The organism is Niveispirillum sp. (genome assembly GCF_017996735.1).
Taxonomy (GTDB): Bacteria; Pseudomonadota; Alphaproteobacteria; order Azospirillales; family Azospirillaceae; genus Niveispirillum.
On the sequence record NZ_JAGOGJ010000003.1, the window covers coordinates 57041 to 112473 of the forward strand.

Annotated in this window: 57 protein-coding genes, 1 tRNA gene and 1 pseudogene (2 of these 59 running past the window's edge); 26 read left to right on the forward strand and 33 right to left on the reverse strand. The window is 64.5% G+C overall.

The features are described from left to right. On the reverse strand, nt 1-800 hold the 5' portion of the coding sequence (locus tag KBA48_RS01985) for a helix-turn-helix transcriptional regulator (protein WP_292903226.1). 19 nt of this gene lie to the left of the window's left edge; only the first 800 of its 819 coding nucleotides appear in the window; its start codon is at nt 798-800; its stop codon lies off the left edge, out of view. An 81-nt stretch (nt 801-881) separates the two neighbouring features. On the opposite strand from KBA48_RS01985, the gene KBA48_RS01990 reads away from it, so the two are divergent. Both KBA48_RS01990 and KBA48_RS01995 read left to right on the forward strand, forming a co-directional pair. After that, complete coding sequence (locus KBA48_RS01990; RefSeq protein WP_292903228.1) at nt 882-1661, forward strand: class I SAM-dependent methyltransferase; 780 nt, start codon at nt 882-884, stop codon at nt 1659-1661. Nucleotides 1662-1710: 49 nt separating this feature from the next. Continuing rightward, nucleotides 1711-2004, forward strand: coding sequence for a hypothetical protein (locus tag KBA48_RS01995; protein WP_292903230.1), 294 nt, complete (start codon nt 1711-1713; stop codon nt 2002-2004). 308 nt (nt 2005-2312) lie between these two features. Here the strand turns inward: KBA48_RS01995 and KBA48_RS02000 are convergent, their stop codons facing one another. Both KBA48_RS02000 and KBA48_RS02005 read right to left on the reverse strand, forming a co-directional pair. Next, nucleotides 2313-3341 carry a lipid A deacylase LpxR family protein gene (locus KBA48_RS02000; RefSeq protein ID WP_292903232.1) on the reverse strand — a complete coding sequence of 343 codons (1029 nt, stop codon included), beginning with the start codon at nt 3339-3341 and terminating at the stop codon, nt 2313-2315. A 57-nt stretch (nt 3342-3398) separates the two neighbouring features. Next, entirely contained in the window at nt 3399-4298 is a 900-nt protein-coding gene (locus KBA48_RS02005; protein ID WP_292903432.1) for an alpha/beta fold hydrolase, read from the reverse strand. Nucleotides 4299-4477: 179 nt separating this feature from the next. Here KBA48_RS02005 and ggt point away from each other — a divergent pair, with 179 nt between their 5' ends. After that, the gene (gene ggt / locus KBA48_RS02010; RefSeq protein WP_292903234.1) at nt 4478-6259 is read left to right on the forward strand and encodes a gamma-glutamyltransferase; all 1782 of its coding nucleotides are present in this window, start codon (nt 4478-4480) and stop codon (nt 6257-6259) included. A 55-nt stretch (nt 6260-6314) separates the two neighbouring features. Here ggt and ilvD read toward each other — a convergent pair whose 3' ends face one another. Together ilvD and KBA48_RS02020 are read right to left on the reverse strand one after the other, a co-directional pair. Continuing rightward, nucleotides 6315-8174, reverse strand: a complete 1860-nt coding sequence (gene ilvD, locus KBA48_RS02015; RefSeq protein WP_292903235.1) for a dihydroxy-acid dehydratase — start codon at nt 8172-8174, stop codon at nt 6315-6317. A gap of 129 nt (nt 8175-8303) precedes the next feature. After that, on the reverse strand, nt 8304-9527 hold the full coding sequence (locus tag KBA48_RS02020; RefSeq protein ID WP_292903236.1) for a sugar MFS transporter: 1224 nt from the start codon (nt 9525-9527) through the stop codon (nt 8304-8306). A 214-nt stretch (nt 9528-9741) separates the two neighbouring features. On the opposite strand from KBA48_RS02020, the gene xth reads away from it, so the two are divergent. After that, nucleotides 9742-10536: an exodeoxyribonuclease III gene (gene xth, locus KBA48_RS02025; RefSeq protein WP_292903237.1), complete on the forward strand. Its 795-nt coding sequence runs from the start codon at nt 9742-9744 to the stop codon at nt 10534-10536. A 10-nt stretch (nt 10537-10546) separates the two neighbouring features. On the opposite strand, the gene KBA48_RS02030 is transcribed toward xth, so the two are convergent. Then, nucleotides 10547-12271 carry an ATP-binding protein gene (locus KBA48_RS02030; RefSeq protein WP_292903239.1) on the reverse strand — a complete coding sequence of 575 codons (1725 nt, stop codon included), beginning with the start codon at nt 12269-12271 and terminating at the stop codon, nt 10547-10549. A gap of 33 nt (nt 12272-12304) precedes the next feature. Then, nucleotides 12305-13081 (reverse strand): alpha/beta hydrolase, encoded by a 777-nt coding sequence (locus KBA48_RS02035; protein WP_292903241.1) that lies wholly within the window; start codon nt 13079-13081, stop codon nt 12305-12307. A gap of 17 nt (nt 13082-13098) precedes the next feature. On the opposite strand from KBA48_RS02035, the gene KBA48_RS02040 reads away from it, so the two are divergent. Then, entirely contained in the window at nt 13099-14313 is a 1215-nt protein-coding gene (locus tag KBA48_RS02040; RefSeq protein ID WP_292903243.1) for a glycosyltransferase family 4 protein, read from the forward strand. 10 nt (nt 14314-14323) lie between these two features. Here the strand turns inward: KBA48_RS02040 and KBA48_RS02045 are convergent, their stop codons facing one another. Both KBA48_RS02045 and KBA48_RS02050 read right to left on the reverse strand, forming a co-directional pair. Continuing rightward, complete coding sequence (locus KBA48_RS02045; RefSeq protein WP_292903245.1) at nt 14324-14581, reverse strand: toxin-antitoxin system HicB family antitoxin; 258 nt, start codon at nt 14579-14581, stop codon at nt 14324-14326. Further along, a complete protein-coding gene (locus KBA48_RS02050; protein ID WP_292903247.1) occupies nt 14578-15000 on the reverse strand; it encodes a putative toxin-antitoxin system toxin component, PIN family in 423 nt (140 codons plus the stop codon). Before KBA48_RS02050 ends, KBA48_RS02045 begins: the two co-directional genes overlap by 4 nt. 249 nt (nt 15001-15249) lie before the next feature. Here KBA48_RS02050 and KBA48_RS02055 point away from each other — a divergent pair, with 249 nt between their 5' ends. The 5 genes from KBA48_RS02055 (at nt 15250) to KBA48_RS02075 (ending at nt 20917) form a co-directional block, all read left to right on the forward strand. Continuing rightward, a complete protein-coding gene (locus KBA48_RS02055) occupies nt 15250-15759 on the forward strand; it encodes a DUF3576 domain-containing protein (RefSeq protein WP_292903249.1) in 510 nt (169 codons plus the stop codon). Between the two features lie 166 nt (nt 15760-15925). Next, nucleotides 15926-18511: a leucine--tRNA ligase gene (gene leuS / locus KBA48_RS02060; RefSeq protein ID WP_292903251.1), complete on the forward strand. Its 2586-nt coding sequence runs from the start codon at nt 15926-15928 to the stop codon at nt 18509-18511. Between the two features lie 110 nt (nt 18512-18621). After that, the gene (lptE, locus tag KBA48_RS02065; protein WP_292903253.1) at nt 18622-19143 is read left to right on the forward strand and encodes an LPS assembly lipoprotein LptE; all 522 of its coding nucleotides are present in this window, start codon (nt 18622-18624) and stop codon (nt 19141-19143) included. Between the two features lie 13 nt (nt 19144-19156). Then, nucleotides 19157-20188 carry a DNA polymerase III subunit delta gene (holA, locus tag KBA48_RS02070; protein WP_292903255.1) on the forward strand — a complete coding sequence of 344 codons (1032 nt, stop codon included), beginning with the start codon at nt 19157-19159 and terminating at the stop codon, nt 20186-20188. Nucleotides 20189-20215: 27 nt separating this feature from the next. Next, a complete protein-coding gene (locus KBA48_RS02075) occupies nt 20216-20917 on the forward strand; it encodes a DJ-1/PfpI family protein (RefSeq protein WP_292903256.1) in 702 nt (233 codons plus the stop codon). Here KBA48_RS02075 and KBA48_RS02080 read toward each other — a convergent pair. The 12 genes and pseudogenes from KBA48_RS02080 to KBA48_RS02130 all read right to left on the reverse strand — a co-directional run bounded on the left by KBA48_RS02080 (nt 20905) and on the right by KBA48_RS02130 (nt 28790). Next, the gene (locus tag KBA48_RS02080) at nt 20905-21486 is read right to left on the reverse strand and encodes a hypothetical protein (protein ID WP_292903257.1); all 582 of its coding nucleotides are present in this window, start codon (nt 21484-21486) and stop codon (nt 20905-20907) included. The two genes, KBA48_RS02075 and KBA48_RS02080, sit on opposite strands and share 13 nt — an antisense overlap. 94 nt (nt 21487-21580) lie before the next feature. After that, nucleotides 21581-21964, reverse strand: a complete 384-nt coding sequence (locus KBA48_RS02085; protein WP_292903259.1) for an ACT domain-containing protein — start codon at nt 21962-21964, stop codon at nt 21581-21583. Then, nucleotides 21964-22386, reverse strand: a complete 423-nt coding sequence (locus KBA48_RS02090; RefSeq protein WP_292903261.1) for a hypothetical protein — start codon at nt 22384-22386, stop codon at nt 21964-21966. The genes KBA48_RS02085 and KBA48_RS02090 overlap by 1 nt, the downstream gene beginning before the upstream one ends. A 71-nt stretch (nt 22387-22457) precedes the next feature. Continuing rightward, nucleotides 22458-23354, reverse strand: coding sequence for a ParB/RepB/Spo0J family partition protein (locus tag KBA48_RS02095; protein ID WP_292903263.1), 897 nt, complete (start codon nt 23352-23354; stop codon nt 22458-22460). Further along, the gene (locus KBA48_RS02100; RefSeq protein ID WP_292903265.1) at nt 23347-23745 is read right to left on the reverse strand and encodes a ParA family protein; all 399 of its coding nucleotides are present in this window, start codon (nt 23743-23745) and stop codon (nt 23347-23349) included. Before KBA48_RS02100 ends, KBA48_RS02095 begins: the two co-directional genes overlap by 8 nt. Beyond that, nucleotides 23743-23856, reverse strand: a tRNA-Ser gene (locus KBA48_RS02105). The genes KBA48_RS02100 and KBA48_RS02105 overlap by 3 nt, the downstream gene beginning before the upstream one ends. A gap of 135 nt (nt 23857-23991) precedes the next feature. Continuing rightward, nucleotides 23992-24165: pseudogene (locus KBA48_RS32990) on the reverse strand (ParA family protein); the annotation flags it as partial. 41 nt (nt 24166-24206) lie between these two features. Continuing rightward, complete coding sequence (rsmG, locus tag KBA48_RS02110; RefSeq protein ID WP_292903433.1) at nt 24207-24812, reverse strand: 16S rRNA (guanine(527)-N(7))-methyltransferase RsmG; 606 nt, start codon at nt 24810-24812, stop codon at nt 24207-24209. A 55-nt stretch (nt 24813-24867) separates the two neighbouring features. Further along, nucleotides 24868-26736 carry a tRNA uridine-5-carboxymethylaminomethyl(34) synthesis enzyme MnmG gene (gene mnmG / locus KBA48_RS02115; RefSeq protein ID WP_292903266.1) on the reverse strand — a complete coding sequence of 623 codons (1869 nt, stop codon included), beginning with the start codon at nt 26734-26736 and terminating at the stop codon, nt 24868-24870. A 62-nt stretch (nt 26737-26798) separates the two neighbouring features. After that, nucleotides 26799-28118, reverse strand: coding sequence for a tRNA uridine-5-carboxymethylaminomethyl(34) synthesis GTPase MnmE (gene mnmE, locus KBA48_RS02120; protein ID WP_292903268.1), 1320 nt, complete (start codon nt 28116-28118; stop codon nt 26799-26801). A 22-nt stretch (nt 28119-28140) separates the two neighbouring features. Further along, complete coding sequence (locus KBA48_RS02125; protein WP_292903270.1) at nt 28141-28530, reverse strand: (2Fe-2S) ferredoxin domain-containing protein; 390 nt, start codon at nt 28528-28530, stop codon at nt 28141-28143. Further along, on the reverse strand, nt 28527-28790 hold the full coding sequence (locus KBA48_RS02130) for a DUF6489 family protein (protein WP_292903271.1): 264 nt from the start codon (nt 28788-28790) through the stop codon (nt 28527-28529). The genes KBA48_RS02125 and KBA48_RS02130 overlap by 4 nt, the downstream gene beginning before the upstream one ends. Before the next feature lie 136 nt (nt 28791-28926). Between KBA48_RS02130 and KBA48_RS02135 the strand changes: the two genes are divergently transcribed. From KBA48_RS02135 to KBA48_RS02145, 3 genes are read left to right on the forward strand one after another with little or no spacing between them, the layout of a single operon-like run. Next, nucleotides 28927-30981, forward strand: coding sequence for a thioredoxin domain-containing protein (locus KBA48_RS02135; protein ID WP_292903272.1), 2055 nt, complete (start codon nt 28927-28929; stop codon nt 30979-30981). A gap of 43 nt (nt 30982-31024) precedes the next feature. Next, nucleotides 31025-31717 carry a dienelactone hydrolase family protein gene (locus tag KBA48_RS02140; RefSeq protein ID WP_292903274.1) on the forward strand — a complete coding sequence of 231 codons (693 nt, stop codon included), beginning with the start codon at nt 31025-31027 and terminating at the stop codon, nt 31715-31717. A gap of 57 nt (nt 31718-31774) precedes the next feature. Continuing rightward, nucleotides 31775-32749 (forward strand): quinone oxidoreductase, encoded by a 975-nt coding sequence (locus tag KBA48_RS02145; RefSeq protein WP_292903276.1) that lies wholly within the window; start codon nt 31775-31777, stop codon nt 32747-32749. 17 nt (nt 32750-32766) lie between these two features. On the opposite strand, the gene KBA48_RS02150 is transcribed toward KBA48_RS02145, so the two are convergent. From KBA48_RS02150 to KBA48_RS02160, 3 genes are all read right to left on the reverse strand, one after another. After that, the gene (locus KBA48_RS02150) at nt 32767-34605 is read right to left on the reverse strand and encodes a DUF885 family protein (protein WP_367273802.1); all 1839 of its coding nucleotides are present in this window, start codon (nt 34603-34605) and stop codon (nt 32767-32769) included. Nucleotides 34606-34709: 104 nt separating this feature from the next. Beyond that, a complete protein-coding gene (gene gshB / locus KBA48_RS02155) occupies nt 34710-35660 on the reverse strand; it encodes a glutathione synthase (RefSeq protein ID WP_292903278.1) in 951 nt (316 codons plus the stop codon). 92 nt (nt 35661-35752) lie between these two features. Then, nucleotides 35753-36592: a SirB1 family protein gene (locus KBA48_RS02160; protein ID WP_292903279.1), complete on the reverse strand. Its 840-nt coding sequence runs from the start codon at nt 36590-36592 to the stop codon at nt 35753-35755. Between the two features lie 212 nt (nt 36593-36804). On the opposite strand from KBA48_RS02160, the gene KBA48_RS02165 reads away from it, so the two are divergent. Next, nucleotides 36805-37467: a TetR/AcrR family transcriptional regulator gene (locus KBA48_RS02165; protein WP_292903280.1), complete on the forward strand. Its 663-nt coding sequence runs from the start codon at nt 36805-36807 to the stop codon at nt 37465-37467. 4 nt (nt 37468-37471) lie between these two features. Here KBA48_RS02165 and KBA48_RS02170 read toward each other — a convergent pair whose 3' ends face one another. After that, nucleotides 37472-37789, reverse strand: coding sequence for a multidrug efflux SMR transporter (locus KBA48_RS02170; protein ID WP_292903281.1), 318 nt, complete (start codon nt 37787-37789; stop codon nt 37472-37474). Between the two features lie 362 nt (nt 37790-38151). Here KBA48_RS02170 and ihfB point away from each other — a divergent pair, with 362 nt between their 5' ends. Next, nucleotides 38152-38436 (forward strand): integration host factor subunit beta, encoded by a 285-nt coding sequence (gene ihfB / locus KBA48_RS02175; protein WP_054168028.1) that lies wholly within the window; start codon nt 38152-38154, stop codon nt 38434-38436. Nucleotides 38437-38517: 81 nt separating this feature from the next. Here ihfB and KBA48_RS02180 read toward each other — a convergent pair whose 3' ends face one another. The 5 genes from KBA48_RS02180 to hemE all read right to left on the reverse strand — a co-directional run bounded on the left by KBA48_RS02180 (nt 38518) and on the right by hemE (nt 43331). Continuing rightward, on the reverse strand, nt 38518-39105 hold the full coding sequence (locus tag KBA48_RS02180) for a malonic semialdehyde reductase (protein ID WP_292903286.1): 588 nt from the start codon (nt 39103-39105) through the stop codon (nt 38518-38520). Nucleotides 39106-39185: 80 nt separating this feature from the next. After that, nucleotides 39186-40220 (reverse strand): glucosaminidase domain-containing protein, encoded by a 1035-nt coding sequence (locus KBA48_RS02185; protein ID WP_292903287.1) that lies wholly within the window; start codon nt 40218-40220, stop codon nt 39186-39188. A 375-nt stretch (nt 40221-40595) separates the two neighbouring features. Then, complete coding sequence (locus tag KBA48_RS02190; protein ID WP_292903289.1) at nt 40596-41150, reverse strand: NifU family protein; 555 nt, start codon at nt 41148-41150, stop codon at nt 40596-40598. A gap of 66 nt (nt 41151-41216) precedes the next feature. After that, on the reverse strand, nt 41217-42242 hold the full coding sequence (locus tag KBA48_RS02195) for a hypothetical protein (protein ID WP_292903290.1): 1026 nt from the start codon (nt 42240-42242) through the stop codon (nt 41217-41219). A gap of 30 nt (nt 42243-42272) precedes the next feature. Then, complete coding sequence (hemE, locus tag KBA48_RS02200; RefSeq protein WP_292903434.1) at nt 42273-43331, reverse strand: uroporphyrinogen decarboxylase; 1059 nt, start codon at nt 43329-43331, stop codon at nt 42273-42275. 441 nt (nt 43332-43772) lie between these two features. Between hemE and KBA48_RS02205 the strand changes: the two genes are divergently transcribed. The 7 genes from KBA48_RS02205 (at nt 43773) to KBA48_RS02235 (ending at nt 50600) form a co-directional block, all read left to right on the forward strand. After that, the gene (locus tag KBA48_RS02205) at nt 43773-44687 is read left to right on the forward strand and encodes a pyruvate, water dikinase regulatory protein (protein ID WP_292903291.1); all 915 of its coding nucleotides are present in this window, start codon (nt 43773-43775) and stop codon (nt 44685-44687) included. After that, nucleotides 44687-45301 carry a nucleoside triphosphate pyrophosphatase gene (locus KBA48_RS02210; RefSeq protein WP_292903292.1) on the forward strand — a complete coding sequence of 205 codons (615 nt, stop codon included), beginning with the start codon at nt 44687-44689 and terminating at the stop codon, nt 45299-45301. Before KBA48_RS02205 ends, KBA48_RS02210 begins: the two co-directional genes overlap by 1 nt. A gap of 16 nt (nt 45302-45317) precedes the next feature. Beyond that, nucleotides 45318-46163 (forward strand): shikimate dehydrogenase, encoded by an 846-nt coding sequence (locus tag KBA48_RS02215; protein ID WP_292903293.1) that lies wholly within the window; start codon nt 45318-45320, stop codon nt 46161-46163. Beyond that, on the forward strand, nt 46160-46783 hold the full coding sequence (gene coaE, locus KBA48_RS02220; protein ID WP_292903294.1) for a dephospho-CoA kinase: 624 nt from the start codon (nt 46160-46162) through the stop codon (nt 46781-46783). The genes KBA48_RS02215 and coaE overlap by 4 nt, the downstream gene beginning before the upstream one ends. A gap of 6 nt (nt 46784-46789) precedes the next feature. Next, complete coding sequence (gene dnaQ / locus KBA48_RS02225) at nt 46790-47476, forward strand: DNA polymerase III subunit epsilon (protein WP_292903295.1); 687 nt, start codon at nt 46790-46792, stop codon at nt 47474-47476. Between the two features lie 82 nt (nt 47477-47558). After that, nucleotides 47559-49421: a DUF885 family protein gene (locus tag KBA48_RS02230; RefSeq protein WP_292903296.1), complete on the forward strand. Its 1863-nt coding sequence runs from the start codon at nt 47559-47561 to the stop codon at nt 49419-49421. A gap of 243 nt (nt 49422-49664) precedes the next feature. Further along, entirely contained in the window at nt 49665-50600 is a 936-nt protein-coding gene (locus KBA48_RS02235) for a 5'-methylthioadenosine/S-adenosylhomocysteine nucleosidase (RefSeq protein ID WP_292903297.1), read from the forward strand. Here the strand turns inward: KBA48_RS02235 and KBA48_RS02240 are convergent. Beyond that, complete coding sequence (locus tag KBA48_RS02240) at nt 50578-50889, reverse strand: 4a-hydroxytetrahydrobiopterin dehydratase (protein ID WP_292903298.1); 312 nt, start codon at nt 50887-50889, stop codon at nt 50578-50580. The genes KBA48_RS02235 and KBA48_RS02240 overlap by 23 nt on opposite strands. A 104-nt stretch (nt 50890-50993) precedes the next feature. Between KBA48_RS02240 and KBA48_RS02245 the strand changes: the two genes are divergently transcribed. Then, nucleotides 50994-51401: a metallopeptidase family protein gene (locus KBA48_RS02245; RefSeq protein ID WP_292903299.1), complete on the forward strand. Its 408-nt coding sequence runs from the start codon at nt 50994-50996 to the stop codon at nt 51399-51401. 235 nt (nt 51402-51636) lie between these two features. Then, a complete protein-coding gene (locus KBA48_RS02250) occupies nt 51637-52002 on the forward strand; it encodes a ribbon-helix-helix domain-containing protein (RefSeq protein ID WP_292903300.1) in 366 nt (121 codons plus the stop codon). A gap of 39 nt (nt 52003-52041) precedes the next feature. On the opposite strand, the gene KBA48_RS02255 is transcribed toward KBA48_RS02250, so the two are convergent. Then, on the reverse strand, nt 52042-52542 hold the full coding sequence (locus KBA48_RS02255) for a PaaI family thioesterase (protein ID WP_292903301.1): 501 nt from the start codon (nt 52540-52542) through the stop codon (nt 52042-52044). A 163-nt stretch (nt 52543-52705) separates the two neighbouring features. Here KBA48_RS02255 and KBA48_RS02260 point away from each other — a divergent pair, with 163 nt between their 5' ends. Both KBA48_RS02260 and KBA48_RS02265 read left to right on the forward strand, forming a co-directional pair. Beyond that, on the forward strand, nt 52706-54190 hold the full coding sequence (locus KBA48_RS02260; RefSeq protein ID WP_292903302.1) for a pentapeptide repeat-containing protein: 1485 nt from the start codon (nt 52706-52708) through the stop codon (nt 54188-54190). Between the two features lie 10 nt (nt 54191-54200). Continuing rightward, the gene (locus tag KBA48_RS02265; protein WP_292903303.1) at nt 54201-54941 is read left to right on the forward strand and encodes a DUF599 domain-containing protein; all 741 of its coding nucleotides are present in this window, start codon (nt 54201-54203) and stop codon (nt 54939-54941) included. A gap of 105 nt (nt 54942-55046) precedes the next feature. Here the strand turns inward: KBA48_RS02265 and KBA48_RS02270 are convergent, their stop codons facing one another. Next, nucleotides 55047-55433, reverse strand: the final stretch of a protein-coding gene (locus KBA48_RS02270; RefSeq protein WP_292903305.1) for an Hsp70 family protein. Its footprint extends 864 nt past the window's final position; the window shows 387 of its 1251 coding nt (coding positions 865-1251); the start codon falls outside the window, past its right edge — the gene reads right to left on this strand; its stop codon occupies nt 55047-55049.

Below are 55433 nucleotides of genomic sequence, written 5' to 3' on the forward strand. Positions count from 1 at the left end.
AGCAGCATGACCAGCCGCAGGTCGGGTCTGGTTTCCACCGACAGGGTCATCTGGCGAAAGCGCAGCAGGCCCCGCACCGGATGCTGAAACAGCCGTTCGCCGCCTTCGCGGCCCCTGATGTCGGCCCCGGCCCAGCGGCTGGCGAAATCGCGGCTGCCGGCGCGCAGATCAGCGATCAGGGCGGCAAGGCCAGGATCCTGCAGGTGCCGGCCATGATCGGCACGGAATTCGGCCAATACCCTGGCCACCCGTGCCGGCCAGTCCACCAGCAGGCGGCGCGCCCCATCATCCAGGAACAGGTAGCGCAGCAGATTGTGCGGGCCCGGCCGGTCCAGCCAGCCGGCGAAAAGTTCCTCCGCCGGCCCGTTCCAGGCCAGCAGGTCCTGACGATGGTCCAGCGCATAGGCCGGCACCGTCAGGGCGGCCACGGCAGCCCGCAGCCGGCCCTGCTGGGCAGCGGGATCATCGGCCGTATCGGGCTGTCGCGGGTCGCGGCGGCCCGACAGTTGGAACAGATAGGATCGCTCGGCCGCATTCAGGCGCAGGGTGCGGGCCAGCCGGTCCAGCGCCTGGGGCGAGGCCTGGATATCGCGCCCCTGTTCCAGCCAGGTCAGCCAGGTGGCGCTGATGCCCGCCAGCATCGCCACCTCCTCCCGCCGCAAACCGGCAGTGCGGCGGCGGCCAGTGACCGACAGGCCCAGCGCCGCCGGGTCCAGCCGCCCGCGCCGGTCGCGCAGGAAGGCGCCCAACAGGCGACGCTGGTCATTCACGGTATCGGCGGGCGGCATGGTGGTGTTCATACCAGGATAATTGCTTATCTTGTACCCGTTTGGACAGAGGCATAAACCGGATGCACCCCCATCCCCGACCCGGACCAAACCATGACCCAGCCCCGTGACAGCCAGCACGACCTCGTCGTGCAGCAATTCGGCCCCCGCGCCGCCGCCTATGCCAGCAGCCCCACCCACGCGGCCGGCCCCGATCTGGCCGCGTTCCAGGCGATATTGCGCGCGGCACCCGTGGGGTCCCTGCTGGACCTGGGCTGCGGCGGCGGGCATGCCAGCTTCCATGCCGCCCCCCATGCGGGGGAAGTGGTGGCCTATGATCTGTCGGCCGACATGCTGGGCACTGTGGCGACGGGCGCCGCCGCGCGGGGCCTGACCAATATCCGCACACAGCAGGGCAGGGCCGAGCAGGTACCCTTCACCGATGACCATTTCGACATGGTGGCCAGCCGCTACAGCGCCCATCACTGGCGTCAGGTGCCGGTGGCCCTGGCGGAGGCGGCGCGTGTGCTGCGGCCGGGCGGGCGGTTGGTGATGATGGATGTCTTGGCCCCGGCCGACCCGCTGCTGGACAGCTTCCTGCAAACGGTGGAGATGGTGCGCGACCCCAGCCATGTCCGCGACTATTCCCTGTCGGAATGGCGGGACATGCTGTCGGCGGCGGGTATGACGCCGCAGGGGCCGGCGGAAACCTACCGCCTGCGCCTTGAGTTCCAGCCCTGGGTAGACCGGATCGGCAGCCCCGAAAGCCACCGCCCGGCCCTGCGGTCCCTGCTGGCCGGTGCGGCGGCGGAGGTGAAGCAGCATTTCGCGGTGGAGGCGGATGGCAGCTTCACCATCGATACGATGCTGATGGTTGCCGTGAAGGAAAGCTGAGGGGAATCGGCGCTTGACTTAGGCGCCGGATCGGCGGCGAGATAATCCTATGATCATTCCGTCGCAACCGCCGCCGCTGCCCACCGCGCAGCCGCCTTCGACCACGCCGCAGAACAATGCGGCGCTGGCGACGGCTGCCGTTGCCGCACAGAAAATCGCCCGCCCCACCCAGACCCAGACCAAACGCGCCCCGTCGGCCGTGGCCCAGGGAGAGGCTTCACGCGAAGGCACCGACAGCGCCTTTGTCGGCCGCGCCTATGACAGCGAAGCCGCCGCCGTGGAAGCGCGCACCAACCGCGCGCCGCCGCGCGGCCGCGGTGATCGCCTGGATGTCAGTGTTTGAGCTTCAGGGACGTTTCAAAAATTCTCGCGTCGATGGACTCGGGTGCGGGTTTTACTTATATTGCGAAGGAAGGTGGGACGGAGGTTGCTGCTCCGACCCACCCTCTCCTAGGCCCTTACCCCAGCATGATGGTGACGTGCAGGACACGCCGCCGCCAGATGGGGATACGGAGCACCAGGAGACACGACAGTTTATGCATGTCGTACCTCTATAGACGGCGGGCAGGGGAATTCCGGTCCGCCGTTTTCATATTCGCTGTAAATACGATTACAAGTATATGAGATTTCCCCTTAACGGGGAGATCGGCATCAGAACTGCCAGGTCACGGCCACCGCGCCATATTCGTCGCCTTCCTTCTGCCCGCTGAACTCGCGGGTCCGGAAGACATGGGTGTAGGTGATGCGGGCGTCATAGATGTTCAGCGCCACACCGGCCTGGACATCCGCGACCCAGACCTTGCGGTCCACGGACCGGCTGTCGCGGAAGCTGTTGCCATCCAGGAAGATGTTGCGGGCCACGGCCCGGCCGGAGAAGCCCAGGAACCCATAGAAGCCGACGGGATGGCGGGCGTCGCGTTCGAAGAAGCCGCTGCCCGGCAGGCTGGGCTGGATGCGGGCCGGCCCGAAATCGGCCGGCAACTGCCACCCCGCCCGCAGCATGAAGCCCGCATCGGCGTAGGTAGAGATATTGCCGACGGCCCCCCCCACATGCGGCATGATATCCACGCCGAAGCCGGTGCTTTCCAGCAGGTCATAACGCCAGGAGCGTTGATAGGTGATGACCAGACCCGGCTCGTTATGCAGTTGCGTGTCCCAGCCCATGGGCTTTGGCGCGTCGGTCAGGCGATGCACGAACTTCTGCGCCGGTTCAGCCAGCGACGCCGGGCCGACCATGCCCAGCGTCAATTGCACCTGATCCATCCGCCGGTTGGTTTCGTTGATCAGGCCGGCCGACCCATGCAGCCAGCCGGCATAGGGCCGTTCCGTCAGGGGCGGGTTGCGGGTTTCGATATCGCTGGGCGTGTACATGTTCTGGCCCAGCGCGAACACGGCCCGCACATGGCCATCCTGGGCGAAGAAGGGCACCCAGCGTGCCCAGCGGCGGGTCCAGTCCGGCACCTCGTCCCGCGCCGTGGTCCACACCGCCTGCACCCCGTTCGTGTAGTGGCGATCCAGGTTGTAGAACAGGTCGTTTTCCAGGATCAGGGTCAGGGTGCCGGTCTGTGCGCCCGCCGTCGGCCCATTAATCTCTGCCCTACCCGGCCCGGTCAGGGCCAAGCCGGCCAGCACGCACAGGGACAGAAGGCGGGTGGGACGGGGCATCGTCGGGGTGAGCATTGTTCAAATCTGGTTAACGGGGATGGACTACCTGCACCCGTCCCGCAGTGACGCCCCTCACACCGGTGCATTTATGGGCGTGCCCGGCGACAAAGCGAGACCATCCGCCGCACTTCCCACCCCCATGAACTGCCGGATCAGGGCAAAGGTGGCGTCGGGATCGTCACGGAAGGTACCGTGCCCGCAATGCGGGAACCGGTGCAGGCGGCTGGTGGCCTTGGGCAGCAGGGCGATGATTTCTTCCGAACATTCCCAAGGGGTGATCGGGTCCTGATCCCCGCAGAGCACCAGCACGGGGCTGGCTGCTCGCGGCAGGCTGTCGCGGAAATCCATGCCCCACATTTCCCCGCCCCGACCGGAGAAATGCTGCAGAACCTCTGGCCGCATGATGGACCGCGCCCGGCCCGGCCCGTCCATCGGGGCCTTCACGGTGTAGAAGGGCATCACCTGCGCGGCATAGGGCAGGACCTTGTCAGCGGAGATGTCGGACCAGAAATCCTGGGCAGCCTGCCCGATCTCCGGCCCGCCACGCCGGGCGAAGGCCTTCACGATCAGGTCCAGTTGCATGCGCGCCGCCGTGGAGGACAGGACAACCCCCGCCGCATGGCCCGGATGGCGGCGCATATATTCCATGGCCACAAAGCCGCCGAAGCTGTTGCCCAGCACGAACGGCTTCTCGATGCCCAGCGCGTCGCAGAAACCCTTCACATCATCGGCCCATTGCGCCAACGTCCAGGTGGCGGGATCGCTGCCACCGCTGCGCCCCTGGCCGCGATGGTCCAGATAGATCACCTGGGCGTGGTCGGCCAGCGCACCGAAGGTCGGCTTGAAACTGGCATGATCGAAGCCTGGGCCGCCATGCAGCAGCAGCAGCGTCGGCTTCTTTCGCAAGGACCCGCCATCGGGCACCAGCTCCGCCCCTTCGACATCGAAATAGAGCGGCGCACCATTGACCATCACCCGCACGATCACATCTCCCGGAGACAAGGATTTCACGCAAGCTGGCACGGGGTATAGGCCGGCTGCAAGGGTTGCCGGCAGAAGGCGGCGGACGTAAAAGCAAAGGCGCTGGGAAACCTTCAATCAAACAGACCGGGCGAAGGCCCGCAATCCAGGCACAGGAAGGCAATCGGACAATGGTTCAGAAGACCAGGCGCGGGCTGGCCGCGCTGCTGCTGGGGGCGTTGAGCGTCATGCCGATCATCACGGAAACCGCCGTCGCCGCCGATTATGTGGACGGTGCGCAGGCCGGGCGCGGTGACCGTCTGGTCGGCGCCAATTTTGCCGGCCGGTCGGAGATCATCGCCAGGAACGGCGCCGCCGCGACCAGCCAGCCGCTGGCCACCCAGGTCGCTCTCTCGATCCTGCAGCAGGGCGGCAGCGCCGTTGACGCCGCCATTGCCGCCAATGCCACCCTGGGCCTGGTGGAACCAACGGGCAGCGGCATGGGCGGCGACCTGTTCGCCCTGATCTGGGATCCCAGGCAGAACAAGGTCGTGGGCCTGAACGCCTCTGGCCGCGCACCGAAGGGCCAGACGCTGGACGATCTGGTCAAGCGTCTGGGACCGGGCAAGATGATCCCGTCACACGGGTCCCTGTCGGTCACCGTTCCCGGCGCCGTGGCCGGCTGGTTCGAACTGCACAAGAAATACGGCAAGCTGCCCATGGAGAAGGTGCTGGCCCCGGCCATCGCCTATGCCAATGACGGCTTCCCCCTGTCGCCCTTTATCGCCAAAGGCTGGGCCGCCAATTTCCGCCGCTTCGACCAGATGGGCGGGGTCATCGAGGAATTGGACAATGCCCGGAAGACCTATCTGATCGACGGTAAGGCACCCGTCGCGGGTCAGGTATTCCGTAATCCCGATCTGGCCAAGTCGCTTGCCATCGTCGCCAAGGGCGGGCACGACGCCTATTACAAGGGGCCCATCGCCAAGACCATCGATGCCTATATGAAGCGCATCGGCGGCCCGCTGCGGTATGAGGATTTCGCGGATTTCAAGGCGCAGTGGGTGGAACCCATCTCCACCAATTATCGCGGCTACGACATCTGGCAGATCCCGCCCAACGGCCAGGGTCTGGCGACCTTGCAGATGCTGAACATCCTGGAAGGTTACGACCTGAAGGCCATGGGCCATAACAGCGCCGATTTCATCCATGTCTCGGTGGAGGCCAAGAAGCTGGCCTTTGCCGACCGGTCCCGCTGGTACGCCGACCCCGAATTCGTGAAACTGCCCATCAGCACCCTGATTTCCAAGGAATACGCCGCCAAGCGCCGCGCCCAGATCGACATGAAGAAGGCGGGGGCACCGGAAACCGGCATCATGCCGGAAAGCCATGACACGATCTTCCTGTCCACCGCCGACAAGGATGGTCTGATGGTGGCGCTGATCCAGTCCAACTATCGCGGCATGGGGTCAGGCCTGGTGCCCGACGGGCTGGGCTTCATGCTGCAGGACCGTGGCGAGCAATTCGCGCTGGACCCTTCGCATCCCAATGTCTATGCGCCCGGCAAGCGCCCCTTCCACACCATCATCCCCGGTTTCGTGACCAAGGATAACCAGCCCTTTGCCGCCTATGGCGTGATGGGCGGGGGCATGCAGCCGCAAGGCCATACCCAGGTCCTGGTCAACATGATCGATTTCGGCATGAATGTGCAGGAAGCGGGCGACGCCGCCCGCTGGCAGCATGAAGGATCGCCCGAACCCACCGGCGAGGCCGGGGAAGGTATCGGGATCGTTTATGTCGAACAGGGCGTGTCCCCGGCCGTCATCGAAGAGTTGAAGAAGCGCGGCCACAAGGTGGAAGTGAAGCCGGGCCTGCATTATGGCAGCTATGAAGCCATCGTCCGCGACCATCCCAACGGCGTCTACCGCGCCGGCACGGAGATGCGGGTGGATGGCCACGCGGCCGGGTATTGATCAACAGCGCCAACCGGTCTGCCGAGGGTCGGACCCTCGGCAGACCGGCATCAAGTTACCGGCGCCGCGTGAGCTGACCCACATCGCGCACCGCCCCCTTGGCGGCCGAGGTGGTCAGCGCGGCATAGGCCTTCAGCGCCTGCGACACCACACGTTCACGCGGGGCCAACGGCTGCCAGGCAGCCACGCCCTTGGCTTCTTCCGCCGCGCGGCGACGGGCCAGCTCCTCATCCGACACGGCCAGATGGATGCGGCGGTTGGGGATGTCGATCTCGATCCGGTCGCCTTCCTCCACCAGACCGATGGTGCCACCCTCGGCGGCTTCCGGGCTGGCATGGCCGATGGACAGGCCCGACGTGCCGCCGGAGAAGCGGCCATCGGTGATCAGGGCGCAGACCTTGCCCAGACCCTTCGATTTCAGATAGCTGGTCGGGTACAGCATTTCCTGCATGCCCGGCCCACCCTTCGGCCCCTCATAACGGATCAGGACCACGTCGCCGGCCTGGATGCGGTTGCCCAGGATGGCCGAAACAGCGGCATCCTGGCTTTCGAACACGCGGGCGGGACCGGCGAAGACCAGGGCGGAGGCATCGACGCCCGCCGTCTTCACGATGCAGCCTTCCTCCGCCAGATTGCCGAACAGCACGGCCAGACCGCCATCCTTGCTGAAGGCGTTCTCGACGGAGCGGATCACGCCCTTGGCGCGGTCCAGGTCCAGTTCCTGGTACCGGCTGGCCTGACTGAAGGCGACCGTGGTGCGCACGCCACCGGGGGCCGCCTTGAAGAAATGCGCAACCTCGGGATTGTTGGTCTGCGCCACGTCCCAACGGGCCAGCGCTTCGGCCAGACTGTCGGCATCGATGCGCTTCACATCGGTATGCAGCAGGCCGCCGCGCGCCAGTTCGCCCAGGATGGACATGATGCCGCCGGCCCGGTGCACATCCTCGATATGCACGTCGGCCACGGCGGGGGCCACCTTGCAGATATTGGGCACGCGGCGCGACAGGCGGTCGATATCCGCCATGGTGAAATTCACCTCACCCTCATGCGCGGCGGCCAGCAGGTGCAGGACCGTGTTGGTTGACCCGCCCATGGCGATGTCCAGCGCGATGGCATTTTCAAACGCCTCGAACGTGGCGATGGAGCGCGGCAGCACGCCGTCATCATCCTGTTCGTAATAGCGCTTGGCCAGACCGACGATGCGGCGGCCGGCTTCCTCGAACAGGCGGCGGCGGTCGGCATGGGTGGCCAGCACCGTGCCATTGCCGGGCAGCGCCAGACCCAGCGCTTCCGTCAGGCAGTTCATGGAATTGGCCGTGAACATGCCGGAGCAGGAGCCGCAGGTCGGGCAGGCCGACCGTTCAATGACCTTCACCTCTTCATCACTATACTTGTCATCGGCGGCGGCGACCATGGCATCGATCAAGTCGATGGCAATCTCCTTGCCCTTCACCTGCGCCTTGCCAGCCTCCATCGGGCCGCCGGACACAAAGATCGTCGGGATGTTCAGGCGCAGGGCCGCCATCAGCATGCCCGGCGTGATCTTGTCGCAATTGGAAATACAGATCAGCGCGTCGGCACAATGGGCATTGACCATATATTCCACCGCGTCGGCGATCACCTCACGCGAGGGCAGGGAATAGAGCATGCCGTCATGGCCCATGGCGATGCCGTCATCCACCGCGATGGTGTTGAATTCCTTGGCAACGCCACCCGCCGACTCCACTTCGCGCGCGACGAGCTGACCCAGATCCTTCAGATGCACATGGCCGGGCACGAACTGCGTGAAGGAATTGGCGATGGCCACGATGGGCTTGCCGAAATCCTCGTCCTTCATGCCGGTGGCACGCCACAGGCCACGGGCGCCGGCCATGTTGCGGCCATGGGTGCTTTTGCGGGAACGAAGCTGCGGCACTTGGGTCTTCCTTCAGGCTTGTTCGAAGATTTCAAAAAATGATCGCTGATGGACAGAATAATATGAATGCGGCCGCCAAACCGCATCCAACATTCCTGCAACCCGTATATGCCCCCGTTGGGGAGCCGTTCAAGCCATCACGGCGGCCAGACTGCCCGCCGCACGGCGCCGCACCAGCCGTTCGGTGAATTCCGACAAGCCGATCAGCAGCACCATGCCCAGCACCAGCCAGACGGGCAGAACCGACAGTCCCAGATGCTGTGCCAGCCAGCCCAGCGCCCCCGGCACGATGGTGGCACCCGCGCCCGCCGCCGTCATCTGGAACCCCACCGCATGCGGGGCGATGGCATCACCCACGCGCAGGGGCGTCAGGGAGACCAGGGTGGGAAAGGTGGGGGCAAGGCCGAAACCCAGGCCCAGCGCGGCCGCCATGCCGACGGCGGGCGTGGGGAACCAGGCGAAAAGCAGGGCAGAGACCATCGCGATGGCCAGCCCGACACGCAGGGCGTTCAGCGGCCGCACCCGCGCCGTGACCTGCCCGAAGACCAGCCGCCCGAAGGTCAGCGCGCCCCAGTACAGGCCCGCGACGGTGCCGGCCGTACCGACATCAATGCCGTGCATTCGCGTCAGCAGCGTGAACAGCCACTGACCCGCCGCCATCTCCACCCCGCAATAGACCATGAACAGACCAGCGTTCAGCCACAGCACCGGGTGGCGCAAGGCATGGGCGACGGGGGCAACGGCAGTTGCCGTACCGCTGCCCTGGCCCCCGCTTTCCCTTGCTTCCTCCCACCGGCGCATGGTGATCAGGAACATCACCCCCATGCCCGCCAGGATCAGGGCGATCAGGGCATAACCCCAGCGCCAGCCAGCACCCGTGGTAATGGCGGCCGTCATCAAAAGCGGCCCGGCGGTGGCCCCCAGGCCCCAGGACCCGTGCAGCCAGTTCATGACGCGGGGGGAAAAGCGCCGGGCGCCATAAAGATTGATGCCCGTATCGATGGCCCCGCTGGCCAGCCCGCCCAGGATGGCGGCGGGGATCAACAGATAGAAGGACGGGGTCAGCGCATAGGTCAGCAGGGCAACAACCATGGCCGCACTGCTGACCGTCAGGACCAGCCCCAGACCGGTGCGGCGCACGATGCTGCCGCCCGCCAGACCGGAGAACAGGTAACCGCCCGTGCCACAGATCAGCAGGATACCCAGATTGCCTAGCGGCCGATCAAAGGTTTCCCGGATGAAAGGCCATGTCACGCCGGGCAACCCGTCGGGCAGGCCCAGGCTGATGAAGGCCAGGAACGCCATGGCGATCAGGGCAGCCGGCAAACTGGAACGGGGGCGGGAAGAGGTCATGATCCGCGGGGCAGGGGGCGATGCCGGCCATGTGCTCTATCAGGCCGAAACCGGCCGAAAGCCGGTGGCGAAATCGATATCATGCCAGCAAAGCCCCCGACAAGCGGGGGTGCCGGAATGGCAGAACCCCGCCACCCCATCGCCAGCCTGGACAGGAACGCCCCTCCCGCCTAATCCTGTCGGCTTCCCAAGACCAGCGCCTGAGGCCCTTCCCGTGCGTATCGCCACCTGGAACATCAACTCCGTCCGCCTGCGCATCGATATCGTGGGCAAGCTGCTGGATGAACAGCAGCCCGACATCCTGTGCCTGCAGGAAACCAAGGTGGTGGACGACGCCTTTCCGCGCGCAGAGTTCAAGGCACGCGGGTATGAGCATATCCATATCCACGGGATGAAGAGCTATAACGGCGTTGCCATCCTGTCGCGCATCCCCTTCACCTCCCGCGATATCCGCCATTCCTGCGGCAAGGAAGATTGCCGCCACGTTCTGGCCACGCTGGAGAACGGGGTGGAAATCCACAATCTCTACATCCCCGCCGGCGGCGACATCCCCGACCCAACGCTGAACGACAAATTCGCCCACAAGCTTCAGTTTCTGGACGAGATGCAGGCCTGGTTCCAGGAAAAGCGGTCGGCCAGCCAGCCCATGATCCTGGTGGGCGATCTGAACATCGCGCCGCTGGAACATGATGTCTGGTCGCACAAACAGTTGCTGGACGTCGTCTCCCACACGCCGATCGAGGTGGAGAAGCTGACGGCGCTGCAGAACAGCCTGAACTGGGTCGATGCGGTCCGCCATTTTGTGCCGGCCGACCAGAAGCTCTATAGCTGGTGGTCCTATCGCGCCGCCGACTGGAACCTGTCGAACAAGGGCCGCCGCCTGGACCATATCTGGGTCACCCCGCCGCTGGCTGCCGGCCTGAAGGGCCAGACCATCCTGCGCGAGGCGCGGGGATGGGAGCCCAAGCCCAGCGACCATGTGCCGGTGATCGTCGATCTGGCGCTCTGACCGCCCCTGCTCACACATGCAGGCGTGTGGGCAACCTTATGCTGATGCTGGTACCCTTGCCTGGCTCGCTGTCGATGGACAGCGAGCCGCCATGCAGTTCCACCAGTGACTTCGCCACGGGCAGGCCCAGGCCGGTCCCTTCACCCGTGCGGGTCAGATGGCTATGCACCTGCCGGAACGGTTCCAGGGCCAGGGCCACCTCCGTCCGGGTCATGCCACAGCCCGTATCGGCCACCCGCAGCACCATGAAATCGTCGGGCCAGAGGGGATCGCGTTCCACCGATACCGTGATGGAGCCGCCGGCCGGCGTATATTTCACGGCATTGTTGATCAGGTTCAACAGCACCTGACGAAGCTTCATCGGATCGGCCCGCAGATGCGATGCCGTTTCCCCCGTCGGGGCCACATGCAGGTCGACGGATGCCGCCTGTACCCGATCGCGCATCAGGCGCACGCATTCGCCCGCCAGGGCCGGCAGGTCCACCGGTTCCAGCCGCAGATCCATCTTGCCGGCTTCGATCTTCGACAGGTCCAGGATGTCGTTGATCAGCGCCAGCAGGTGCAGGCCGGAATTGCGGATATCCTCGGCATATTCGACATATTTGGGATTGCCCATGGCGCCGTGGATACGGTGCACCATCACCTCGGCAAAGCCGATGATGGCGTTCAGCGGCGTGCGCAGTTCATGGCTGGCCACGGCCAGGAATTGCGACTTGGCGGCGGTGGCCTGTTCGGCTTCGGCGCGGGCCAGCCGGGCCGCCGTCTCGCTGGCTTCCAGCTTGGCGACATAACGGCGGACCAGCACGACCAGGGCCAGCACCAGCAGGGTGCCGAACACGCCCTGCAAAAGCATCTGATTGCGGAACTGGCGATAGGGCTGCAGCACATGATCCATGTCCTGACCCACCGACACCAGCAGCCGCGTGCCGGGCAGCAATTCGTAACTGGCGATGCGGTCTTCCCCGTCGATGGGGCTGACGGCGCGGATGATGCCGTGGCCATCCCCTTCACGCGCCGCCCCGATATCGGGCAGATCGGGATAGGACTGGCCGACAATGCCGGGCGCGGACGCACCGCGGGCATAGACGGTGCCGTCCAGGTCCATCAGGGTGGCGATGGCGCCCAGGTCAAGATCGACCGCGCTGAAGAAGCCCGCGAAATATTCCGACAGCACGTCACCCACGACCACCGCGATCAGGCTGCCGTCGGGTGCCTCCACCCGCACCCAGAAGGGGATGGAGGACATCAGCGGTGTGCGGCCGATGATGGGCTTGCCGAAACCCAGGCGGGGTGATCCCGGCTCCGTCGCCTGACGGAAATAGTCGCTGTCGGACATGTCCAGGCCCACGGCCCCGGGCCGGGTCGCATCGACAACGGTGCCATGCGCATCCATGATGCCCAGGAATTTCGACACGCGGTCCAGGCCCGCGACGCGCCGGCGCATCACCTCCAGATCGGCGGGATATCCCGCCTCCACCCGGTCGGACACTTCCTGAAGAAGCTGCTGCACCTGGCTGACGGTACGGCTGACATGCTGGCCGAAGGCACGGGTCAGGTTGGCCGTGTCGCGTTCGGCGTCGGCCAGGGCGTCGATATAGGACGTATGGATCTGCCAGCCGACAAGCAGCCACAACCCGCCCAGCACCATGGCCGACAGCAGGTTGATGCCGGTGCGGCCCAGCAGCGTGGGCGACCGGCCGGAGCGATCGCCCTTGTCTCGGGTCTTCTGTCCCATCGACGGCTTCTATAACACACGCATGGGGCGGCGTCACGCCACCGCCAGTTCACCCACCAGACGCAGCATCAGCGCCAGATCGGCATCCCGCGACAGGCGGTGGTCCCCATCCTTGACCAGGGTCACGCGCACATCGTCGCTTTCCAATGCGGCGGCCAGATCCAGGCTGGTCTGCCAGGGGATGTCCGGATCGCGCTGTCCATGCAGCAGACGGACCGGGCAGGATATGGGGATCGGCCCGCCCGTGGTCAGCAACAGATGGTCCCGCGCCTCCTCCAGCAGGTGGCGGGTGATGGGATAGCCGGCAGGATCATAGGCCGACGGCGCGATGAACTGCCCGTCGCTTTCCAGCGCCCGCCATTCCGCCAGCCCCAGCCTTGGCCGGATCATACGTTCGGTGAAGTCCGGGGCCGGGGCGATGCCGAACAGCCCCGCCACCCGGTCCGGCCGGGCCAGCGCCAGCAGCAGCGCGATCCAGCCCCCCATGGAGGACCCTACCAGGATTTGCGGCCCCTGCGTCACCTGATCCAGCACGGCCAGCGCATCGTCGCGCCAGCGGCCGATCGACCCCTCCACCCAGTTACCGCCACTGGCCCCATGGGCGTGATAATCGAAGCGTACGAAGGAACGGCCCCGTTCGCGTGCCCAGCGTTCCAGTGCCACGGCCTTGCCGCCACCCATGTCCGACCGGAACCCTGTCAGGAAGACCAGCCCCGGCCCCAAACCTGGGCTGCGGCGATAGGCTATGGCGGTTCCGGCCCGATCCAGGCTATGTATCGGCACTTCGCCGTCCATGGCTTTCCCGTTCATTGCCCGAATTCCTGCCCATGCCGCCCCAAGATGACGCCGGCACCCTAGCCGGCGATGTGCCGCCGGACAATCCCGGCCTTGATGCCACCAGCCTGTTCGGCGGCGGCAAGCCCGTCATCCTGCAGGTGATCCCCACCCTGGTCACAGGCGGGGCGGAACGCGGCTGCATCGACATGGCCGCCGCCATCCAGCGGGCCGGTGGTACCGCCATCGTCGTGTCGGCCGGCGGCCCCATGGCCCGTGAGCTGGACCGGTATGGCGCCAAACATATTCAGTTGCCGGTACAGTCCAAGAACCCGCTGACCATGCGCCGCAACGCGGGCAGGTTGGCGGATCTGATCCGGCAGCACGGGGTGGACCTGATCCATGCACGGTCGCGCGCCCCGGCCTGGAGCGCCTATTGGGCATCGAAGCGGACGGGCATCCCGTTCGTCACCACCTTCCACGCGCCCTATAATTTCAAGGGCCGGGTAAAGAAATGGTACAACAGCGTCATGGCCAAGGCCGACCGCATCATCGCCGTGTCGGGCTTTGTCTATGACCATGTGGCCACCGAATACGGGGTGGGGGCCGACCGCCTGCGCCTGATCCATCGCGGTGTCGATGTCGATATCATGTCGCCCGACAAGGTGACCCAGGCCCGCATGGCCCAGCTTATCCAGCAATGGCGCCTGCCGGAGGATCAGCGCATCGTGCTGCTGCCCGGCCGGCTGACCCGCTGGAAGGGGCAGGGGGTGCTGATCGATGCCATCGCGAAGCTGGGCCGCAGCGATGTGCGCGCCGTCCTGGTGGGCGACGACCAGGGCCGCGACCATTACCGCCAGGAACTGGAAGATCATATCCGCCGCCTGAACCTGGGCGGACAGGTCACCATCGCCGGCCACTGCAACGACATGGCGGCGGCCTATATGCTGTCCGACGTGGTGGTGAATGCGTCGGTCGAGCCGGAGGCGTTCGGTCGGGTCATTGCCGAAGCCCAGTCCATGGGCCGGCCGGTGATCGTGTCCAACCTGGGCGCCGTGAAGGAAACCGTGATCAACGGCGAAACCGGCTTGGTGGTGCCACCGGGCGACCCCGACGCGCTGGCCGGCGCCATCCGCGCCGCCCTGGACCTGGACCCGCTGCAGCGCCAGGCCGTGGGTCTGGACGGCATGCGCCATGTACGCACCAACTTCACCAAGGCCGGCATGTGCGCGGCGACGCTGGCGGTTTATGCGGAGCTGTTGGGGTAGGGTTACCCGATTACAACCCTTCCGGCACTTCGTCGCCGGGCTGCGGCGGTTGGCCGCCCCGGCGGGTCAACAGGGCGCGAAAGGCATCCCGGTCACCCTTGCCGCGCCGTTCGGTGAAGAAAGTCGCCGTGCGCATGACCGCCAGTTTCTCGGCCACGGCGGTGGCCACAAACTGATTCAGGCTTGTTCCATCCTCGGCCGCCACCCGTTCGGCCTCCGCCTTTACCGACGCCGGCAGACGCAATGGATATGTGGACATCCTGCTCATGACCTCATCCTCTCCAGAGCTTCACCCGGACGCAGAACCGGAACACCGAAACGCCCGGCTGCGGGCAGAAAATGACGGTGATTGAAGGATACGAGCGCATCCGCCCGCCCGTTCACCGCAGCCTCCAACACAATTTCATCCGCCGGGTCCCGCAATTGCGGGCGCCACAGGAACCAAGGCTCCACCGGCTGTACCAGTTCGACAAGATGGTTCAGGAACATGTCAACGTCAGCGGACGTCAATCCGGCCGCCAGGATATGTTCAACCCGGTGCGTGACAGCTTCATATTCGATAAATAAGGGCACTGTCGCCAATAGCTGCACAAGCCTATCATCCGCCGCCAGCAGCAGAGCAGCGGAGGCTCCTGTCGGGCTGCGCAAAGCTGCAACAATGACGTCTGTATCCAAAACCAGCTTCATGCGCCCACAATGTCATATCACCTGCGATGTGACAATTCCCTCTGGTCGGCACATCCCCTGAAGGGCTGGCGACGGGTTGACGGTACAATCCTGCTCGGGACCATTTTTTCCCCGCCAGAATCCCGCCTTGATTGCCGTGTAAGCAGCGAGCTTGTCCAAGGAGCGAACCGCCCGGCCTTGCCTAGTGCCGGCTTTTTTGCTCTAAGGATGGCTCCATATCTCCGCTGGCGTTATCCGGGTGGTATTCCCATGTCCTTGCGTGCCCTGTCCGTGATTGGTCGTTCCGCCCTGTTGGGCACCCTGGTGCTCGGGCTTGGGGGTTGCTCCTGGCTGGGCTTCGGCTCCGAGCCGGAGGCTCCGAATACCCAGATCCTGCGCCAGAATAATGACGGCCAGGCCGGCATGAATGCCGCAGCCCGGCCGGCCGGCACCGTGACCGTCAACGCTTTCCTGTGGCGTGCCGCCCTGGATACGGTGACCTTCATGCCGCTGGTCCAGGCCGACCCCTATGGCGGCGTGATCCTGACGGACTGGTACAGCCCGCCGGCCACGCCCAGCGAGCGGTTCAAGGTCAACCTCTACATCCTTGACGCCGCCCTGCGCGCCGATGGCGTGCGCGCCACGGTGTTCCGCCAGGAACTGAAGAATGGTGTCTGGATCGATGCGCCGGTAACGGCGGAGACCGGTACACAACTGGAAGACACGATCCTGACGCGCGCGCGTCAGCTTCGTCAGCAGTCGGCGGCCCCGGCCAACTGATCTCCCGTCTGGCGCCGGTTTGCGGCACAGGCATGCCAAGGCCGGCCTTCGCCGGCCTTAAGCATTCATGATATTGATCGCTGAGCGATATTCCAAACCGCCGGGCATCGGCCCCTGTCACGGGTGACGCCCGGCGAAGCGACACCCGTTCGACAGGTCCCGCCCCATGTCCCGCTATAATGTTCGCGAAACCGAAGCCAAGTGGCAGTCCGTCTGGGAAGAACGCCGCAGCTTCGCCGTCACCGCCGATACGTCCAAGCCCAAGACCTATGTGCTGGAGATGTTCCCCTATCCGTCGGGGCGCATCCATATGGGCCATGTGCGCAATTACACGATCGGCGACGTGATCGCCCGTTACAAGCGGTCCAAGGGCTTCAACGTCCTGCACCCGATGGGCTGGGACGCGTTCGGCCTGCCGGCGGAAAACGCGGCGCTGGAGCGCAATACCCATCCCGGCACCTGGACCTATGAGAACATCAAGGCCATGCGGGGCCAGTTGAAGACCATGGGTCTGGCCATCGACTGGGAACGCGAGATTGCCACCTGCCGGCCGGAATATTACCGGTTCGAGCAGAAGATGTTCCTGGATTTCCTGAAGGCGGGCCTCGCCTATCGCAAGGAAAGCTGGGTCAACTGGGACCCTGTGGACAACACCGTTCTGGCCAATGAACAGGTGATCGACGGGCGCGGCTGGCGCACGGGCGCGCTGGTGGAAAAGCGCAAGCTCAGCCAGTGGTTCCTGAAGATCACGCATTTCGCGGACGAGCTTTTATCGGCCATCACCACCCTGGACCGCTGGCCCGAAAAAGTCCGCATCATGCAGGAGAACTGGATCGGCAAGTCCACGGGCTGCCGCTTCTTCTTCCAGATGTCGGACGGGCATGAGGATCTGGAGGTCTTCACCACCCGGCCCGACACGCTGTTCGGCGCCAGCTTCGTGGCCATCAGCCCCAATCATCCGCTGGCCGGCAAGCTGGCCGAGAGTGATGCGGGCCTGGCCGAGTTCATCGCCGAATGCAACCGCATGGGCACCAGCGAAGCCACGCTGGAACAGGCGGAAAAGAAGGGCTGGCGCACGCCGGTGACGGCGGAGCATCCCTTCGTGAAGGGCTGGAACCTGCCCGTCTATGTCGCCAATTTCGTGCTGATGGAATATGGCACCGGCGCCATCTTCGGCTGCCCCGCCCATGACCAGCGTGACCTGGATTTCGCCCGCAAATATGACCTGCCGGTGAAGCCGGTGGTGGTGCCCGAGGGGGAGGACCCGGCCAGCTTCGCCGTGGGGACCGAGGCCTATACCGGCCCCGGCAGCCTCCGCAATTCCGACTTCCTGGACGGTCTGTCCGTGGAAGAGGGCAAGAAGGCGGCGGTCGCAAAGATCGAGGGCCTGCAGCGCGGGCAGGGGACAACCATGTTCCGCCTGCGCGACTGGGGCGTCAGCCGTCAGCGCTACTGGGGCTGCCCCATCCCTATCATCCATTGCCCGGATTGCGGCGTGGTGCCGGTGCCGGAAGACCAGCTTCCCGTCACCCTGCCGGCCGACGTCACCTTCGACGCCGCTGGCAACCCGCTGGCCCGCCACGCCACCTGGAAGCATGTGAAGTGCCCCTGCTGTGGCAAGGACGCGGAGCGGGAGACGGACACGTTCGACACGTTCATCGAGTCGAGCTGGTATTTCCTGCGCTTCGCCGACCCGCGCAACGAGCAGGTGGCCTTCGACAAGGAACTGGTGAACTACTGGCTGCCCGTCGACAATTATATCGGCGGTATCGAGCATGCCGTTCTGCACCTGCTCTATTCCCGCTTCTGGACCCGCGCGCTCAGCCATGTCGGCTATCTGGATCTGCCGGAGCCGTTCGGCGGCCTGTTCACCCAGGGTATGGTGACGCACGCGACGTTCCAGGATACGGATGGCAAGTGGGTCTTCCCCGTGGATGTGGATATCCAGGGTGGCAAGGCCACCAGGATCGCCGACGGTTCGCCCGTCACAGTCGGCCCCGTCATCAAGATGTCGAAGTCCAAGAAGAATGTCGTGGACCCGGAAGGCATCATCGGCAGCTATGGCGCCGATGCCGCCCGCCTGTTCATGATGTCGGACAGCCCGCCCGACCGCGATCTGGAATGGACCGAGGCCGGCATCGATGGCGCCTGGCGCTATATCAACCGTCTGTGGCGTCTGGTGACCGAACCGGGCTTTGCCCTGCCGGCCGCCGGTACCGTGGCACCGGGCAGTTTCGGCGCCGATGCCACCGCCCTGCGCCGCGCCGCGCACAAGGCGGCGGCGGCCGTGGGTGACGATATCGAGGGCTACCGTTTCAACAGCTCCGTGGCCAAGCTGCGCACCTTCACCAACGCCCTTGGCGACGCCCTGTCGAAGATCGCCGCCAAGGGTGAGGTTCCGGCCGATGAAGCCTGGGCCGCGCGCGAAGCGCTGGAATATATGGCGCAGATCGTTCAGCCCGTGATGCCGCATCTGGCCCAGCAGATGTGGGAAGAACTGGGCCATGGCGACCTGCTGGTCGACCGCACCTGGCCTGTCTCCGACCCGGCCCTGTTGGTGGATGACAGCGCCACCGTCGCCGTGCAGGTCAATGGCAAGCTGCGCGCCACCCTGACCCTGGCCCGCGACTGTGCCGAGGCGGTAGCGCGGGAGGCGGCGCTGGCCGATGTGAATGTGCAGCGGGCCATGGACGGCAAGGAGCCGCGCAAGATCATCGTGGTGCCGAACCGCATCGTGAACATTGTTGTGTGAGTAGTCGGGGCCGAAAGGTTGAGGCTTGGTTCAACCTTTCGGCCCTTATTCAGCGGGGTCTTGCGTAAAGACCCCTTAATTCATTGAACCAAGCCTCAACGAGGCGCGCCATGGCCCAGCATTTTCCCCGTCTTGCCACCGCCCTGCTGCTGGCCCTGATGCCGGCGGTGCTGGGGGCCTGCGGATTCAAGCCGGTCTATGGCACCGCCGCGCATGAAAGCGCCGTGGGTGCCGCCCTGGCCAATGTCCAGATCGATCCGATCGTCGATCGTAACGGACAGGTCCTGCGCAACAACCTGATCGACCGTTTCTATACCGATGGCCGCCCCGCCAGCCCCCGTTACCGTCTGGCCGTGGCCCTGGCCGGCACGGAAGAGGAACTGGGCATCCAGAAGGATGCGACCGCCACCCGTGCGCGCCTGCGCCTGCAGGCCAGTTACGAGTTGATCGAGATCAGCACGGGGCAGGTGGTTTACCGCACCTTCTCCCGCTCCGTCGTCAGCTTCAACCTGCTGGACAGCCAGTTCGCGGTGCTGGCTACGCGTCAGGATGCCTATGATCGCGGGTTGACCGAACTGGCCGACGATATCCGCACGCGCCTGTCGCTCTATTTCGCGCGCGACACGCAGTAAGGGGGGGCCAGCGTTGAAGGTTCAGCCGAAAAACGCCGACGCCTTCGCCAAGCGCCCGCCGCCCGCCACCCGGCTGGTCCTGCTCTATGGTCCCGATGCCGGGCTGGTCCGCGAACGGGCAAAATCCGCCGCACAATCCGCCTGTCCCGACCTGTCCGACCCGTTCCGGGTGACGGAGATGAAGGCCGATCAAGTGGTCGGCGACGCCGCACGCCTGGGCGATGAATTGTCGGCCATCGCCCTGACCGGTGGGCGCCGCGTGGTGCGTCTGCGTGATGGCGACGACAAGCTGGCCCTGGTGATCAGCAATCTTCTGAAGGATTTTCCCGCCGGCGACACGCTGCTGGTGATTGAGGCAGGGGAACTGGATGCAAGGTCGAAGCTGCGCAAGGCGGTGGAGGATGCCGGAGACATTGCCGGCGCCATCGCCTGCTATGTGGAGGGGGAGGAGGAGCTGGCCGGCACCATCGGCCGCATGATGGCCGACCATGGGCTGCAGATCGATCCGGATGCCCGCGACTGGCTGGCCGGTAATCTGGTTGGCGACCGATCCACGGCGCGTGGTGAAATTGACAAGCTGGCGCTCTACATGCTGGGTGAAAAGCGGGTGACGCTGCAGGATGCCCGCGCGGTCATCGGCGACAGCGCCGCGCTGGACATGGACGAGCCCGCCCAGGCAGCCGCCAGCGGCGACATGGCAGAGGTCGACCGGTCCCTGCGCCGCCTCTATGCCGATGGCACCGCGACCGTCGGCATCCTGCGTGCGGCCCAGCGCTATTTCCAGCGCCTGCACATGGCCGTGGCGCATGTCGCCAAGGGGCAGAGCCCGCAGGCCGCCGTCAAGGCCTTGCGCCCGCCGGTCTTTTTCAAGCTGGAACCGATCCTGACCGCCCAGATCCGCAACTGGACCCTGCCCAAGCTGCACCAGGCCCTGGACCGCCTGCAGGAGGCCGAGGCGGAGTGCAAACGCACCCATATGCCGGATGAAACCATCTGCTCGCGCGCCTTTTTCCAACTGGCGCAACTGGCGCGGCGGCCCAACTGACCCGATCAGGCGGAAAAGGAAAGACCCATGAATATCGTCATGCTGCTCTATCCCCGCCTGACCCAGTTGGACCTGACCGGCCCGTTCGAGGTTTTTGCCCGCCTGCCGGACGTAAAGATCATCCTCGCCGCCAAAAGCCTCGACCCCGTCACCGACAGCGGCGGTTTGCGCCTGCTGCCCACGCACACACTGGCCGAGGCACCCCAGGCCGATATCCTGTTCGTGCCCGGCGGGCCGGGGCAACTGGACCTAATGGATGATGCCGAGGTGCTGGATTTCCTGCGCGCGCAGGCGGCGGGCGCGCGCTATGTCACGTCGGTCTGCACGGGCTCGCTGGTCCTGGCGGCCGCCGGCCTGCTGACCAGTTATCGTGCCACCTGTCATTGGATGTCGCTGGATCAGCTTGCCCTGTTCGGCTGCACACCGTGCAGTGAGCGGGTGGTGGTGGACGGCAACCGCGTCACCGGCGGCGGCGTCACGTCGGGCATCGATTTCGCCCTGCATCTGGCGGCCATGCTATTCGGCCGGGAGCGGGCGGAGCGGACCCAGCTTTCCATGGAGTATGATCCGGCCCCGCCCTTCACCAGCGGGCACCCGCGTAGCGCCGACCCGGCGATGGTCGACAGCCTGCAGGCCAATGCCGCCGCTTTTCAAGGTAGACGCCGGGGGGCGGCACGCGCTGCCGCGACACGGTTGAGCGCGTCCATCCCGGCCGATCAAAATTCGTGAAGGTTGGGCTTTTTGGACAAAATTTCGGGCCAGCCGATCAAAATTTTAAGCCTCAAGCCCGAATAGATAAATTCTCGTGAGGCTAAACACGAATTTGTGGCACGCTGCCCGGATAGACAAATTTTCATCGGGTTTGCCCCATGCCCCACCGCTTGACCGGAAACGAGCGCTATATCGGCCATATGGGCCTGCGTCATCGCTTTGGATTGCGGATACCGGAGCCCTTTGTCATCTCCATCGTCGGTGCCGGACAGCGCCGTAGCCACAGCCAGCCGAACCATCAGATTGAACGCTACCCCGTCAGTTATAACAAGGGCAACGACGCGATCAGCGATCTGAAGTTCGCCATCCGGTATGAACCCCTGGAACTGGGGCTTTTGAAAGCAGCCTTCAAAGCAATCGGACCAGAACGGCTTGAAGATTGGGTACGGTGGGAACCGTCGGGACAATTCGCACGTCGGGCCTAGTTTCTGTACGAGTGGCTGCTGGGCGAAAGGCTCGATTTGCCCGATGCGACCATTGGCAAACACATCAGCGTACTGGACGCCGCACTGCAGATTGGCCTTCACGGCGAAACTTCCCGGCGGCAGCGGCATTTCCCTGAACTGACGGACGAGGAGGTTGAGCGGTTCGAGGAGGCAGTGCGCGCCGCCAAGGAAGCGGCTACGCCGCCACTCGATGCCCCGCCGTCCTCAGCGCGTTGATCGCCGCCTGCAGCGTCTCCTCCCGCACAAGGATGTAATCGGTGTCATAAGTGGCGATGGCGAACAGGCTGATGCCGGCCTGGGCCAAGGGGGCCGTCAGGGCGGCCAGGATACCGGTCAGGGCAAAGTCCAGCGGTCCTTGCACCTTCAACGCCCGCCACGGCCCCACGGCCGCCACATTGGCCGGAACGCGGTCCTGGCGGACCACGATGGACAGTTCCTCATCCGTGCGGGTGATGCTGACAAAGCCGGGACCGGCAGCCCAGGCGGGAAGGGGCGCGTCAGGGACCAGACGGCAGACGGCCAGAACGTCGGACAGCAGGGTCAGTGGCAGGGACGGCATCAGGCCCCGGCCGGCAGCATCTCCGGTTCCTCATAGGAGATCACCACCGCCACGCGCCAGCCGGCATCCCCGTCGCGGCGCAGGACGTAGGAGGTGGAGAAGCGCATGATTTCCGCCCGGTCGGCGGAACGCAACAGCCACAGCACCTCCGCCCGCGCCAGGCTCTCCCCACACGGCCAGGCCCAGACGGCCGCAGGCACGGGCCAGGCCAGCCCGATATGGCGATATGTCTCCAGCATACCGTCGACATAGGCGCGGACCGCATGCGGATCGGCATGCACAATAGGCTTCGCCGCCGTCAGGACCGTCAGGGGCTGATCGAACAGGGCGGCCACGCGGTCAGTGTCGTAGGCGGCAAAGGCCGCGCTGTAGCCATTGAAATAGGCTGCGGCCTCTGCGCCGATCTGGCTGCTGTCGGTCATTCTTCCCTCTGGATTGCTTGATGTCGTTGAATCAAAAGGGCTAGAACGTGTCCCGCGTTCCGGCCCCGATCTCATCGCTTCAGGATGCGGTTCAGCACCCCATCCAACTGGTCCAACGTCCGGTAATGGATCAGAAGGGTGCCCTTCTTGCCCGTGCCGTTCAGCGTGACCTTCAGCCCCAGGGCCAAGGAGACTTCCCGTTCCAGGGCCACCGTGTCCGGCGCCTTGTCCTTCACCGCCTTGGTCAGGACCAGCGGTTCGGACGACATCTGTTTTACCAGCGCTTCGGTCTGGCGGACATTCAGCTCCCGCTTGATGACCTCCTGCGCCGCCGCCATCGGATCAGGCGCGGTCAGCAGGGCGCGGGCATGGCCCATGGACAGGCTGCCATCCTGGACCAGGGCCTTCACATCATCGGGCAGGGCCAGGAGGCGCAGCATGTTGGCGACATGCGACCGGCTTTTGCCGACCGACCGCGCCAGATCTTCCTGCGTATGGTCGAACTCATCCATCAGGCGCTTATAGCCTTCAGCCTCTTCCAGGGGCGTCAGGTCGGAGCGCTGGATATTCTCGACCAGCGCGATTTCCAGCGCCTCACGGTCCGTCAAGGTGCGGACCAGGACGGGCACTTCATGCAAGCCGGCCAGTTGCGCCGCACGCCAGCGGCGCTCACCGGCGATGATCTCGTAACTGGTATTGCCGGGCGTGGCCGTCGGGTCCTTACGGACCAGCAGCGGCTGCAGGATGCCCCGCTCCCGCACGCTTTCGACCAGTGCCGTCATCGCGTCTTCATCGAAGCGGCGGCGCGGCTGAAACTTGCCCGGATGAACCTGATCGATGGGCAGCAGCCGGGTCAGGCGGACCCGATCGACCTGCTGTTCCTCCTCGTTACCCGCCGCTTCGCCGAACAGCGCGGACAGGCCACGCCCCAGACCGGTGCGCGAATTGCTTTTTTTCGGTTCATCCATAAGCCAACTGCCGCTTCCGCTCACGCTTCAACATCTCACCCGCCAGATGGATATAGGCCTGTGCGCCCGCCGACTTGTGGTCATAGAGCAGCACCGGCTTCCCATGGCTGGGTGCCTCGGACACCCGCACATTGCGGGGGATCACCGTCTCATAAACCTTTTCGCCGAAGAAGCCACGCACATCGGCGGCCACCATGTCGGACAGGTTGTTGCGACGGTCGAACATCGTCAGGACCACGCCATTGATATCCAGCGTGGGGTTGAAGGCGCGCTTCACGCGCTCGATGGTACGGATTAGATGCGACAGCCCTTCCAGGGCATAGAACTCGCACTGCAGCGGTACCAGCACGGCATCGGCCGCCGCCAGGGCGTTAAGGGTCAGCAGGCCCAAGGCCGGCGGGCAGTCGATCAGGATATAATCGAACCCGCCCGACGATTTTTCCAGACTGTCCTTCAGACGGAATTCGCGGCGTTCAACATTCACCAGTTCGACCTCGGCCCCCGACAGATCGACATTGGCCGTCACCACCCACAGGCCGGGAACGGCAGTGGCCACCGCCACCTCCTCCACTGTCAGGTCAGCGAACAGCAGGTCATAAATGCCGAATTCCCGGTTGCTCTGGGGAATGCCCAGACCGGTGGAGGCATTGCCCTGCGGATCATTGTCGATGATCAGCACCCGTTTGCCACAGGCGGCAAGGGCGGTGGCCAGATTGATGGTCGTCGTGGTCTTCCCCACGCCACCCTTCTGATTGGCAAGCGCGATGATATGGGCACGATGGGCGGGAAGGGGCAGGGCGGCGCTCGGCACGGTCGTTCAACCTCTGTCGTTCGGCATGTGGCGAGACCGGCTTATCGCGGTGACAGCTCGGTGATGCGCAGAATGGTTCCGGCCGGATCAGTCTGGCTTGGGAACCGCTCAACCCGCATATTCCAGGAATCCTTCACCGCGGTCAATTCATCCTCCGCCGTCCTGCCCTTCGGAAATAGGCAGGTGCCGCCCGGTTTCAGCATTCCATGGGCCCAGGGCAGCAACAAAGTCAGTTCGGCAAGCGCGCGCGCCGAGACAACATCGGCGGCGGGCGTGTCCGCCACCTCGATCCGCACCGGGTGCACCGTGACTGGTGCGCCCGTCACCCGCGCCACCTCGCGCAGGAAGGCAGCCTTGCGCACGTCCGATTCGACCAGATGCACCTCCGACACGCCCAGGATGGCAAGGACCAGACCGGGGAACCCGGCACCCGATCCCAGATCGACCAGCACCTTGGTAGTTTCCGGAATCAGGCTGAACACCTGCGCACTATCGGCCAGATGCCGGTTCCAGAGATCATCCAGCGTCGTCTTGGAGACTAGGTTGATGGCCGGATTCCATTTGTGCAGATGCGCCGCATAGACCTCCAGCCGCTCCAGTGTTTCACGTGAAACACCGAAGCGTGCCTGGAACTGTTGCGGGCTCATCGGCGGCGGCCCCGGCGGGCGGGGCATGGGCGGCAGCTTCAGCGGTTTGGAGGGTTTACGCGGCGCCACGGTCGGAACCCCGCTTCTTCACATGCCGCAACAAAGAGGTGAGGGCAGCCGGCGTCATACCCGGAATGCGCGCAGCGGCACCCAGCGTCCCGGGCCGTGACGCCTTCAGCTTCTGGCGGATTTCGGTCGACAAGGACGCAATGCTGTTCGGGTCCAGATCTGTTGGCAGTTCCAGCGCCTCATCCTTGCGGAAGGCACGGATGTCCGCCTCCTGCCGGTCCAGGTAGCCGGCATATTTGCCATCAATCTCCACCTGTTCGGCGATATCCGGCGACAGGGCCGACAGTTCCGGCCAGACCTGGCACAGGCGCGGGAAGTCGATCTCCGGATAGCGCAGCAGGTCCAGCGCGTTGCGGCGGACGCCATCCTTGTTGATATGCAGCCCGTGCTTTTCCAACTCGTTGGGCGTGGCCGACAGGCCGGTGACCAAATCACGCGCCTGGGCCAAAGCAGCCTTCTTCGCTTCCCAATACGATTGACGGCGCGCGTCCACAATTCCGACGGACAGGCCCCGGTCGGTCAGGCGCTGATCGGCATTGTCGGCGCGCAGCAACAGCCGGTATTCGGCCCGGCTGGTGAACATGCGATAGGGCTCGGAGGTGCCACGGGTGATCAGGTCATCAATCAGCACACCGATATAGGCCTCCGCCCGATCCAGCACGAAGGGGGCGGAACCGGTCACGGCCAGCGCGGCGTTGACACCGGCGATCAGGCCCTGGGCTGCCGCCTCCTCATACCCCGTGGTGCCATTGATCTGCCCGGCCAGGAACAGGCGGGGCAGGCGGCGGGTTTCCAGTGTCCGGGTCAGTTCGCGCGGATCGACATAATCATATTCGATGGCATAGCCTGGCCGGATCATGCGCACATGTTCCAGGCCGGGGATGTTCTTCAGGATGTCGAGTTGCACATCGCGCGGCAGGGACGTGGAGATGCCGTTGGGATAGACCGTGTCATCGTCCAGCCCCTCCGGCTCCAGGAAAATCTGGTGCCGTTCCTTGTCGGCAAAACGGACAACCTTGTCCTCGACACTGGGGCAGTAGCGCGGACCCACCCCCTCGATCTGGCCGGAATACATCGGTGCGCGGTGGATATTCGCCCGGATGATCCGATGAACCTCCGCCGTTGTGTAGGTGATGGCGCAGTCGATTTGCGGCGTGGTGATACGGTCGGTCAGGGTGGAGAATGGCGGCGGCGGATTGTCGCCCGGCTGCATCTCCAGCCCTGCCCAATCGATAGTCTTACCATCCAGACGCGGCGGCGTGCCCGTCTTCAGTCGGCCCAGATTGAAGCCCAGCTTCTCCAGCGTGAGGGACAGGCCGATGGCCGGTTCCTCATCCACACGGCCGGCGGGGATCTTCTCCTCCCCAATATGGATCAGGCCGCGCAGAAAGGTGCCGGTGGTCAGGACCACGGCACCAGAACGGATTTCCCGCCCGTCACCGGTCACGATACCGGCGCAGGCGCCCGAGGCATCGATGATCAGGTCTTCGGCGGCGGCCGCGATGATATCCAGGTTCGGCTGTTCGGCCAGCGCCACCTGCATGGCCTGGCGATAGAGTTTGCGGTCCGCCTGGGCGCGCGGGCCTCGCACCGCCGGCCCCTTGGACCGGTTCAGGATGCGGAACTGGATGCCACCCTGGTCCGTCACCCGGCCCATGACACCATCCAGCGCATCGATCTCGCGCACGAGATGTCCCTTGCCCAGGCCACCGATGGCCGGGTTACACGACATCTCACCAATCGTTTCCAGTTTGTGGGTCACCAGCGCGGTACGGGCCCCCGCACGCGCCGCCGCGGCCGCCGCCTCGCATCCCGCATGGCCGCCGCCAACCACGATCACATCATAGTGCTGCATGGGGGCGGAAGATAAGGGTGGCAAAGGCCTCTGTCAAAGGGCAGGGGCGCATGGGGGCCCCGTCACTTCCCGATGCAGAAATCCCGGAAGATCACGTCCAGCAGGTCTTCCACATCCACTCGCCCCGTAATTCGGCCCAGGGCGCGCATGGCCAGCCGCACATCCTCCGCCGCCAGTTCGGGCAGGGGGGCCTGCAGCGCGCGCAGTAAATCCTCACGGCATTCTTCCAACGCGGAGCGATGGCGGGCACGGGTCAGGGCGGGGGCGCCTGAGGGGGCGTAGCGGGCGGCGACGGCCTGTTCCAAGGCCGCCAGCAACGCCGGCACCCCATCGCCAGTGCGGGCAGACAGGGGCAGGATGGGCCGGCCGACCAGCGGGGCGACGACACCGGGCACGTCAGCCTTGTTCATCACCAGCAAGGCGTCATCATCGACTAGGGCCAGGGTCGCGGGGTCTGGCAAGGCCCCACCATCAAACACCAGCAGCTTCAGATCGGCCTTGGCGGCGCGGTCCAAGGCCCGGCGAATGCCCTCGCTCTCCACCTGATCAGCGGCATCGCGCAGGCCCGCCGTATCGGCCAGCAGAACGGGATAGCCGCCAAGGTCCAACTGTACCTCGATCACGTCACGGGTGGTGCCCGCCTGATTCGACACGATGGCAACGTCACGGCGGGCGATGGCGTTCAGCAGGCTGGACTTGCCGGCATTGGGCGCGCCCAGAATGGCGATGGAGATGCCATCGCGCAGCCGCTCCCCCCGCCCCTGATCGGCCAGATGCGCCGACAGTTCGGCCACCAGACCCTGCACGACCGGCCGCACCGCGTCCGACAGGCCGCCGGGCAGATCCTCATCCGGGAAGTCGATATCGGCCTCCAGATGGGCCAGCGCGCGGGTCAGGCGGTGGCGCCACCCATCGTACAACTGACCCAGGGCGCCTTCCATCTGACGCAGGGCCTGCCGACGCTGTGCCGCCGTTTCGGCATCCACCAGATCGGCGATGGCTTCCGCCTCCGTCAGATCCAGTTTGCCATGTTCGAAGGCACGGCGGCTGAATTCCCCTGGTTCCGCCACGCGCAGGCCCAGCCCGGTCAGGGCCTGTGTCGCCGCCGACAGCACGGCGCGGCCGCCATGCAGATGCAGCTCCACCACATCCTCACCGGTAAAGCTGCCGGGGGCGGGAAAGGACAGGACCAGAGCCTTGTCGAACAATTCCCCCGTGACCGGGTCACGCAATCCCGCCAGGGCCGCCTGGCGTGGCGGGGGCAGGGTACAATGGGTCAGTGCGGACAGTGCCGCCGCGGCACCGGGTCCGGAAATGCGGATCACCTGTACCCCGGCACGGCCGGGGGCAGAGGCCAGGGCAAAGATCGTATCGGCGCGCATCAGGCGTGTTTCACGTGAAACATCAATCAGCCGCAGCCCGGCGGGCAACGATATCGGCGGGCAGCTTGTCGGTGGGCTGCAGCATCAGACGTTCCACCCGCTTTCCCTCCACCAGATGGGTTTGCAGCACCTCATCCACATCCGCCTTGCTGGTCACCGCGTACCAGACACCTTCGGGATAGACGACCAGAACGGGGCCAAGCTCGCACCGGTCCAGGCAGCCGGCATTATTGATCCGCACTGCCTTGCCCAGACCCAGACCGGTGGCCTTCTTCTTCATATAATCGCGCAGTTCGTCGCCACCCTTTTCGCGGCAACAGCCACGGGGATGGCCCGGCTCCCGCTCATTCGTGCAGACGAAGACATGGGCGCGGTAATAGGGGGCGGGGTCCGCCTTCACATCATGACTCACTTCTTCACATCCTTGGTGGGAGCGCCACCCATGGCGCTGGACATCTGTGACCACATCATTTTCTGGAATTGTTCAATCCCCTGCAGCCCCACGGGAAGCCAGGTCTTCATCATGGTTTCGGGATCCATGGCCTTCATATTGGCCGACATCTGATCCTGCAATTGCTGCATCAGGGCCGCCTGCATGGGCTGCACATCGGGCAGGCCGAAGAAGGTCCGCGCCTCTTCCGGTGTGCATTCGATATTGATCGTCACCTTCATGGCGCCCGCTCCCCCTTCTGACGTGTCGCGATTTTTCCCGCACCCTGGGTTCGACACAAGGATAAACTATCTGTTCTTCACAGGCCCGTCATGGATTGACGTCATGATGGGCGAACCTGCGCCGAAGGGACCAATCATGGCCACGCCCCAGAACAGCGCGCATCGCGGCGCCGGTAACCTGTTGCACCGGGAAACCAGCCCTTATCTGCGCCAGCACATGGACAATCCCGTCGATTGGATGGGGTGGGGACCCGAGGCGCTGGCCAAGGCCAAGGCAGAGGGTAAGCCCATTCTGCTATCGGTCGGCTATGCCGCCTGCCACTGGTGCCATGTCATGGCCCATGAAAGTTTCGAGAATCCGGCCATCGCCGCCCTGATGAACAGCCTGTTCGTCAATATCAAGGTGGACCGGGAGGAACGGCCCGACCTGGACCATATCTATCAACAGGCGCTGGCGCTGCTGGGGCAGCAGGGGGGCTGGCCGCTGACCATGTTCCTGACCCCCGATGGGCATCCATTCTGGGGCGGCACCTATTTCCCGCCGGAGCGGCGATGGGGCCGGCCTGGCTTTCCGGAGGTGTTACAAACCGTTGCGCAAACCTTCGCCCAGGAACCGGGCAAGGTTCAGCGCAATGTCCAGGCTCTGGCCAGCGCCATGGACAATCTGGCCGCCGGGCGGCCAGGCGACGCCGTCACCGCCGAAACCCTGATCCAGGTGGCCGAACGGTTGGTGCAGGAGGTAGACCCCGTTTGGGGCGGCATCGGCGGCGCCCCGAAATTCCCGCAGCCGGGTATCTTCGAGCTGCTGTGGCGGGCCTTCCTCCATACCGGCCGACCCCAGTTCGCCAGCGCGGTGGTGCAGACTCTAACCCGCATGGCGCAAGGCGGCATCTATGATCATCTGGGCGGCGGCTTCGCCCGCTATTCGGTGGATGCCGAGTGGCTGGTGCCCCATTTCGAAAAGATGCTCTACGACAATGCACAGTTGATCGACCTGATGCTGACCGTCTGGCAGGAGACGCACGACCCCTTGCTGAAGGCGCGGATTACGGAGACGGCGGATTGGGTTCTGGCCGAAATGGTGGCCGAGGGGGGTGGTTTCGCCGCTTCCCTGGATGCCGACAGCGAAGGGGAGGAGGGCAGGTTCTATGTCTGGACCGAGGGTGAAATCCGCCGTCTGCTGCCCGCCGATGATGCCGACCTGTTCTGCCGGATTTACGGGGTCACCGTGGACGGCAACTGGGAAGGCCACACCATCCTCAATCGTATGCATGAGGACGGGCTGGCGGATGCGCAGACGGAAACCATCCTGGCCCGTTGCCGAACGATCCTGCTGCACACCCGCGCCGGAAGAGTGCGTCCCGGTTGGGACGATAAGGTCCTGGCCGACTGGAACGGCCTGATGATCGCCGCCCTGGCCCGCGCGGGTAGCGTGTTTGGTCGGACCGACTGGCTGGCGGCGGCGGAACGGGCCTTCGCCTTTGTGGTGGAGCAGATGTCGGCCCCCGACGGACGATTGCTGCACAGTTTCCGGGACGGGCAGGCACGCCATCGCGGCACGCTGGAAGACCATGTCAACATGGCCCGCGCGGCCATAACCCTGTTCGAAATGACGGGCAATGACGACTATCTGCGTCGGGCCATCGGCTGGCTGGCGCTGGTTGAAAGCCATTTCCGGGATGACACGGATGGCGGCTTTTTCATCACAGCGGATGATGCAGATGATTTGATCCGCCGTCCGCGCCATGCCCACGATAATGCTGTGCCGGCAGGGAATGGCGCCCTGGTCTGGCTGTTCAGCCGGCTATGGCTGCTGACCGGTGATGATCAGTGGCGGCAGCGGGCGGATGCGCAGATCACCGCCTTCGCCGGGGAAGTGGGACGGAACTTCTTCCCGCTGGCCGGGTTGCTGAACGGCGTGGACCAGCGGCTGCATGGTCAATCGCTGGTTCTGGTCGGTCCGCCGGATGATGCTGACCTGCTGGTCCTGCGGCAGGTCGCCCTGGAACGGTCACGGCCCAATCTGGCCCTGCTTCTCCATAAAGGGGCGGGAGATTCCGGATCCCCGCTGCATCCCGCCGCAGGTAAAACAATGGTTAAAGGACGTGCGACCGCTTATCTTTGTCAGGAACAGCATTGTTCGGCCCCGGTGACGGCGGCCACAGACCTCGCCGCCCTTCTGGGTGGATAGTCCGTCTCATTTCAACGCAGACCATACGAAGAAGGATATCGCCATGCCCGATGTTTCGATCCAGTCGCCCGACGGCACCTTCAGCGCCTATCTGGCCGCCCCGGCCAGTGGCACGGGCCCGGCCATTGTGGTGATCCAGGAAATTTTCGGCGTGAATGCCAATCTGCGCGCCATCGCCGACAAATATGCCGAAGCCGGTTATTTCGCCATCGCCCCCGACCTGTTCTGGCGACAGGAACCCGGCGTCCAGATCACCGACCAGAGCGAGGCCGAATGGCAGAAGGCCTTCCAATTGTACCAGGGCTTCAATGAGGTGAAGGGCGTTGAGGATCTGGCAACCACCCTGGCCTTCATTCGCCACTATCCCGGTGTCACGGGCAAGGTCGGCTGCGTCGGTTTCTGCCTGGGTGGTAAGCTGGCCTATCTGATGTCCACGCGCACCGATATCGATGCTTCCGTCTCTTATTACGGGGTGGGGATCGACAAGGATATCGCGGAAGTGTCCGCCATCACCAAGCCGCTGCTGCTGCATATCGCCGGCAAGGACGGGTTCGTCCCGCCCGAGGCGCAGAATGTGATCAAGGAAGCTGTTGCCGGCAATTTCCTGATCGAGGTGCATGTCTATCCGGAGCGGGATCACGCCTTCACCCGTATCGGCGGCAAGCATTACCATGACGAAGATGCCAAGCTGGCTCATGGCCGCTCGGCCGAATTCTTCAAGAAGCATCTGGGCTGAGTGATCGCCCCGCCGGGATGCGGATCGGCGCATCCCGGCCCTTTTCAGGACACTGACATGACCCACGCCATCACTGTCGAACAGACCGGCGGCCCCGAAGTGCTGCGCTGGCAGAAGGTGGATCTGGCCCGGCCTGGTCCGGGTCAGGCCCTGATCCGGCATACGGCCATCGGGCTGAACTTCATCGATGTCTATTTCCGCACGGGCCTTTACCCCGCGCCGCTGCCGTTCACCCCCGGGATGGAGGGGGCCGGCATCGTGGAGGCGGTGGGTGAGGGGGTGACGGATATCCTGCCCGGCGACCGTGTGGGCTATGGCCAGTCCCCCCTGGGTGCGTATGCCGAACGCCGCCTGATCCCGGCTGACAAGTTGATCCGCCTGCCGGACTGGATCGCGGATGAGGTTGCGGCCGCCATGCTGTTGCAGGGGCTGACCGCGCAATATCTGCTGCGTCAGACATTTCACGTGAAACAGGGTGACACGGTCCTGATCCATGCCGCCGCTGGTGGGGTCGGGCTATTGGCCTGCCAATGGGCCAACGCCCTGGGCGCCACGGTCATCGGTACCGTCGGATCGGCGGAAAAGGCCATGCTGGCCGCTGCCCATGGCTGCCATCATGTCATCCATTACGGGCAGGAAGATCTGGTGGCCCGTGTTCGGGAGATCACGGACGGGCAGGGTGTCGATGTCGTTTATGACGGGGTTGGCAAGGATACGTTCGACCGGTCGCTTGATTGCCTGCGCCGACGAGGCCTCATGGTCAGTTACGGCAACGCATCGGGCGCCGTGCCACCCTTCGATATCGGGTTGCTGAACAAAAAGGGCGGGCTGTTCCTGACGCGGCCCTCCGTGGGGCATTATGCCGGCACACGGGCAGAACTGCTGGCCATGGCCGATGACCTGTTCGCCATCGTGAAGACGGGGCAGGTGAAGGTGAATATCCATCAACGGTTTGCCCTGCGCGATGTGGCAAATGCCCATCGCGCGCTGGAGGCGCGGGCCACCACCGGCGCCACCGTGCTGCTGCCATGACCGGGTAAGGGGCGTCGTCAGACGCCCTTGACCCATCCCGTTACCACCTGTTCCAGCACCGATAGCGGCACCGACCCATTGCCCAGGATCGTGTCGTGGAAGCGTTTGATATCGAACCGGGTGCCCAGCTTTTTGCGGGCGGATTCCCGTAACTCCAGGATCTTGCGCATCCCGATATAATAGGCGCAGGCCTGACCCGGATAGACGATGTAGCGATCGACCTCACGTTCCGCCACCTCCCGCGTGAAGGCGGAATTAGCCACAAAATAATCGATGGCCTGCGCCCGCGTCCACCGCTTGGCATGGATGCCCGTATCCATGACCAGACGCAGCGCCCGCCACAGGGCAAAGGTCAGACGGCCGAAATCCGAATAGGGGTCGGCATAGAAGCCCAGTTCCTTGGGCAGCCGTTCTGAATAAAGCCCCCAGCCCTCCACATAGGCGGTATGGAAATCGTGCCGGCGGAATTCGGGCAGACCCGTGGCTTCCTGCGCCAGGGCGATCTGCATATGGTGGCCTGGAATGCCTTCATGGAAGGCCAGAACCTCCATCTGCCAGATCGGCATCTCCTTCATGTTGGACAGGTTCACGTAATAGATGCCGGGCCGTGATCCATCGGCGGCCGGCTGTCCGTAACGGGCGATGGTCTCGCTGGCCTCGCGATAGCGTTCAAACCGCTGTACCACCAGCGGCGCCTTGGGCTTCAGGTTGAACTGTCCGTCCAGCACCGCCTTCACCCGATCCAGGATCAGGTTGGCACCCTTCAGATAGGCATCGTGACCAGCATCATCATCGGTGAAATAGAAGCGTTTGTCGGTGCGCAGGAACTGGTTGAAGGCTTGCAGGTCACCCTTGAAACCGACCTTGTCTTTGATGGTCTCCATCTCCGCATGGATACGCTTCACCTCCGTCAGCCCCAGTTCATGAACCTCCACCGGGTTCAGGGGCAGGGTGGTGTGGCGGGACAGGCACCATTGGTAATAGGCGTCACCATCGGGCAGTTTCCACACCCCATCCCGATCGTCCGCCTTGGCCAGCAGAGCTTCCATGGTGGTGGCCAGACGGTTCCAAGATGGGGCAAAGCGGGTGGATAACAGGCTCTCGGCCTGGCTGATCAGGGCAGTCTTCTCCGCTGTCGGCAGATCCAGTGCCTCCACCTTGCGGCGGAAACCGGTCAGCAGGGCCGTCTCCTCACCGGCTGATGGGTCGAAGGGGCGTCCCGTCAAAACATTGCGGATGGCGACCAGGGCCTTTTCCACGGAAAAGCGCGGGGGGATCACGCCGCGTTCTGCCCGGACCTGCAGCGCGGTGATCAACTGACCGACAGGCTGATCAATGCTGTCCACCCGTGCCAGCCAGGTCTGTGCGCCCAGCTTGTCCCGGATGGGATGATAGGTGGTCAGCGTGTCGATCAGGTCGCCGTGACGGCCGTTGAAATGGTCAGCGGGGTAGTAGTTCCCGCGCCAGCGGGCGGAGGCCAGCGCCTCTTCCGTCTGATATTCCCAGAGCTTCTTATTCAGTCGCCCCTCGGGCAACAATTTGGCGTCCGGAAAATCCCGCCGCAGGCGGGCCAGATCAGCCTTCAGTTCCGCATCATTGGCGGCCAGGGACGCATCGGAAAGGTCGTCCCACGCCCTCTGATCACCGGGCAAGCCCAGGGCCGTCCGCATCTCGGGCGATTTGGCGGCCTGCCGGGCAAAAGCATTGGCGAAAAATGCATTGAGCTCGGGATCGGCATCGGCGGCATGGGCTGGGCCCGATAAAAACCCATTGGCAAATGTCCAGGCCGCCAGCCCGCAGCATGAACATAAAAGGCTACGCCGCGTGACCGCCGGATTGCTGACACCGTTCCCCATGACGCTTCCCCCTTTTGGTTTCAGGGGGGAAGCTTGGCGCAAGCGGCCTGGGTGGGCAAGGGGCGGGTATGTGTGTCCCCCTTACCCCTTTGCCCGAAGCCGTATCAGCGTGTGGCGGCGTAACGTGCTTCCATCGCGTCCCACAAGGTGGCTTCCAGCGCTGACCCGTCCAGTTGGTTGATCTGCTGAATGCCCGTGGGGCTGGTGACATTGATCTCCGTCAGATAATCACCGATCACATCGATGCCGACAAAGATCATGCCCTGCGCACGCAGGGTGGGGCCAATGGCCTCACAGATTTCCTGCTCTCGCCGGGTCAACTGCGTCTTGCCGGCGCTGCCGCCCGCATGGAAATTGGCCCGCGCCTCACCATCCTGCGGGATTCGCGAGACGGCACCGGCCGGCTTGCCATCGATCAGGATGATGCGTTTGTCGCCCTTGCGGATCTCCGGCAGATATTTCTGCACGATGATCGGTTCGCGATAAAGCTGGGTAAAGGTTTCCAGCAGCGCGCCCAGGTTCTCATCATCCGGTTTCACGTGAAACACACCGGAACCACCGTTGCCGAACAAGGGCTTGACGATAATGTCCTTCCATTCGGCACGGGCGGCCAGCACCTCATCGGCTGACGAGGTGATGACAGTGGGCGGCATCAGGTCGGGGAAATGGGTGACGAACAGCTTCTCCGGCGCATTGCGCACCGCCGCCGGATCATTCACCACCAGCGTCCTGGGATGGATATGTTCCAGCAAGTGGGTGGCGGTGATATAGGCCATGTCGAAGGGCGGGTCCTGACGCATCAGCACCATGTCCATGGTCGACAGGTCAATGATTTCCGCCGCACCCATGGAATGGTGATTGCCGCGTTCGCGGCGCACCTGCATCGGGCGGACCTTGGCATAAAGTTTATTGCCGCGCAGGGCCAGATCGCGCGGATGGTAATGCCAGAGGGCATGGCCACGACGCTGTGCCTCCAACGCCATCATGAATGTGCTGTCGGTATCGATATTGATGGACTCGATCGGGTCCATCTGGATGGCGACCTTCAGGGTCATGTCGGGATGTCTCCGGCCAGCGGAAAGGAAGATGGCCGCAGCAAAGCACAAGCCATGCGCGGATGCCATGCGCGACGTCACAGGGCAGGGGATTAATTCAGGCGTCCCCGCAACTGCCGCAGCAGCGTGCGCGTATGGTCCAGCAACTGGGGCGATGCCCCCCGCGCCTCACCGATACGCAGGAAAGTCTCGAACGCCGCGATACCGGCCGTCAGATTGCCCAGATGCGCGTTCAGCAGGCCGGATTCCCGCCACAGGCCGATATGCTCGGGCGCGAACAGCAGCATATCCTCGATCACGGCCAGCGCCTTGTCGGGCTGGTCCGTCGACAAGTGCCGGAGCTTCAGGTTGTTCTGCAGGCGCAACAGTACTTCGCGGTTCGACACGGGCGCATAATGGTCGGGCGTCAGTTCCGCTTCGATGCCGGCCGTCTGTTTCAGCATGTCGCGCAATTCACGCGGGCCCAGGGGGATGGCGCCGCTGAACGGATCGATGATCTGCCGCCCGCCGGCATGGTCCAGACGCAACAGGAAATGACCGGGGAAGTTCAGGCCCAGAATGTCCCAGCCCAGGGACCGGGCCGCAGAGATCAGCAGAATGCCCAGTGACACGGGCAGGCCCCGCCGCCGGTCGATGACGCGGACCAGATTGGCGTTCTGCAAATCCTCATAGGTTTCGCTGTCGCCGGCATAGGAATGCATTTCCAGCAGCCGGCCCAGGGCCCCAACCCGCTCGGCAAGCGCGTCGGGCACAGCCTGCATCACCTGGCCAAGATCGCTGCCCAGTTGCGCCAGATGCGCACGATAGGTGGTCAGGTCGGCCGGATGATCCAGAACGGCCAGCGCCAGGGCGGCCTCACCCACATCAATCTCGTCATCCGCCACGGTGCCGAGGCGGCGCAGATAATCCAGGGCCTGTTGGCGCGGCGTCACGGGCGGGATGCTCGTTATCGGGTTCGATCGCGCTTCCCATAGCGCAGGCGGGGGCGGGGTGTCGAGCCTTTCGCGTGCCCCCCGCATCACGTCTCATCAGACCGGCGCATTGCCATATTGCCTTGGTAACGATATTCGCTCTAGATAATCACTCAACCCGATACAGGGTTAAAGGAAAGTTAACCAGTAACCTTTGTTTCCGGAAGAAAACGATGTCGATCTCCCCTGCGATCGCCAAGGAACAGGAAAGCGAATTTCACGGTTCGCGTATCCGGCAGACACCCAAAAGCATTGCCACGCACCAGCGCATCATCGAGGCGGCGATCCGGTGCTTCCTGGAAATCGGGTACCACCGCACCACCACGTCAGAGATCGCCAAACAGGCGCGGGTGACGCGGGGTGCGGTCCAATACTACTTCCCCACGACACCGGAGGTGCTGCGCGCCACCGTCGACCATATCATCCAGGGCTTCACGGCCGAATATCTGGCCGCCACCACCAATGTGGCGCATGAGGGTGGGGAAGGGCTGGACCAGGGGATCGACGCCCTGTGGCATGCCGCGCACAGCCCGCTCTGGACCGCCTGGAAGGAGTTGGAGGCCGCCGCCCGCACGGAGCCGGAACTGGCCAGCATCATGGGCCCGGCCAAGGCCGCCTTTGCCGCCCGCTGGGAACAGACGGCCAAGGACCTGTACGGTTCTTTCCTGGTTGCCGACCCCGTGAAGTTCGAGATGGGCCGGCATCTGGCCTGGCAGTTCCTGCAGGGACTGGCCAGCAGCCGCCTCACCCATGCCGAGGAAGATCAGGCGGTGAAGCAGCACCTGCTGGCCGAGTTCAAGCGTCTGATGCGGCAATATTGGGGGCTGGAGGGCTGAACGATCAGCGTTCCAGCAGCTTCAGCCCCGCGACACCCGCCAGGATCAAGCCCACACAGGCAAGACGGGCAGGATCGAACCCTTCCCGGGCCATGATCATGCCGGCCAGAACGGCACCCGCCGTGCCGATCCCCGTCCAGACCGCATAGGCCGTGCCCAGAGGCAGGGTCCGCATGGCCATTGCCAGCAGCCACAGGCTGGTAGCCAGACAGACAAGCATGATCAGGCTGGGCAGGGGACGGGACAGGCCGGCACTTTCCTTCAGCCCCAGCGCAAAACCGATTTCGAACAGGCCGGCGGCCAGCAGATAAACCCATTCCATGGAGTTTTCTCCATCATGGAAGGGTCGTCCCCACCGGTATCAGAGACCATCCGGGGTCGTCCCCGGCGGCGACGCGGCACCCAGGCCGCGATCGGATTTTGAATATTAGGACCGGGTGGGAAGGGTGCAAGAGAGGCTGATGGCATGGCGCGCATGCGGCCTTGGCGGGCACCCGTCTATTGGACCTAAGAAAACTGTTTTCGCAGAAAGACTTACCCTTGCGCCGCCGGCCCGGCTGGGGCAATCTTTCCTTGGTTAAACAAAGGTGGCCGATGGCCCGTGACCTTCGGCCGGGCCGCTGGCCGGTCGGTGAAGGCCGGGGTCCTCGAGAAGGCTCCAGGTCCCAGGGGGGATGAAAAGGCATGACCAAGTCGGAACTGATCCAGCGACTGGCCGAACGCAACCCGCATCTGTACCAGCGGGACGTGGAGAAGATTGTCACCACGATCTTTGACGAGATCACGGAAGCGCTGGCCCGGGGCGACCGGGTGGAACTGCGCGGCTTCGGTGCCTTCTCCGTGAAGCGCCGCGATGCCCGGACGGGCCGCAACCCCCGCACCGGCGAAAGCGTGGATGTCGATGAAAAGGTCATCCCCTTCTTCAAGACCGGCAAGCAGTTGCGTGAGCGTCTGAACACCGACGAGTGACCGGTTTCGGTCCGCGCATGAAAAAACCCCGCCGATCCTGGGGATGGCGGGGTTTTGCTTTTTGGCCAGCGACCGGGAAGATCACAGGACCTGGCACACATCCTCAAAATCGAACCGCGGGCTGCGGTCGAACAGGCTGGCCGGATCGCCATAGCCCAGATTGCAGATAAAATTCACCTTGAACCGGCCGTCGGCGAAGAATTCGGCATTCACCTTGCCCTGGTCGAAGCCCGACATGGGGCCGCAATCCAGACCCACGGCGCGCGCCGCCAGCAGGAAATAACCCGCCTGCAGGGTGCTGTTGCGGAACGCCGTTTCAAAGGCCACGTCCGGATTGGCGAACCAGGGACGGGCATCGACATGCGGGAACAGGCGGGGCAGATGCTCGGCGAACTGTGTGTCGTAGGCCAGGATAGCCGTGACCGGGGCCGACATGGTCTTGGCCAGATTGCCGGCTGACAGGGCCGGACGCAGCCGTTCCTTGGCCGCCGGTGTCGTCAGGAAGACGATACGCAACGGGCAGCAATTGGCGCTGGTCGGGCCCCAGCGCAGCAGATCATGAACCTGGCGCAGGGTTTCGGCGGCCACCGGCTGGTCGGTGAAACCATTATAGGAACGGGCCGCGCGGAACAGTTGGTCAAGCGCGGCATCGGAAAGCACGTCACTCATCGTCACATCCTTGGGCTGGAAACCACTCATACCTGTGATATCGGCCATCACAGGCATGAGGGCAAGCCGCAAGACGCCGATCAGCGTCGCATGCTGGCCGGGACCACGCCATGGTCGCGGGCGATCTCGGCCCGTGTGCGGGGACCGACCACTTCCTCCATCTGATCCTCGCTCAACACCGCCTTGTCGAAATCCGACAGGGCGTTGACCCGGATCAGGGATCGGATGGTACGCAGATAATCCTCACCGCGTTCCGAATAGGCCCCCAGGGAATTGACCAGGGTCAACCCCTCGATGGGCTTGCCCTGGCTCCGTAGGCCGGCCCGCATCTGACGGAACTGCGAATAGGCCCGGTGCGTGTTCAGATTATGGATATAGCTTTCCACGCTGCCCTTCGGATCATCGAAGGCCTTGAAGCGATGGGTTTCGCCCTGGCGGCGGTTACGGGGCACGATGCCCTCATCCTCCGCCTTGAAGGTCAATTGGCCGAACAGGGCATTGCCCTTCTGGGCAAAGCGGGAGGTACCCCAGCCGCTTTCTTCCGCCGCCTGGGCCAGGGCCAGGGAAACGGGCACCACATCAACCCGTTGCAACAGCGCCTTGGTATTGGTTTCCCCGTCGGGATTCATGCCATAGCGGACGGCAAGTTCCGCCAGCCAACGCCGATCCTGCGGGGCCAGGCTCTGCCCCCCCAGCTTGACGGCATGCAGCCGGCGCAGCCGGTCGCGATCCTGCTCGATCCGTTCATTGGCCATCAGGATCAGAGGCAGCAGCGTCTTCACAAACAAGGCCTTACGGTCGTCGCTGCTTTCAAGTGCCGTCATGCCCGTCGGCAGATCGGTCAACACCAGCCGTGGCACGGCGGTTTCGCCGCTGCGCACCGTTTCGATCCGGTATTCCCGGGAATGGAACAGGTCGAGCGTCGCCTTTGCGTCCAACTTGAAAGCCGGGTCATGGCGCGTGCTGGCGGCTGCCACCTCGACCGTGAAGCCCGGATCCGGCCGCAGCACCGGCAGCAGGAATTCCCGCGCCGTCCTGTCCAGCGAACGGCTGGACGCGCTCATGAACACAGTACCCGGAATGATCACGGTGATGAGCAGGAACAGGGCGGACATGCCCCATATGCGGGCAGCCGTACCGCGGGGGCCATCAAGGCCCTCGTTCGCGTCTGTCTGCATTGTATTTCAATCCTTTACAGTCCAAGCCGAATGGACGCGCCGCGCCCCCAGCTCGGGGGACGCGCCCGTCATTTTGCCGGAGCAAACTCCGCACTTTGGCCGATGGCCCTCAATAAGGCCGGCCCGACAGCGTCAATAGCATAACCTTCCAGCGGCCCCTTCCTGGGTTTTACCGCAGTCCGGATTTTGTGCCGGTGGGGTCTAATTCCCCGCAAAAGGGGCACCAACCCCCCGGCACACCATCTATCGACGCCTTCTATCCCAACCCATTGCGACCGAATTGAGGCGCATTTTATGGATCGGAAGGAGACCTTACCGGATTTGCTGCACCTCGACAACCTCTGGAATGTAATAGCGCAGCATGTTCTCGATACCCGCCTTCAGAGTCGCCGTGCTGCTGGGGCAACCGGCGCAGGCACCCTTCATGGCCAGATAGACGACACCCTTCTCAAACCCATGGAAGGTGATATCGCCGCCATCCTGGGCGACCGCCGGGCGCACCTTGGCGTCCAGCAGTTCCTTGATCTGGGCGACGATCTCGTCATCATCTTCGTTGACCTGATTATCGTCCGCCTTGACCTGCGTCAAAACGGGTTTGCCCGTGGCGAAATGTTCCATGATGGCGCCCAGGATGCCGGGCTTCATCACATACCAGTCGCGGCCGGCATCCTTGGTCACGGTGACGAAATCACCGGCCAGGAACACACGGGTCACACCCTCCACCTGAAACAGCCGCTCCGCCAGGGGAGAGCGGGTGGCCGCGTCCGCCGCATCGGTGAAATCGGCCGTGCCGGCGCCCAGAACATCACGGCCCGGCAGGAACTTCAGGGTCGCCGGGTTCGGGGTGTCTTCGGTCTGGATGAACATCTTCTACGGTCCTGATCATGCCCAAGGAGGCCTCATCCCCGAACTTGGGGCCAAAGGCCGGCATAATCAAGCCATGGTCTGCCCATGCATGGCAGCCACCGCCATGCGCCGATGCGGGCAATGGGGGTGATCATCCGGGCATAGGCGCCGGCCGAACCCCGCACAGACGCCGGCGCGCCCGGCCAGCGCCTGCCGCACCAGCGGCGCCAGATCACCGCCATCGGTCAGGGCGGGACGGGCCAGGGTCAAGGACAGGATGCCTGCAGAAGCCGCCTGTTCGCGCCATTCATCCAGGTAATCGGCCCAAGCCGCGCGCAGCAGGGGCCAGGTGGTCAGGGGCAGGATGGACAATGACGGGGCACGGGTGCGCCGGATGGCCTGTTCTACCGTGGGCAACCCCCCTCCGTCGAAGCCGGGTATATCCAGCCGCGCCGCCGTGATGCGTGTCGGCGCGATATCCAGCAGGCGGGCCAGCTCACGCGACAGCCGATCCATCTGCCAGGCCAAGGGATCACCCCCGGACCAGCCCGTGCCCGGCGCCACCAGCAGCAACGACCCCGTATCGGCCCTTCCCGAAAGCCCCGCCACCTGACGCGAAAGACCACGCAGGACGGCCGGGTCGGTGGGATGGCAGCACAGGCTGCTGGTCGCCACCTCCAGCCCCGCGGCTTGCGCGGCCCGGCCCCAGACCTGCAGCGCCGTTCCGTTCAGCCCGCCGGAAAACAGGGGTGCAGGCGGCACCAGCACCAGCCGGTCCGGCCGGAACGCCGCCACATCATGGGCAATGACGATGGGGGAGGGCGCTGCGAACAGCCCGGCGGCAAAGACCTGGACAATGCCATCCCCCCAGAGTGCATTCTCCAGCCCGGCAACCAGCGGTTCGTCGGCCGCCTCCGTCAAATCATCCAGGATGAAATGCCGGGCCAGACGGCGGGCCCGCAGCCCGATCAGTGCCCGTATGGGCAGGGAGGGCGGATATTTGCGCGCCGCCGCCAGCAGGGCACGCAGATAGGGCAGGATCAGCCCATCCGCGACGGGCTGGCCCGGCTGCATCAGAACGATGGCAATACGGTCCCGAACAGAGGCTGTCACCACCGGCACACAAACTATGGGATTGAGGAATCAATCCCTTGTGGCAGGCTTCCAGTCCCGGATCAACCCGGCCAAACGAGATACGTTTTCCGGTGGTGTTTCCTTGATGATGCCGTGGCCCAGGTTAAAAATGAAGGGGCCATTGCCAAGTGTTTCCAGCAGGTCGATGACCGCCCTGTCCATGGCTTCACCGCCCGCGATCAGCAGGACAGGGTCGAGATTGCCCTGCACGGCCACCTTGCCCTGCAGGTGTGCCGCCGCCCACGCCGCCGGCACGCCGGGGTCCAGCGACACGGCATCCACACCCGCCTGCTCGACGAAGCTTTCCAGGTTCAGGCCGGCCATGCGCGGAAAGCCGATGATGGGCGTGTCCGGGTGCCGCTGCTTCAGCGCCGCCGTGATCCGGCGGGTGGGGGCCACCACAAAGCGCTGGAAATCGGCGGCGGACAGGGCACCGGCCCAACTGTCGAACAATTGCACCAGTTCGGCACCGGCCTGGATCTGCATGGACAGATATTCGACCGTCGCCTCCACCAGGATGTCGATCAGCCGGTTGAAGCCGACCGGGTCGGTATAGGCGAAGCGCTTCACATGCGCATATTCCTTCGATCCGCCCCCTTCAACCATGTAACAGGCCACGGTCCAGGGAGAGCCGGCGAACCCGATCAGGGCCGTCCGTTCATCCAGGGCGGCCCGAATGCGTGACACCGTCTCGTACACGGGCGCCGCTTTCCGGTGCAGGCCGTCCAGATCCAGCTTCAACAGGCCCTGCTGGTCCCGGATGGGGTCCAGCACCGGCCCCTCGCCTTCGGCAAAGCGCAGCCCCTGTCCCAGGGCATGTGGGATGATCAGGATGTCGGAGAACAGAATGGCCGCATCCATGCCGTACCGGCGCAGCGGCTGCAGCGTCACCTCGCAGGCCAGTTCCGGGTTCATGCACAGGTCCAGGAAACCACCGGCCTGTGCCCGCACCTGCCGGTATTCGGGCAGATAGCGGCCCGCCTGACGCATCAGCCAGAAGGGCGGCGGCGTCTGCGGATGGCCTGCCAGGGCGGCCAGCATCTTCTTCTGCGGGGCGGGGGCGGACATAGTCATGGTTGAACCCGGATCACGGTAAGCTTCAAGGGTGCCAGACTTTATCCCAACCCCTCTCTTAAAACTTAACTTTTTTAATGAAAGGATTGGAGGAGTAGTAGGTCCTGTGGATAACGGTAATTCCTTCTTGTCCGCATTTTTGTCCACAAACCGGTTTGACGGCGGGGGTGTGGAAAAAAAGTGTGGAAAACTTTATGGACCCCGTTGCAAGACGCGCGCAAATGCTGGGTTTACGGGGATCATTGCGATATGGGGACAATCTTGTCGTCTTGTCCGATTCGTCCTTGATTCTAAGGCAAACCCGCAGACTTAATCCCAGCCCGCACAACAGGGCCGATAAAGTCGGGCTTGCCAGGGATGGAAAAGCCCGGCTACGCATTTCAGGCCCATTCACACACATCCGTCCCCGACATATCCCCAGGAGCGGTTCACAGGATGCATCCCGGCGATCACCATGGCAGCCATATCAAGGCGCCCAACGCACCCCGGAATTTCCATCTGCATCTGGTGTCCGATGCGACGGGGGAGACGATCAATTCCGTCGCCCGCGCCTGTGTCAGCCAGTTCGATCAGGTGCACCCGATCGAACATTTCTGGAATCTGGTCCGCACCGAACGGCAGTTGGACATGGTGCTGGAAGGTATCCGGGAAAATCCAGGCCTGGTGATGTTCACCCTGGTGAACGAGAAGCTGCGGCACAAGCTGCAGGACACCTGCCGGGAACTGGCCATTCCCAGCATTTCGGTGCTGGACCCGCTGATCAACGCGCTGGGTACCTATCTGGGCCTGCAGAGCCAGTCCAAGCCGGGGCGGCAGCATGCGCTGACGGCCGAATATTTCGGCCGCATCGACGCCATGGATTTTGCGCTGAACCATGATGACGGGCAAAGCGCCTGGGGGCTGCATGATGCCGACGTCATCCTGGTGGGGGTCAGCCGCACGTCGAAGACGCCGACCTGCATCTATCTGGCTAATCGGGGCATCAAGGCGGCCAACATCCCCTATGTGCCGAACTGCCCGCTGCCGCCGGAACTGGACCAGCTTAAACGCCCACTGATCGTGGGCCTGACCAAGGACCCGGAACGGCTGGTGCAGATCCGCCGCAACCGCCTGAAACTGCTGAACCAGGGCGACGACACTTCCTATACCGATCCCGAACGGGTGCGGGAGGAATTGCTGGAGGCCCGCCGCCTGTTCACGCGCAAGGGCTGGGCCGTCATCGATGTTTCCCGCCGGTCGATCGAGGAGACGGCGGCCGAGGTCATGATGCTGCTGGCCCGCCGCCGTCCGCAGGTGGTGGCTGCCGCTGCCGCCGTGACGGGGGAGAATGCACCCAAGGGGAATGATTGATGCCTGTCTTCCTGTCATCCGAACCCATCATCCTGGCCTCGGCCAGCGCTTCGCGCCGCCGCATGCTGGAAGCGGCCGGAGTGGAGGTGCATGCCGAGGCCGCGCGGGTGGATGAGGAGGAGATCAAGCTGTCAGGCAAGGCCGCCGGCATGAAGCCGCCAGAGGTGGCCGAAGCCCTGGCCGACCTGAAAGCATCCAAGCTGGCGCGCAAATATACCGGTCCCTATGTCGTGGGTGGTGACCAGATGCTGGAATGTGATGGCCGCTGGTTCGACAAGCCCCTGGACCGGGCCGATGCCGCCAATCATCTGCGCCTGCTGTCGGGCCGGACCCATACGCTTTATTCGGCCGTCGTGGTGTTCCACAATGGCGCGCGCGTCTGGCACCATATCGACCATGCCACCCTGACCATGCGGTCCCTGTCGGACAGTTTTATCGACCGCTACCTGGATGCGGCTGGTGATGCCGTCCTGTCCTGTGCCGGGTCCTATCAGGTGGAAGGGCTGGGGGCGCAACTGTTCAACAAGGTGAAGGGTGACCATTTCACCATCCAGGGTCTGCCCCTGCTGCCGCTGCTGGATTTCCTGCGCGTGCGCAAGGTTCTGCCGGTCTGACGGGGAGCGTATCTGAATGCTGACGGGTAAGGGGTTGGTCGCGGGTGTCATGGGGTGGCCTGTCGGCCATTCACGCAGCCCGCTGCTGCATGGTTTCTGGCTGCGCCATTATGGGATCGACGGGGCCTATGTGCCTCTGGCCGTGCCACCCGACCGGGCCGAACAGGCGATCCGGGCCTTGCCGGCCATGGGCTTTCGCGGCTGCAACCTCACCATCCCGCACAAGGAGGTGGCGTTCCGCATCGTCGACCGGCTGGACAGCAGCGCGCGGCGCATCGGCGCTGTCAACACCATCATCGTGGCACCCGACGGCACCCTGGAAGGGCGCAATACCGACGGGTTCGGTTTCTGGGAAAACCTGATCACCAGTGCGCCGGCCTCCTGGTCGGTGACACAGGGTCCGTCGGTGGTGCTGGGGGCGGGCGGCGCGGCGCGGGCCGTGGTTGTCGCCCTGCTGGATGCCGGCGCCCCGGAAATTCGCCTGCTGAACCGTACCCAGGCGCGGGCGGCCGAAATCGCCGCCGATCTGGGCGACCCCCGGATCAAGGTCGGGGCCTGGGACGGGCGGGATGCGGCGCTGGACGGCGCCGTGCTGCTGGTGAATTCCACCAGCCAGGGCATGACGGGCTATCCGCCCCTTGAAATCGACCTCTCGGCCTTGCCGTTGGACGCGATCGTCACCGATATCGTCTATGTCCCGCTGGTCACGCCCCTGCTTGCCACCGCATCGGCGCGGGGCAATCCCGTCGTGGATGGGCTGGGCATGCTGCTGCATCAGGCGCGGCCGGGTTTCCATGCCTGGTTCGGCACCGATCCGCAGGTGACCGAGGATCTGCGCCGTTTTGTGCTGGACCCGCGATGATCATCCTGGGCCTGACCGGTTCCATCGGCATGGGGAAGTCCACGGCGGCCATCATGCTGCGCCGCCTGGGCTGTCCCGTGCATGATGCCGACGCCACGGTCCACCGGCTTTACGCCAAGGGGGGCCGGGCGGTGCCGCGTGTGCAGGCGCTGTTCCCCGATGCCGTGAAGAATGGCGCCGTGGATCGGGCGGCCCTGGCTGCCTGCGTACTGGGCAAACCCGACGCCCTGAAACGGCTGGAGGAGGCGGTGCATCCGCTGACCCGCGCCGATGCCGATGCCTTCCTGAAACGCTGTGCCCGCCGGCGGGTGCCGGTGGTGGTGATGGATATCCCGCTTCTGTATGAGACACGGGGGGAGCGGCGTGTGGATGCCGTGGCCGTCGTCTCGGCCCCCGCCTGGCTGCAGCGTCAGCGCGTGCTGGCCCGGCCCGGCATGACCCCGGCCAAGCTGGCCAATATCCTGGCCCGCCAGGTGCCCGATCAGGTGAAGCGGCGGCGGGCCGACTTTGTGGTGCCGACCGGTTTGGGCCGGCGCTTGACGCTGTCCCACCTGCGCCGCATCGTATCTATCTTGAAGCACCGGCAGGGCCGTGTCTGGTCACCGGCACGAAAGGCCTGAACCACCATGCGTGAGATCGTCCTCGACACCGAAACCACGGGCATCGACCCGCTGAACGGCGATCGCATCGTCGAAATCGGCTGTGTGGAACTGTTCAACCATGTGTCCACGGGCAAGCATTACCACACCTACCTGAACCCTGAACGCGACATGCCGGCGGAAGCAGAGGCGGTACATGGCCTGTCCGCGGCGTTCCTGTCCGACAAGCCCCTGTTCCCCGCCATCGTGGGTGACTTCCTGGAATTCATCGGGGATGCCCAGTTGGTCATCCACAATGCCTCCTTCGATATCGGTTTCCTGAATATGGAACTGGTGCGGATCGGCATGGGCAAATTGTCCAACCCGGTCGTCGATACGGTTAAGATTGCGCGCAAGCGTTTCCCCGGCGCGCCGGCCAGCCTGGACGCACTCTGTCGCCGGTTCGAGATCGACAATTCCAACCGCACCCTGCACGGCGCCCTGCTGGACAGTCAGCTTCTGGCTGAGGTCTATCTGGAACTGATGGGCGGGCGGCAGCCCGATCTGGTGCTGGCCGGCGGCCCGTCCCAGAACCGGTCGGCCACGGATGGCGGCCCGACGCGGGCGGAACGGACCTTCCGGCCCGCCCGACCGCATGCCCCGCCACCAGACGAGCTGGCGGCCCATGAAGCCTTCGTGAAGGGCCTGAAAAACGCCGCCTGGCTGGCCTCCTGACGGCAGATTGGACCCGTTGTTTCATGTGAAACACGGGTTATAGTCGCGGATCTGTACGATAATCAGAACGGAACAGCGATCCATGCGTCTCAGCATCACCCGTCGCCAGTGGCTGGCCGGTACGGCCGGTCTTGCCTTGGCCGCCACCGCCCCGTTGCCCGCCTTTGCCCAGGGTCTGCCCGGTCCCCTGTCCCTGTCGGATGCGGCCAAGCCCAAGAACAAGGGCGATGCCGCGGCACTGCAGGCCTTCTTCGCGGAAACGTTCGAGGCGGCCTTGTCCCTGTCGCCGGAAACCCAGACGCAGCTTGGGCGCAAGACCGGTTACGACCGCTGGGATGATGGCAGTGACGCCTTTGCCGAAGCCGTCGTCGCCCGCACCCGTCAGGCGCTGGACCTGCTGCGCCAGGGGTGGGACCCGGCGAAGCTGGATGCCGCCGACCGGCTGAATTTCCGCCTGTATGAGGCGCAGTGCGAGGCGGATATTGAGGAACATCGCTGGCGCAACCACCGCTATCCGCTGAACCATCTGTATGGCCGCCATACCGGTATCCCCAGCTTCCTGGCCAATCAGCAGGAAGTGGCCGATGTGTCGGACGCGCGGGCCTATCTGGCCCGTCTGAACGGCATTCCCGTCGTCATCCAGAATGTCATCCGCCGGGGGGAGGATGCGGCCGCGCGGGGTGTGGTGCCGCCGAAATTTTCCCTGACCAAGATGCGGCCTGACATCCGCTCCGTCATCACCGGCGCCCCGTTCGACCAGGGGCCGGACAGCGCGCTGTACGCCGATTTCAAGAAGAAGGTCGGGGCCCTGTCCATTCCGCAGGCGGAGAAGGACAAGCTGGTGGCGGAGGCCGCCGCCATCCTGGCCAGCCGGGTCAAACCCGCCTATGAGGCGATGGACGCTGCCGTGGCCAAGCTGGAAGCCGTCGCCACCCAGGATGACGGTGTCTGGAAGCTGCCCGACGGCGACGCCTATTACCGTTTCTGCGTGAAGAACAGCACCACGACGGACATGACCCCGGCCGAGATCCATGATCTGGGCCTGAAACATGTGGGCCTGCTGCAGGAAGAGATGCATGGCATCATGCGCAAGGTGGGATTCCAGGGCAGCCTGCCGGAATTCTTCAACCATCTGCGCACCGATCCGCAATTCTATTTCAGCGACGATGATGCCGGCCGCGCCGCCTATCTGGCCCATTGCGAAAAGGTGATCGCGGACTTTTCCAAGCGTCTGGACGAATGGTTCATCACCAAGCCCAAGGCCCCCGTCATCGTGAAGCGGGTCGAACCCTATCGTGAAAAGTCCGCCCCGCCCGCCTTCTATAACCAGCCCACGCCCGATGGCTCGCGGCCCGGCATCTTCTACGCCAACCTCGCCAATATGCGGGAAATGGCGAAATGGCAGATCGACGCCATCGTCTATCACGAGGCCATCCCCGGCCATCACATGCAGATCGCCATTTCCCAGGAACTGGGCGACGTGCCGGAATTCCGCCGCTACAGCTTTTTCGGCGCCTATATCGAGGGCTGGGGCCTTTATGCCGAACGCCTGCCCAAGGAATACGGCTTCTACCAGGACCTCTATGCCGATTTCGGCCGGCTGACGACGCAGATCTGGCGGGCTGTCCGGCTGGTCGTTGACAGCGGCATCCATGCCAAGCGCTGGACCCGTGAACAGGCCATCGATTATTTCGTGGCCAACACCCCGCTGAACCGGGATCAGGTGATCCGCGAGATCGACCGGTACATCGTCAGCCCCGGCCAGGCCACCAGCTATTATGTCGGTATGCTGAAGATCCTGGACCTGCGCGACAAGGCCAAGAAGGCATTGGGGGCGAAGTTCGACCTGCGCGGCTTCCATGATCTGGTGCTGCGCACCGGGGCCGTGCCGCTGGAAGTGCTGGGCGAACAGGTTGAGGCTTGGATCAAGTCTAAGAAGGCCTAATGCCAAGAGCCATGGAGCATGGCTCTTGGTCTGTGCACGCGCCCTCACGCGCCGGGCGCCGCCATCCGGCGGCTTGTGCTTACGCGCACATGGGTGCGGACCGCCAGTCGGCGGCCTCCAAGGGGCATGGGCCATGACCCTTGGTTTAATGCGGCCGGTGGGGAGGGGTTGCCCTCCCCATTGACGTGCTTGTCATCTGTCGCCACCATGTTCATCCCGCACTGCAACATGGATGGCGTCTTCATGATCCGGCTGATCCCCGCCCTGCTGACCCTGCTGCTGTTCCTGGCACCGGCGCGGGCGGAGTTGTTGGACGACACGCCGCGCACCGCCGTGATGTCGGCCTTCGCGCCGGAACTGGTCACCCTGCTGGCCAATACCAAGGACAAGAAGGTGATGAGTGTGCATGGCGTGGATTTCACGCTGGGCACCCTGTCGGGCCGGCCCGTGGTCCTGGTCCTGTCAGGTGTCAGCATGGTGAATGCCGCCATGACGACGCAGATGCTGCTGGACCGGTTCAAGGTGGATGCCCTGCTGTTCAGCGGCATTGCCGGGGGCCTTGACCCCAACCTGCATATCGGTGACGTGGCCGTGCCCCGCCGCTGGGGCCAGTATCTGGAAAGCCATTTTGTGCGGGAAGGGGCCGATGGTGCGCTGAAACCCGTGCCATGGGCCAGCCTGCCCTATCCTGCCTATGGGGTGATCCAGCCCTCCAACGCCTATGTCCGGGTGCCGGGCAAGGCGGAACCGGTGCGCAAATTCTGGTTCGAAACCGATGCGGGCCTGTTCGCCCTGGCGGAGAAGGCTGTGGTGGCGGTGAAGCTGGATAAATGCGCCGCCAACAAGACCTGTCTTGAGACAAGTCCCAAGATCATCATGGGTGGGGACGGTGTCTCCGGCCCGGCCTTCATGGACAATGCCGGCTGGCGCACCTATCTGAACGGCACCATCGGGGCCAGGGTCGTGGATATGGAAAGCGCTGCCGTCGCCCTGGTCGCCGAACAGAATGGCGTGCCCTATATCATCTTCCGGTCCGTGTCCGATCTGGCCGGTGCCGACCCGGATGAAAACCGCATCCCCACCTTCATGGCGCTGGCGTCCAGCAACGCCGCCAAGCTGGTGACGGCGATGCTGGCGGCGATGAAGGCGGGCGGGGTCAGCGCGCCGCCTGCTCCATGAATGTCGCCATCTCGATGTCCAGGCGGCTGAGTCCGCCGACATCGTGGGTGTTCAGTGTGACATCGACGCGGTTATAGACATTGAACCATTCGGGATGATGGTCGATCCTGTCGGCCAGGATGGCGACGCGGGTCATGAAGCCGAACGCCTCGTTGAAATCCTTGAAACGGAAGGTTTTCACGATTGCCGCCTGATCGGCGCGCAGCGTCCAGCCGGGCAGGGTCCCCAGCGAAGCCGTCACGGCATCGGGGTCCAGTTTCGGCGGGCGGCCGGTTTGGGCTTGCGTCATGTCTTCCTCCTGATCAGGATTTGCTGGCCTGTAGGTGGACCGGGGCGGGGGCGGCGTCAAGCCGCCATGACTGCCCGGTTATTGTTTGTCCTGATTGGTATCCCATGACCTCGCTGCGCCGCTTCACCACCGCCCCGACCCTGGAAGAGATGGAATCGATTGCCGCCCGCGCGGCCGAAACCATTCCCGAGGCCCTGCGCAGCCATGTGCGCAATGTCCTGATCCGGGTGGAGGATTTCCCCGACGAGGAGACGGAGCGCGAAATGGGCCTGGAAAGCCCGTTCGACCTGCTGGGTCTGTATCGTGGTGTCGGCATGCCCTGGCAGAGCGTGACGCAGCCGCGCCTGGAACCGGACCTGATTTTCCTCTACCGCCGTCCCATCCTGGATTACTGGTGCGAGACGGGAGAGGATCTGGACCATCTGGTCCGCCATGTGCTGATCCATGAGATCGGCCATCATTTCGGTTTCAGCGACGCCGACATGGAAGCGCTGGAAGCCGACCTGGACTGATGCCAGTGCTGATAAATTCCGACCTATCGGAATTGATCGGCTTCGGCGGCCTGTCCCGTGCCCATTCTGCACGGTGCGGATGGTATCCCCATGGGCCATGCGCCCGCCCGGCGGCAACCGCCTTTACCCGAGACTGATTTTAATTGATCTGGTCATATGACGTGACATATAGGTTTATGTGTCTGCATATTGATTTATGCGGGGGTCAATCAGAGATCAGAAAGGGGAGGCGTCAGTGCCGCCGCGTTCGAAGCGTTTCACGGGTGAAGAACTGCCTGATGGCAGCAGCACCCTGGTTATCCGCAACGTCGTTGTTCTGGGCAAGCGCACCAGTCTGCGCATGGAGCCCGAAATGTGGGATGCCCTGGCGGATGTCGCGTCACGTGAAGGACATAACGTCCATGACATCTGCACCCGCATCGTGGAACGCAAGCCGGCCGCCGCCTCCCTGACGGCGGCCATCCGCGTGTTCCTGGTGAATTATTACCGCCTTGCTGCGACGGATGAGGGGCATGCGCGGGCGGGACACGGGCAGGTCGGGGTCGATATCATCGCCGCCGCCCTGAACTATATCCCCACCCACGGCAGCCCTGCAGGATGACTACTAGAAGATGAATAAATAATAGAGTAGTCGCTGGGCTCAGCGTCCGGCCTGCACAAAGCAGGTGCTGGTGCCGTGGGCGTAGAGCTTGCCATCGTCGCGCCCGACGACCCGCCCTTCCGCCAGGATCAGGGTGCGGCCGGCATTGATGACCTTGCCTTCCACCCGCACGATGCCGGCATCGCGCAGAATGGGGCGCAGGAAGTTGACCTTCAGGTCGACCGTGCCGTAACCCGCACCGGCCGGCAGCAGCGTATGCACGGCACAGCCCATGGCGCTGTCCAGCAGCGTGGCGGCGAAACCGCCATGGACCGTGCCCAGCGGGTTCAGCACATGGTCACCCGGTTCCCCTTGGAAGGCGACCGCGCCCTCCGTCACCTCGCCCGGCAGCAGGCTCATCCCCATTGTGGCGGCCATGCTGGGCGCTGGCAGTTTGCCCTGCGCGATCATCCGTATGATGTCGATCCCCGGCAGCGTGGCCAGCAGGTCCATATTCAGCGGGGTGGCGTCCCAATCGTAACTGCGTGTGCGGGGGGTCATGGCGCTTGCCTGTGAAAAGAACGAACGATCGTATTATACGCGATGGACAGGTTGGGTCAACCATTCGCGGAACACATCGCTTCGCAGGATTGTGGAGCTTTATTCTCTAGCGTAGGGTGCGGATGCAATCATCACCGATGCCGGTTTCCGGGGCCAACGACCAATGACCAATCCAGCCACGCCCGCCCGCGACCTTGATCTGCTGCGCAAGGAATTTCAGCTTCACCGCCAATGGCTTGACGGCAAGGGCGGAAGACGGGCCGAACTGGCTTTCCAGGACCTGTCGGGCCTGACCCTGAAGGGCGTGCGCCTGGCAGAGGCGAAACTGGCCGGGGCCAACCTGTCGGGATGCAACCTGGAAGGTGCCGATCTGGCGCGGGCCGATCTGTTCGGCGCCGATCTGGAGGGAGCCGAACTGACCGGGGCCAACCTGATGGGGGCGGACCTGCGCGGCGCCAACCTGCACCGGGCCACCTTGAACGATGTCATCCTGCGCGGTGCCGATTTCCGGTCCGGCACCCTGTCCGACAGCAGCGGCGCCACCAAGCGTGACGGCGCAGCGGTTCTGACGGAGGCGCGGCTGGAACGTGCCATCCTCTGTTCGGCCAAGCTGACGGGGTGCGACCTGACGGGGGCCGACCTGATGGATGCCGATCTGGCCGGGGCCGACCTGTCGAAATGCGTGATGCTGGGCGTTGACCTGACGGGCGCCAACCTGATGGGTGCGCAGCTTGCCGGCACGATGGTGGACAGCGAGATGCTGTCGCGCGGCCGGCATCTGCCCGAGGGTGTCACCACCATGATCGCCTCGCCCAGCCGCCGGCGCATCCCGACCGCCGAACTGTCGGCCATGATCGATGGCCATGAACAATGGATCGAAACGGGCGGGGCCAAGGGCGCACGCCTGGACCTGGACATGGCGGAACTGGACCCGCTGGTGCTGCATGGCCGCAACCTGGCCGGCGCCCGCCTGCGTCGCTGCAGGCTGGCTTCGGCCGACTGGTCCGACAACCGGCTGGAAATGGCCGACCTGTCCTATAGCGACCTGTCACAGTCGGTGCTGGACGGGTCCGTCCTGTCGGGCGCCACCTTGCGCCGGGCCAACCTGTCGGGGGCCCATCTGGCCGGGGTCGACCTGACGGCGCAGACCCTGTCCGGCGGCCGCACCTGGCCTGCCAATCTGGATGGCGCCATCCTGCGCGGGGCCGACCTGACCAATGCCGTCCTGTCCGGTGCCATCCTGCGCAAGGCCGATCTGGCCGGCGCCATCGTCACGGGTGTGAACATGCGCGGGGCCGATCTGGCGGGCGCCACGCGGAGCGGGGATGGCGATGCCAAGCAGCGCCGCCGCCTGCGCCGGTTCGTGCAGCCGCCTCTGGCCGTGGGCAGCCGCAAGGGGACGGCCCGCACCCGTAACTGGTCCTTTGGCGGGTTGGCGCTGGATGCCGACCCGGGCCATTACCAGGAAGGCGAACTGGTCACGCTGCTGGTGGCGGCACCGGGGGCCGGCGACCCGGTTCCCGTGCAGGCCCGGGTGATGGCGCTGGACGCGACCACCCGTTCCGTGTCAGTGAAATTCGAGCCGCTGACATCCGAACTGAAGAACTATCTGAACGGGTTGGTGGCGCCGCGTTACCGCCTGGGCTGAGGGTGTTCCCATGCCGCCGCTATTTACGTCGCTGACGCTGCTGGATGGCGCGGCGTTCGTCTGGTTCGTGCTGCTCTGGTGGGGCTATGGCTGGCTGACCGACCGGCGTCAGGGGGCGCCGACCAGCCTGAACCAGCATATGCTGCGTATCCGTATCCGCTGGATGACCAACATGCTGTACCGGGACAACCGGGTGATGGACAGCATGCTGATGGGCCATCTGATCCACAGCGTCTCCTTCTTCGCCTCCACAACCGTGCTGGTGCTGGCGGGCCTGCTGGGCATCCTGGCCTCGTCGGAAAGCTCCTACAAGGTGGTGATGGAACTGGGCTTCACCCAGCCCACCGCAAAGCCGGTGTTCGAGGCCAAGCTGCTGCTGCTGCTGGCCATCTTCGTCTACAGCTTTTTTTCCTTCACCTGGGCCGTGCGGCAGTTCAACTACACCATCGCCCTGATCGGCGGCGCGCCGCTGGACCCGGGGGAAGAGGCGCTGACAACGGCCAAGGCGGCGGCCAAGATGATGACCCTGGCCATCACCAGCTTCAACCGCGGCCTGCGCGGCTATTACTACGCCTTTGCCAGCCTGGGCTGGATGATCCACCCCTATGCCTTCGCCGCCCTGGTGACCCTGGTCACCTATGTGCTGTGGCGACGGCAGTTCCGTTCCGCCGCCTTTGATGCGGTCGCCCGCTATTCCGCCCATGGCATGGGCGAGCGGCCGCACGGCACCAAGGGGCAGGGCGGGATGTAGTACCAGTCCGCTACGGGCGCGGATGCACCGGCCCGGCCAATGAGGGGACAGGGAATCCGCCGTGATCGGTAACGGAGCAGGGCAGGTTGGTATTGGGAAACGGGGTCAGGCGTAGCGCCGCCCCGCCTCGATGGTCAGGCCCAGGCCGACGGCGCCGAACTTGTCGCCTTCGACGATGCGGGCCTCCGGCAGGGCACCCGTGATGGCGCCACGCACGGCCGGCAGTAGTGTGGAACCACCGGTCAGGAAGATGGCGTCCACCTGATCGGGGCGCAGGCCGGCCTGACGCAGGCAGTCCGTGGTCATGGCGGCCAGCCTTTCCACGGGATCGGCGACGGCCGCCGCCAGACGGCCACGGGTGGACGGGGCGTCCAGGCCCTTTTCGACCAGCGACAGGTCGATATCGAAAGTGCTGGACCCCGACAGCGCGATCTTTGCCTCTTCCACCTTCATGGCCAGCGCGTGGCCCAGATGCTCTTCCAGCACCGTGAC

Excerpts from the sequence above, each read along its gene's own strand:
- KBA48_RS01990 (WP_292903228.1), top strand. The coding sequence starts at position 882 with ATGACCCAGCCCCGTGACAGCCAGCACGACCTCGTCGTGCAGCAATTC.
- KBA48_RS01995 (WP_292903230.1), top strand. The coding sequence starts at position 1,711 with ATGATCATTCCGTCGCAACCGCCGCCGCTGCCCACCGCGCAGCCGCCT.
- KBA48_RS02000 (WP_292903232.1), bottom strand. The coding sequence starts at position 3,341 with ATGCTCACCCCGACGATGCCCCGTCCCACCCGCCTTCTGTCCCTGTGC.
- KBA48_RS02005 (WP_292903432.1), bottom strand. The coding sequence starts at position 4,298 with ATGGTCAATGGTGCGCCGCTCTATTTCGATGTCGAAGGGGCGGAGCTG.
- ggt (WP_292903234.1), top strand. The coding sequence starts at position 4,478 with ATGGTTCAGAAGACCAGGCGCGGGCTGGCCGCGCTGCTGCTGGGGGCG.
- KBA48_RS02020 (WP_292903236.1), bottom strand. The coding sequence starts at position 9,527 with ATGACCTCTTCCCGCCCCCGTTCCAGTTTGCCGGCTGCCCTGATCGCC.
- KBA48_RS02030 (WP_292903239.1), bottom strand. The coding sequence starts at position 12,271 with ATGGGACAGAAGACCCGAGACAAGGGCGATCGCTCCGGCCGGTCGCCC.
- KBA48_RS02035 (WP_292903241.1), bottom strand. The coding sequence starts at position 13,081 with ATGAACGGGAAAGCCATGGACGGCGAAGTGCCGATACATAGCCTGGAT.
- KBA48_RS02040 (WP_292903243.1), top strand. The coding sequence starts at position 13,099 with ATGCCGCCCCAAGATGACGCCGGCACCCTAGCCGGCGATGTGCCGCCG.
- KBA48_RS02045 (WP_292903245.1), bottom strand. The coding sequence starts at position 14,581 with ATGAGCAGGATGTCCACATATCCATTGCGTCTGCCGGCGTCGGTAAAG.
- KBA48_RS02050 (WP_292903247.1), bottom strand. The coding sequence starts at position 15,000 with ATGAAGCTGGTTTTGGATACAGACGTCATTGTTGCAGCTTTGCGCAGC.
- KBA48_RS02055 (WP_292903249.1), top strand. The coding sequence starts at position 15,250 with ATGTCCTTGCGTGCCCTGTCCGTGATTGGTCGTTCCGCCCTGTTGGGC.
- leuS (WP_292903251.1), top strand. The coding sequence starts at position 15,926 with ATGTCCCGCTATAATGTTCGCGAAACCGAAGCCAAGTGGCAGTCCGTC.
- lptE (WP_292903253.1), top strand. The coding sequence starts at position 18,622 with ATGGCCCAGCATTTTCCCCGTCTTGCCACCGCCCTGCTGCTGGCCCTG.
- KBA48_RS02075 (WP_292903256.1), top strand. The coding sequence starts at position 20,216 with ATGAATATCGTCATGCTGCTCTATCCCCGCCTGACCCAGTTGGACCTG.
- KBA48_RS02085 (WP_292903259.1), bottom strand. The coding sequence starts at position 21,964 with ATGCCGTCCCTGCCACTGACCCTGCTGTCCGACGTTCTGGCCGTCTGC.
- KBA48_RS02090 (WP_292903261.1), bottom strand. The coding sequence starts at position 22,386 with ATGACCGACAGCAGCCAGATCGGCGCAGAGGCCGCAGCCTATTTCAAT.
- KBA48_RS02095 (WP_292903263.1), bottom strand. The coding sequence starts at position 23,354 with ATGGATGAACCGAAAAAAAGCAATTCGCGCACCGGTCTGGGGCGTGGC.
- rsmG (WP_292903433.1), bottom strand. The coding sequence starts at position 24,812 with ATGAGCCCGCAACAGTTCCAGGCACGCTTCGGTGTTTCACGTGAAACA.
- mnmG (WP_292903266.1), bottom strand. The coding sequence starts at position 26,736 with ATGCAGCACTATGATGTGATCGTGGTTGGCGGCGGCCATGCGGGATGC.
- mnmE (WP_292903268.1), bottom strand. The coding sequence starts at position 28,118 with ATGCGCGCCGATACGATCTTTGCCCTGGCCTCTGCCCCCGGCCGTGCC.
- KBA48_RS02130 (WP_292903271.1), bottom strand. The coding sequence starts at position 28,790 with ATGAAGGTGACGATCAATATCGAATGCACACCGGAAGAGGCGCGGACC.
- KBA48_RS02135 (WP_292903272.1), top strand. The coding sequence starts at position 28,927 with ATGGCCACGCCCCAGAACAGCGCGCATCGCGGCGCCGGTAACCTGTTG.
- KBA48_RS02140 (WP_292903274.1), top strand. The coding sequence starts at position 31,025 with ATGCCCGATGTTTCGATCCAGTCGCCCGACGGCACCTTCAGCGCCTAT.
- KBA48_RS02145 (WP_292903276.1), top strand. The coding sequence starts at position 31,775 with ATGACCCACGCCATCACTGTCGAACAGACCGGCGGCCCCGAAGTGCTG.
- KBA48_RS02150 (WP_367273802.1), bottom strand. The coding sequence starts at position 34,605 with ATGGGGAACGGTGTCAGCAATCCGGCGGTCACGCGGCGTAGCCTTTTA.
- gshB (WP_292903278.1), bottom strand. The coding sequence starts at position 35,660 with ATGACCCTGAAGGTCGCCATCCAGATGGACCCGATCGAGTCCATCAAT.
- KBA48_RS02165 (WP_292903280.1), top strand. The coding sequence starts at position 36,805 with ATGTCGATCTCCCCTGCGATCGCCAAGGAACAGGAAAGCGAATTTCAC.
- KBA48_RS02170 (WP_292903281.1), bottom strand. The coding sequence starts at position 37,789 with ATGGAATGGGTTTATCTGCTGGCCGCCGGCCTGTTCGAAATCGGTTTT.
- ihfB (WP_054168028.1), top strand. The coding sequence starts at position 38,152 with ATGACCAAGTCGGAACTGATCCAGCGACTGGCCGAACGCAACCCGCAT.
- KBA48_RS02180 (WP_292903286.1), bottom strand. The coding sequence starts at position 39,105 with ATGAGTGACGTGCTTTCCGATGCCGCGCTTGACCAACTGTTCCGCGCG.
- KBA48_RS02185 (WP_292903287.1), bottom strand. The coding sequence starts at position 40,220 with ATGTCCGCCCTGTTCCTGCTCATCACCGTGATCATTCCGGGTACTGTG.
- KBA48_RS02190 (WP_292903289.1), bottom strand. The coding sequence starts at position 41,150 with ATGTTCATCCAGACCGAAGACACCCCGAACCCGGCGACCCTGAAGTTC.
- hemE (WP_292903434.1), bottom strand. The coding sequence starts at position 43,331 with ATGTCCGCCCCCGCCCCGCAGAAGAAGATGCTGGCCGCCCTGGCAGGC.
- KBA48_RS02205 (WP_292903291.1), top strand. The coding sequence starts at position 43,773 with ATGCATCCCGGCGATCACCATGGCAGCCATATCAAGGCGCCCAACGCA.
- KBA48_RS02210 (WP_292903292.1), top strand. The coding sequence starts at position 44,687 with ATGCCTGTCTTCCTGTCATCCGAACCCATCATCCTGGCCTCGGCCAGC.
- KBA48_RS02215 (WP_292903293.1), top strand. The coding sequence starts at position 45,318 with ATGCTGACGGGTAAGGGGTTGGTCGCGGGTGTCATGGGGTGGCCTGTC.
- coaE (WP_292903294.1), top strand. The coding sequence starts at position 46,160 with ATGATCATCCTGGGCCTGACCGGTTCCATCGGCATGGGGAAGTCCACG.
- dnaQ (WP_292903295.1), top strand. The coding sequence starts at position 46,790 with ATGCGTGAGATCGTCCTCGACACCGAAACCACGGGCATCGACCCGCTG.
- KBA48_RS02230 (WP_292903296.1), top strand. The coding sequence starts at position 47,559 with ATGCGTCTCAGCATCACCCGTCGCCAGTGGCTGGCCGGTACGGCCGGT.
- KBA48_RS02235 (WP_292903297.1), top strand. The coding sequence starts at position 49,665 with ATGATCCGGCTGATCCCCGCCCTGCTGACCCTGCTGCTGTTCCTGGCA.
- KBA48_RS02240 (WP_292903298.1), bottom strand. The coding sequence starts at position 50,889 with ATGACGCAAGCCCAAACCGGCCGCCCGCCGAAACTGGACCCCGATGCC.
- KBA48_RS02245 (WP_292903299.1), top strand. The coding sequence starts at position 50,994 with ATGACCTCGCTGCGCCGCTTCACCACCGCCCCGACCCTGGAAGAGATG.
- KBA48_RS02255 (WP_292903301.1), bottom strand. The coding sequence starts at position 52,542 with ATGACCCCCCGCACACGCAGTTACGATTGGGACGCCACCCCGCTGAAT.
- KBA48_RS02260 (WP_292903302.1), top strand. The coding sequence starts at position 52,706 with ATGACCAATCCAGCCACGCCCGCCCGCGACCTTGATCTGCTGCGCAAG.
- KBA48_RS02265 (WP_292903303.1), top strand. The coding sequence starts at position 54,201 with ATGCCGCCGCTATTTACGTCGCTGACGCTGCTGGATGGCGCGGCGTTC.